The sequence below is a fragment of the Streptomyces sp. DvalAA-43 genome, assembly GCF_900091725.1.
GTDB lineage: Bacteria > Actinomycetota > Actinomycetes > Streptomycetales > Streptomycetaceae > Streptomyces > Streptomyces pulveraceus.
This window is the reverse complement of sequence record NZ_FMBW01000030.1, coordinates 286,544-343,240: the sequence shown is the minus strand read 5'-3', so window position 1 is coordinate 343,240 and position 56,697 is coordinate 286,544. Positions and strand designations below refer to the sequence as shown.

Genomic DNA, 56,697 nt, shown 5'->3' with positions numbered 1-56,697 from the left:
GCCCGCGACCAGAACCTCCGCCCCGGCTCCACGGTGCAGAAACTCGCCACGCTGAAGCCGGTGTTCGGCACCGACCACCCCGACGCGACGATGACCGCGGGCAACTCCACCCCGCTCACCGACGGCGCCGCGACCGTCCTGCTGGCGAGCGAGGAGTGGGCCCGCGCGCACGACCTGGAGCCGCTCGCCTACCTCTCCCTCTACGAGACGGCGGCCGTGGACTACGTGAACGGCGACGACGGGCTCCTGATGGCGCCCGCGTACGCCGTACCGCGCATGCTGGAGCGCGCCGGGCTCACCATCGAGGACTTCGACCTGTTCGAGATCCACGAGGCCTTCGCCTCCCAGGTGCTGGCCACCCTCGCGGCCTGGGAGAAGCAGGGCCTCGCGCCCGTGGACCGGGACAAGCTCAACGTCGCGGGCTCCTCGCTCGCCACCGGCCATCCGTTCGCCGCGACGGGCGCCCGGATCGTCGCCACGCTCGCGAAACTCCTGGCGGAGCGCGACGCGCCGTCCCGGGGGCTGATCTCGATCTGCGCGGCGGGCGGCCAGGGCGTCACGGCCGTCCTCGAACGTCCCTGACTTCCCGGGCGCGTCGGACGTCTCCGACACCCCTGACGACCCGGCCGCCGGACGGAACCGGCGAGATCACCCGACCCCATGTTGAGGAGCCGCACGTGTCCACGCCACCCACCGCCCCCGGTTCCACCACCCCGGCCCCCACCGCCCCCGTCCTCGTCGAGCCGACCAAGGTCAGGGCCGCGGACGGCTCGGTGCGCCAGGTCTCCGTACCGCCCGCCGCGCCGCCCGTCCGCCGGGGCTCGCTCGCCGAGATCCCGTTCGACAACGCCCGCGAGGCGCCCGCCGACGCCGCGTTCAGCCGCAAGCGGCCGGACGGCGGCTGGCAGGACGTGACGGCGGCGGAGTTCGCCGACGAGGTGCTCGCCGTCGCCAAGGGGCTCGTCGCGGAGGGCCTCGGCGCCGGGGACCGGATCGCGATCATGGCCCGGACCACCTACGAGTGGACCCTGCTCGACTTCGCGGCCTGGGCCGCCGGCCTCGTCACCGTACCCATCTACCCGACCTCCTCCGCCTTCCAGACCCGCTGGATACTCCAGGACTCCGGCGCCGTCGCGTGCGCCGTCGAGACCGCGGAGCAGAGCCGGCTGATCAGCCAGGAACGCAAGCAGCTCGGCGACCTCGCCCATCTGTGGCAGTTCGACACGGGCGCGCTCGGGCGGCTGAAGACCCTCGGCCGGGACGTCCCCGACGACACCGTCGCCGCCCGCCGCGCCACACTGGAACCGGAGACCCCCGCCACCCTCATCTACACCTCCGGCACCACCGGCCGCCCCAAGGGCTGTGTCCTCAGCCACGGCAACTTCTTCGCCGAGGTCGACAACGCGATCGAGCTCCTGCACCCGGTCTTCAAGTCGGTCAGCAAGTACCCCGCGTCCACCCTGCTCTTCCTCCCGCTCTCCCATGTCTTCGGGCGGATGGTCGCGATCGGCTGTCTGCGCGCCCGGGTCCGCCTCGGCCACGCCCCGTCGATCCGGACGGATGACCTGCTCGCCGACCTCGCCGGGTTCCGGCCGTCGTTCCTGCTGGCCATCCCGTACGTGCTGGAGAAGGTGTACAACACCGGCCGCGCCACCGCCGAGAAGATGGGCCGCGCCTCGTCGTTCGACCGCGCCGCGCGGATCGCCCAGCGGTACGGGGAGGCCGTGGAGGCCGCCGAGCACGGCACCGGCCCCGGCCCGGGGATGGGCCTGCGGGCGGCCCGTGCCCTGTACGACCCGCTGGTCTACCGCCGCATCCGGGCCGCGCTCGGCGGACACGTCCGGTACGCGATCTGCGGCGGCTCCCCGCTGGGCCACCGGCTCGCGGCGTTCTACGCGGGCGCGGGCATCGAGATCTTCGAGGGATACGGCCTCACCGAGACCACCGCCGCCGCCACCGTCACCCCGCCGCTCAAGCCGCGCCTGGGCACCGTCGGCTGGCCGCTGCCCGGCACCGCCGTACGGATCGCGGACGACGGCGAGGTGCTGCTCGGCGGCAGGCAGGTGTTCCAGGGCTACTGGGACGCCGGACAGGGCCGGGCCGTACCCGCGCAGGAGGGCGGCTGGTTCGCCACCGGAGACCTGGGCGCGCTCGACGCGGACGGCTATCTCACGATCACCGGCCGCAAGAAGGACATCATCATCACCTCCGGCGGCAAGAACGTCACCCCGGCGCCCCTGGAGGACTGGCTGCGCGCCCACCCCCTGGTCGGCCAGTGCATGGTGGTCGGCGACAACCGCCCCTTCGTCACCGCCCTGATCACTCTGGAGCCGGACGGGCTCGCCCACTGGCGGCAGATGAAGAAGAAGCAGCACGTGCCGATCCGGGAACTCGTCGACGACGAGGAGCTGCGCACGGCGCTGCGACGTGCCGTCGACGAGGCCAACCGGCTGGTCTCCCGCGCGGAGTCGATCCGCGAATTCGCCGTGCTGCCGGTGGACTTCACGGAGGAGAGCGGCCGGCTGACGCCCTCGCTGAAGCTGAAGCGGGATGTCATCGCACGGGACTTCGCGGAGGAGATCGAGGCGCTGTACCGGAAGTGAGAGGGGCCGCTCCGCACAAGGCGCGGGGCGCCCAGGTCGGTTCCGGACGCCGGCCGCCGCGGCTGGTGGCCGACGACCTGCCCGGACACGGTGTGCGCGGGCACATGGCCCGCCACACGCTGCCCCTTGCTGTTCCTACGCCTTGCCGTTGTAGTGCGTGATGTCCCAGTGGCTGCCCTCATTCGCGTAGACGTTCCCCGCCGGGGACTTGTACAGGGCAGCCCCGTCACTGCGCTTGCCCGCCTTGGCGAACTTGCGTGTGATGTAGGTGTTGACGCACGAGACCTTGGTGGAGATGTCGGTCTTGTAGCCGTTGCGGTGGCTGTACGTGCCGGAGCTGTGCCCCGCCTCCGTGCCGCCGGTGATGACCACCTTGCAGCCGCTGGCCTTCTTGAACGCGATGACGCCTTCGACGGACGCCTTGTTGATCCGCGTGAACGACGTACACGTGCGCTTGTTCCAGTTGGAGCAGCCGCCGCTGGACGTCCATGTCACCCCTGCCTTCCTGAGTACGGCGGCGGCGTCCTCGTGCTTCGCGTACTTCGCCGGTGCGGCGGCCTGTGCGGTGCCGGTCACCAACAGGGCCGATGCGGCGGCGACGACGAGTGTGCGGGCGGCCAGCAGACCGATGCGGGTCATGAAGTGCTCCTTGTCTTTCGGATTCTCTTTTGCGTGACCGGCAAGGTGCCTGATCACACCGAGGCTTCCGAGCACGGCAATCCTGCCCGGCGAAGGCGTACTTCTCGGGTCACCCATCGAGTGAAAACGCATTCCCGATATGGACGCCGGGCGATCATGAGTGCGGTGCGTAGGCTCCCCGCATGGACGAAAACGCGGACGACGGATCCGGCTGGGCGGCGACCCGGGCGTGGGTCGAGAAGCACCTCGCGCCGGGCGAGCGGATCACGGGCTCGGAGCGGCTGCGCGGTGGCTGGAGCTCGCGGATGCGGCGGCTGGACATCTCCGGTCCGCAGGGCGGGCGTTCGCTCGTGCTGAGGTCCTTCGTCAAGCCCTTCTACGTACGGCATGCGCCGGGGCTGCTCACCCGGGAGGCGGACATCCTGGGGCTGCTGGACGGCACCGGCGTTCCGGCGGCCCGGTGCGTGGCCGTCGACGCCGGGGGTGAACACTGCGACCACCCCTCGCTGTTGATGACGCTGCTGCCCGGCCGGGTGGAGGTCGGTGACGCCGGGGCGCAGGAGCGAATCCGCCTGCTGGCGGAGCAGTTGGCCGACATCCATCGGGTACGGGTGACCGACGCGACCCGGCCGCGCGACTACGAGGCGTGGACCGCGCCGGACCGGGTGCGGGTGCCCGAGGGCACCGGCCGGCCGCTGCTGTGGCGGCGGGCGGTGGACGTGCTCCGTCGCGAACCTCCCGCGTACGCCCCGCGGTTCCTGCACCGCGACTTCCATCCGGGCAATGTGCTCTTCACCGGCGAAGGGGCGGGCCTCCGGATCGGCGGAGTCGTCGACTGGGTCGAGACCTCCTGGGGCCCGGCCGACCTGGACGTCGCCCACTGCTCGACGGCGCTGGCGCTGCTGCACGGCGTCCCGGCCGGGATGGGATTCGCCGGACGGTACGAGGAGGCGGGCGGGCGGTTGGCCACGGGTGCGGACCACCTGTACTGGCGGCTGCTGGACGCGCTCGGCTACGCCCCGGACGCGGAGAAGCTGGCGGTTCCGTGGCGAGAGCTGGGCCGGACCGATCTGACGCCCGGGGTGCTCGCGGAGCGCCTGGAAACCTATGTGGAAAGCCTTCTCGAACAGTTCGACCGGTAGAGCTGCCGTCGACGGCTCCCGGAGCGGCGGGAACGTTACTGCTGAATCCGTCCGGTCGAACACCGGACGGCGCCCCTCGCCGCTGCCGCTCCGGCGGTCCCGTGAAACGTCAACATGGTGCATACACAAGGTATTCGGCGCTTTCCCGAGTTGTTGTTTCGGATGATCCGAAAGGAAACACCCGCCGGATTCTTCGCGCCTCCGGCAGGCCCCCGGCGCACACCCGCAAAGACTCGCACGCAAGGTAAAAAGCGGCGCGCCCCTAGGTAAAGACACGGTCACGTCTGTATAGATGTACGCGTCTTCGCAAGAGGGCAGTTTTACGTCCCGTGCGGCAGGAACGCCGCCGCCTCTTTCGCGGGCGAGTGCTGTGCGTGGTGTTCCCGTATCCGTGCCCTCGGTGGCTCCGGGGCCGGGCACCGACGAGCACGCAGAGCCCGGGACGACATCGCTCGACACCCGTTCACCCGTTCATCCATTGGTCAAGGAGAGACGCTGTGCGCTACGGAACTGCACTGAGAGAAGAAGTCCGATCTCCGGGGACGACCCCGCTCATCGGTATTTACGACATGTACTCGGCCTCCGTCGTGGCCCGCCACTACGACGGATTCTTCGTGTCCGGATTCGGCTTCGCCGCCTCCCACTACGGGCTCCCCGACATCGGCTTCATCGCGTGGCCGGACATGGTGGCCTTCGTGGAGCGGCTGCGGCTGGCCTTCCCCTCCCACCACCTGCTGGTCGACATCGACGACGGCTATGTCGACCCCGAGGTCGCCTGCCACGTGGTGCAGCGGCTGGAGCGGATCGGCGCCTCCGGCATCATCCTGGAGGACCAGAAGCGCCCCCGCAGGTGCGGTCACGCGGACGGCAAGCAGGTGCTGCCGCTGGAGGAGTACCTGGAGAAGCTCAACCTGGTGCTGGAGAGCAGGCGGGACCTGGTGGTCGTCGCCCGCACGGACGCCACGGAGGAGTCCGACATCCTGCGCCGGGCCCAGGCGCTGGCCGAGACGGACGCCGATGTCGTCCTGGTCGACGGGGTGCGCAGCGTCGAGTGGATCAAGCGCATCCGGAGGGTGGTCGGTGACAAGCCGCTGCTCTTCAACCAGATCGCGGGCGGCAAGTCGCCCCGGCTCTCGCTCTCCGAACTGGCCGATCTGGAGTGCCAGGTGGCCATCTACAGCACCCCCTGCCTCTTCGCCGCGCACGCGGCGATCGACAGCGCGCTGACGGATCTCAGGCAGTCCGACGGGCGGCTCCCCGAGTTCGTCCCGGCCGAGGGGATCGGGGTGCAGCGTTCGACGGAGCTGCTGGAGAAGAACATCAGCAGGCATCACCCGGCCCCCGAGCCCGTGGCCGTGACCGTCTGACGCGGACTGCGCGCCGGGAGCGGGGGAGCGCCCGGCCGCATCCGCTCCGCCCGAACGCCGGGGCCCCGTGGCGCACCCCCACGCCCCACGGGGCCCCGGCACCACGTGAACCACAGCGAGAGAAGGACACGGACCCATGGCACGAACCGTCCAGTCCAGGGCACGGGCCGCCCTGGTGATCGCCCTCGGCGCCCTCTGTCAGGGCCAGTTGGCCACCGGCACCGCCTGGGCCGACGCCCCGGACGGTGGCATGGAGACCCACCACGGGCCCTCCCTGATCACCATCGACAACTCCAACGCCGACTCCTGGCTGGAGGTGGACCGCACGCTCAACGTGCTGGGCCCCTTCAGCAAGGGCACGGCGGGCAGCGACCACGACGGCGGCGGCGGCGCGATCGACCAGAACGTCTCGTCCTCCCAGGCCGTGGGCGTCCAGGCGGCCCCCGACGAACAGGCCGACGAGGACGACGAGGACAACCTGCCCCCGGCCCCCGCGCCCCCGGAGTCCGCGGCGACCGGCGGCGACGACCCGGAGGGCGACGCGGATCACGACACGGGTGCCCTGTCGGCCTCCTGATTCCGCGCCAGGGCGAACTCCGCCGTGCCCGGTCTCCATCCGGTGTGGTCTCGGAGCTGAGGTGAACCAGCCCGGGTGCCAGCAGGACACCAGTGACCTTTGAGGGCTCGTAGCGCGGACCGCCTTTACGGGGAACAGCGGACCGCTTTTCCACGAGGAACAATGGACGGCCGGGCTGCTCGTGATGGCGTTCAGGCCGTATGGGGCATCCCGATGACTTCCTGGATCTCCAGGACGGTTCTGGCGAAGACCTCCTGGCCGCCTCCCCAGGGGTCGGTGATGCCCTCGCCGAGGACGGAGACCGGTCGGCCCGGACCGGCCAGTGCTTCGACGGCCAGGGCGGTTTCGCCGTCCACTGCCATCAGGTCGTCAGCCCAGGAGAGAAGGTCCTCGTCCAGGAGCCGGCCCCGGTGCTCGGTGAGGTCGTAGCCGAAGGCGGCGGCGGCCTCCACCGCCAGGGGATGGGCGGGCTTGCCGACATGCCAGTCGCGGGTGCCGGCCGAGCGCACCTCCAGTGTCCCCCCGGATCGCTCGGCGATGACCACGGCCGCGATCGGGGACCGGCAGTGGTTGCCCTTGCAGACCACCAGCACCCGCCGGGGCCTATTCATCGGCGTCCACCCGCTCGATCTCGAACGTGAGGACACCGAGGGCTTCCTTGTGAGGCGGGAAGATCGCCTGAACCGCCCGCAACTGTTCGGCCGCGGTGGCGTTCGGGTTGACTGCCTTCACGTCCTCGGTGCCGAGCATCTCCTTGAACGTCCGGTACCGGCCGACGCGCTTGACTCGGGTCAGGCACTCTTCACCGCGACAGGTGAAGTTGAGCAGGTCTCCGGCCTTGATCCGTTTCATCGAGTCGTAGGCCACCCGGACTTCGACGGTCTTGGAACCATCGGCGATCAGGTCGAAGTACTGCTTGTAGATCTGGATGCTGCGGGGACGGCCATGTGCCTGGGACTGGTTCCTGGCAGGTCGGCGGCTGGTCATCAGAGTTTCCAATGCGGTCGTGGTGTAGGACCGGTAGAAGTGCCTCGGATCGCTGAGCATCAGCTCCCCGACACCGGTGAGCGCTTCCACGTAGTCCGCTTGCGTGCCGGGCCACACCGCCGGATTCAGCAGCCACTCGGCGGTGCTGCCTCCCGACGGGTCTCCGGCGTCGGCAGTCGCGTTCAGGAGACTCTTGGAGAGTTTCCCGCCGTCGCTGCCGAGGATCTGAGGGGTGAAGATCCGAAGCGGCACCGGGGCGGCAGATGGGCCGATGGCCGCGTGTGCGCCGTCCACCAACTGGCAGCCGAACGTCCAGTCGCCGCCCTTCACCATGACGTGCAACGTGCCGTCCGCAGGGCGGCAGGACCGTTCCTTGACGACATTGCGGCACAGAGTCGCCAAATCCAGGTAGCCGCCGCCCAAGGGCGTCACGTCCGTCTCGTACCAGCCGTGCGTGTGGCACCTTGCCTCGAACAGGGCGCCCGAGCCGTCCAGCTCCAGCAGCCGCGTGTGATCGGCGTGCTTCTCCGCCCATCCGCACACCGGGCACGGCAGCCGGATGTGAGCGATTCCCCTGGCCGGGGCCAGCCAGAACCGGATTTCGTCCAAGTGCTCCAGCGTCCGCAGGAACTCAGCCCGGAACTCTGGACCGGCCTGCTGCTCGGTGTAGGTGCCGACCCGGTATTCCACGCCGGTGCGGCGGGTCATTGCCTTCAGGAGTGGGGAGTAGTGCTCGGCGACGAGGGCGCGGATGCCATGGGCGCCGCGTTGGTGGTGGTAGGACAGCTGATACTTTCGGCCGTCCCGGGTGATCGTCTCGGCGGGGGCGTTGTCCAGCGCGACGAAGTCGACGACCGTCTCGATCCCGAACTCGTCCCTGGCCCGCTCGGCAACCAGGAACGACAGGGACTGCACCAAGTGCGTCCCGATATGGGGGCGCCCGTTGAGCTGCGTCCCCACGGTGAAATCGATTCGTTCCGCTCCGGTCTCAAGGAGACGCGGGCGAAGCACGTCCAGAGCATCGTCAACAGCGTTGGCCAGTACGGTGTTGGGTGACCTGAGAAGGTCGACGGCGTTCAATTCGTACCTCCGCTCTGCTCACGAACCGCCGTGAGGACGGCCGGGGCGTGGGATGGACCGTATGAGCATGGGCCGATGGGACTCAACGAAGTTGCTCATAGTTGCTGGGAGTTCGCCCGGAGGAAGACTTCGCGCTGCTGGGCTCTTGACCTCGGGGTGGTCGCAGGGCGAGGGTCGGTGGGCGGCGTTGGCCCGAACATGGGGGAGAGAAATGCGGCAACACGGCTACATTGACGACGATGTGACCGCTACGTTTTTCTGCACGGACCCCGAATCGCAAGGCGGAATCGAGTGCGAGACGTTCTACGAGACCGACCGTGATTCGTGGATCGTGCAGCTCAAGAAGCGTGGGCCGAGGGTTCGGGATCAGCTCGTCGCGCTGGCCGACGACGAGACGTTCGGGGAGATGTCCGGGCGGACCATGGATGTGTTCGTGCGGAAGTACGTCAGGGAGCGCTATGGAATTGATCTCGGCATCACGCCGAATCGAGCTGCTGTTCGGTGACCCTGCCCAAGAAATCCGAAAGCTTGAGCTTCGCGACTTCTATGAGGTAGACCGTTCACTGTTCGAAGCATGGCGTTCGGGCGACCGTGAGACGGTCGAGGAGACAATGTGCGGGCATCGTGAGTTCCTGACGAGGAAGGCCGCTTCCGGATTTCCTTACCGGCGTGTGAGGGTTGTCTCCGAACCGCTCTCGGACTACCAGCGGATGGCGGTCGAGCTGGCTGACCCCGCGGAGAGTCTTCGGTGGCTTCCCCGCCCTCTCGCATCGGTGCTGCCCTTGCCGGGTAACGACTGCCTGATCCGTGATGACCTGGTGGTGTTCAACCTCATCGGGGGAGACAACCAACAGACGGACATTCAGCTCTCGACCGATCCGTACGTGGTCGGATTCTGCAATGAAGCATTCGAGCGGGCATGGTCGCTCGGTGTCCCCAACGGTGAGTACAAGCCCTAGAGACATGTCGGACCAAGAACCCTCCGAGTCCACGAGACACGCTTTCGGCATCCAGCTCAAGGAATTACGCCGGGACAACAACATTTCGGCCGTCGAACTCGCGCGGCGCTGCGGGTGGCACAAGACCAAGGTGTCGAAGATCGAGCACGGGACACAGGTCCCGACCGAGGACGACATCCGAAGGTGGGCAACGGCTTGCGCCGCCGAAGGGAAGATTCCCGAACTTGTCGCGGTGCGTCGCGAGATCGAGTTGATGTGGACCGACTACAAACGGTGGCACCGACCAGGGATGAAACGCCTCCAGTTGCAAGCCATGGACCTGTATGCAAGGACCAGGGTTCTCCGCGTCTACGAGTCGCTGTTCATTCCCGGTTTTCTACAGACGGTCGAGTACACGAAGGCACAGTTCACCATCCATGCCAGGCTTCACGACCTGCCATTGGACGATGTCGAGGAAGCGGCGCGGAACCGCATGGCTCGGAAAAGGTTTCTCGGCACCGGGGCACCGATCTTCTCGTTCCTCCTGGAAGCCTCGGCGCTGACCAACAACACGGGCGGCGCCGAGGTGATGAACGGGCAGCTCGACCACCTCCTGGACGTGTCGCGGCTTCCGTATGTGTCGATCGGGATCATCCCGGACGGCCGGGCGCGTTCGCTCTACCCCGGTGAGGGCTTCTACCTGTTCGATGAGAGCTTGCTCAAGCAGGAGTTCTGGTCAGGGGCGTTCCAGACGTCCAGGCCCGAGAACATTGCGTACTTTGTCCGCGTATTCGCGGCTCTGCGGGACCAGGCCGTATATGGCGCTGCGGCCCGGGGCGAGATCGACGCGGCCCGCAGCCGCCTTCAAGGTGCCTGACGAGCACCGCCTGATCGACGCCGGACTTCGTCGGTGCTGCTGGCCGCCTGCGCCCGAGCATGGCGAGACTCCCTCTCGACAGCCGAGGGGGAGTCCGACCGCACAGGTAGGGCAGCCAGGGGGCGGAAGGCGACAGGCCGGCCGTCTGCCTCGCGGCGGCGTCGGGCCTCCTGCGCGGCGACCGGCGGCGACGACCCGGAGGGCGACGCGGATCACGACACGGGCGCCCTGTCGGCCTCCTGATTCAGAACCGCAGGGCCGCGACCAGCCGACGCGCCGCAGCCTCGTCGATGGAGCCGAGCGCCAGCACCGGTTCCACGTCCGGCCCCGCTTCCGCTTCCTCTACGTGGACATCGAGCACGTCCCCACCGGTGGCGGCGGTGAAGGCGAGCCGCAGTCGCTCGCCGACCCGGTCCGCGTCCAGCGGGGCGGCGGCCAGGGTGTCCGGGCCCGGCGGAGGGGCGCCGAGCAGCCGGGCCAGGAGTTCGGCGGTGGCCGGTGAGGCGCTGCCGAGCGCGATGCGGCCGTCCCGGACCTGGATTCCCGGCAGGTCGAGGCGGTAGGCGTCGACGATGTCGCGTAAGGCGCGCGCGGCCTTGAGCGTGCGTTTCGTGCCCGTCCGGACGAGCCGGGCCAACTGGCTCGCCTCGCCGGGGGACAGCGGTCCCAACTCGACCTGACCGGGCTGTGGTTCGGCGCAGTGCCTCGCGAGTGGGACGCGGATGCCCGCCTCGCGCAGCGCGGAGCCGAGTTCGGCCGCCGCGTGCCGGGAGGACGGCCGGTGATCGAGGGCGTGCGCGGGGGAGTCGTGGTGTCTCATGCGACGCTCCTCCGGCGTGAGCTGCACAGGTCCGCCCAGACGTCCTTGCCGTACGGGGCGGGCTCGGAGCCCCAGCTGGCGGCCAGCCCGCCGATGAGCGCGAGCCCCCGCCCGCTCTCGGCCATCCAGTCCGGGACGCGAGGCGTGGGCGGCGTCGGGCTGGAGTCGCCGACGGTGATGCGTACACCGTCGGTGCGGCGCCGGAGCGTGAGGGTGCAGCGCGGCGAGGGCGTGTGACGGCCGACGTTGGTCAGCAGTTCGTGGGCGCAGAGCGCGGCGGCGTCCGTCAACTCCCGGAAGTCCCACAGGTCCACCAGGCAGGCGACGATGCGGCGCATCTGGGCGAGTGACTGGGGGTGTACGTACAACTCGTGCCGGTAGTGCGGGGGTTCTGTCTCCATCGTGGCGTTCATGGCTCCTCCTGGGTGATGTGAGGGCGTGCCAATCGATCAATGCACAGTGGCGGACCGACTGCTCTCGGTCATGCGGAGGATGGTGCCGCGAGAGTCATCTCTTAGGCAACTATTCCATAAGTGATTCATGCGTACGGGTGCAACTTGCCGGTGGCAGTTGTGCACCGTTGAAGGGCGTGACCATCATGTGGCCATGGCTCAGAGCGACATGCCCACCATGCGTAGCCGCCGACTCGGCGGCGAACTTCGTCGATTTCGTCTGGAAGCCGGTCTCAAGGTGCAGGATGCTTCCGACGCCTTGGAGTGCGGGCAGCCCAAGATCAGTCAGATCGAGAACGGCAAGCGAGGTATCCGCCCGCTGGACCTGACCACTCTGCTCAATCTGTACGGAGTCGAGGACGAGCGGCAGCGGGCGAATCTGAAGCGCCTGGCGAAGGAGATCCACAAGGTCGACTGGTGGAGCGGGCACGGCCCACTCCTTCACGACGAGCTGAAGGACTATCTGACGTTGGAGGCGGACTCGCGGGCGGTCCGTACGTTCGAGCCGATGCTCGTGCCGGGGCTGTTGCAGACCGAGGCGTACATGCGGCACTTGTTCGGGGCTGCATTCCCCGAGGACCAGATCGAGCCGCTGGTCCAGACGCGCATGAAGCGCAAGGAACTCCTCGACAACACTGCGGGGTTCCGGCTTCGCGCAGTGATCGACGCACCGGCTCTCCACCGGATCGGAGGAGGGGGCGACATCGTCCAGGAACAGTTGCAGCAGCTGCTGAGCGCGGGCACCCGATCGAACATCACCATCCAGGTGCTGCCGCTGAATTCCGTACTGCCCATGGAGCAGTACGTGTCGTTCGCCGCTCTCAGCCTGCTGCCGGAACCCCCGGTCGAAGTGGTGTGGTTGGAGCACATCACCGGTGGTACGTTGCTTGAGCAGCGTGCGGATGTCCAGAGGTATGCGAAGGCGTGGGACGAATTGACCGCCGCCGCGCTCTCCCCGACCGCCTCCCGGCGGTACATTCGCGACCTCATCGAGGAAAGCAGACCATGACCGAAGAAATGGATCTCCCGGCTGCCGAACTGGAGGCCGCGCTCTGGCACACGAGCACCTACAGCGGCTCGAACAACAACTGCGTCGAGCACGCTGCTCTGATATCCGGCCGCCAGGCCGTGCGTGACAGCAAGGACCCGGGTCTGGGCGCTCAGGTTTTCGGCCCCGCTTCGTGGCGGGTGTTCGTCGCCGCCGTGTGCGACGGCGTGATCTGAGACGCCGTGCGCCTGGGCGCGATCTGAGACGCTGGGGCACACCGCGTACACGACTTCCCGGACCAGGCTCGATGCCGACCTCCTCCTGTTCCCACCGCTCACGGGACGGGTCCGGGACCGGGGCCTGTGGGCCCGTGTACACGGCCGTTCCGGCCGGCGGGGCGAGCGCCATCCGTTCCGCGTCACGCTGTGTGACCGTACGGCGCGGCCGCGCCGGCATCCAGAGGCGCGTGCCGCGTAAATCCGACATGGTGTAAGTGGGATCTCACTGTGTCCAGGCGGTACAGCCATGAAGCAACCAGAGATCGATTACCGGGCGGTGTTCCAGGCACTCCCGGGGGCGGTGGCCCTCCTCACTCCGCAGTTGTTCTTCGCGGACGTCAACAAGGAGTGGCTGCGCGTGGTCAACCGTAGCCGCGAGCGCGTGATCGGCCACTACATGCCCGACGACTACGCCGACACGCCGAACCATCCCAACGCGGCCGTGGCGCGCAACATCGGGGAGTCCCTGCGCCGGGTCGCGAGGACCGGCAGGGCCGAGACCATGGAGCTGCAGCGGTTCGACCCGACGGGCATCACCGTCCGGCCCCGGACGGTGGAAGCGCGCTTCTGGAGCATCACCAACATTCCTGTTCCCGACGCGGACGGGCGGGTCGCGATGCTGCTGCACCGGGTGGCGGACGTCACCGAACTGATCCAGGCCCGCGCGGTCGCGCTGAGCCTGCAGGAAGCGATGCTGCCCGCGCCGCGTGCGATCGGGCATCACCCGGTGGCCGTGCGTTACCGGCCTGCCGTCCGCGCGCTGGAGGTGGGCGGCGACTGGTACGACCTGGTGGACCTGCCGGGCGACCGCCTCGGGGTCGCCGTGGGCGACGTGGTCGGTCACGGACTGTCCGCGGCCACCGTCATGGGGCAACTGCGCAGCGCGCTCAGCGCCGCCTCGCGCTCCTGCGGCGGCCCCGCCCGCGCCCTGGAGATCCTGGAGCTGTACGCCGACTCCGTCGTAGGGGCCGAGAACACGACGGTGGCCAGCGCGCTCATCGACTGGGAGACCCGCCACATCACCTACAGCAGCGCCGGTCATCCGCCACCGGCTCTGTTGCGGAGTGACGGCACCGTCGAGTTCCTGGACCGGGCCACCGACCCACCGCTCGGCGCCCGCCTCGACCGCGGCCCCTGGGCGCAGGCCACGGTGCCCTTCACCGAGGGCGCGTTCCTCGTGCTGTACACCGATGGCCTGATCGAGCGCCGGAACGAAGACATCGACACCGGCCTTTCCCGGCTGGCCGCCTCCCTGACCCGCCATCGCGGAACCCAGGCCGAGGCCGGAGATCTCGCCGATGCCCTGCTGGCGGATCTGCTGCCGTCGACAGGGCTCGGCGACGACACCGCCCTCGTCATCGTGCCGCTGTAGGCGGCAGCGGTGAGCTCCGGCCGCAGGGTCACAGCGCGACGGCGCGCCTGCGTACCAGGAGGTTCTGCGTGCCCAGGCCGATCGCCAGGTACGCGTACAGCGATGCGGCCCCCAGGGATCCGGTCCCGGGGCCTTTCGTTTGGATCACGCCGGGCCGAACAGCCCACGACGACCGGGCTCGCCACCTCTGAGTGTTGGTTACGTTGTGCTGGGCGTCTCGGATGTGCCGCGTTCCGGACGGAGGCCCTGCGCGACAACCGGGTCACCGTGGTCGCCCGCGATGGCGATCGCCTTCGGCCGCGCTGGACCGGAGAATGCGACGGCGTGAACTTCCGCGACGGGAGCAAGTCTGCGACCCGGATCGCGATCGAGGGCGACTTCCTGTTCCGGGGCTTGGCCGGCTGACCCCTTCCCGGCCGCCCACCCCTTGTCTGATGCAGCGTCAGGTACGACGATGGCCCCGCGCCCCGTCGTATGACGGTGCGTCAGATCTTCTCGGGAGGAGGCCGCACGGTGCCGATATCACCCACCGGGCCGCTGTCGTACGGGATGCAGCTGCCGATCCAGTCGCAGAGCACCATCTACGCCGAGGGGTGGGAGGCGGCGGCCACCGTGGCCGACCTCGCCGCGATCGCCCGCACCGCCGACCGCACCGGCTTCGCCTATCTGGCGAGCTGCGACCACGTCGCGATCCCGCGCAGGCTCGCCGGGGTCATGGGCACCGTCTGGTACGACCCGGTCGCCACCCTCGCCTTTCTCGCCGGGATCACCGAGCGGGTCCTGTTGATGAGCCATGTCGCGGTGGTGGGGCTGCGGCACCCGCTGGCCACCGCCAAGCAGTACGCCACCCTCGACCACCTCAGCGGCGGCCGGCTGATCCTCGGGGTCGGGGCCGGGCACGTGAAGGAGGAGTTCGAGGCGCTCGGGGCGGACTTCGAGGGGCGGGGCCGGGTGCTCGACGAGGCCGTGGACGCGCTGAAGGCGGCGCTCGGCCCGGAGGAGTACCCGGAGTTCGCGGGGGAGCGGTTCTCCTTCGGCGGCCTCGGGCAGCTGCCGCGTCCGGCCCAGGAGCGGGTGCCGGTCTGGGTGGGCGGTTCCTCGCCGGCCGCCGTGCGCCGGGCGGCCGTACGGGGCGACGGCTGGCTGCCGCAGGGCGACCCCCGGGAGAAGCTGCCCGCGCAGATCGCCCGGCTGAGGGAGCTGCGGGAGGCGGCCGGGGTCGAGGCCCCGATCGTCATCGGCGCGATCACCGAGCCGCTGTACGTCGGCGACCCGGACTGGTCCGTGGGGCGGCGCACCCTCGCCGGGAAGCCGGAGGCCCTCGCGGAGTCGCTGCGCGCGTACGCGGCCATGGGCGTCCACCAGATCCAGGTGCGGTTCCGCAGCCGGAGCCGTAGTGAACTGACCGACCAGATGGCGGCGTTCGCCGCCGAGGTCGCCCCCCATCTCGACAGATAGGAGTCAGGCCATGGGCAAGCTGGACGGGCGGACCGTGCTCATCAGCGGTGCGGCGCGCGGGCAGGGCGAGCAGGAGGCGCGGCTCTTCGCCGCGGAGGGCGCGCGGGTGGTGATCGCCGATGTGCTCGACGAGCCGGGCGAGGCGCTGGCCGAGGAGCTGCGGGGCGAGCTGGGGAAGGACGCCGCCCGGTACGTCCACCTGGACGTGAGCCGGGAGGAGGACTGGCAGGCCGCGGTCGCCGCCACGAAGGACGCCTTCGGGAGGATCGACGGGCTGGTCAACAACGCGGGCATCCTCCGGTTCAACGAACTGGTGTCCACACCGCTGGAGGAGTTCCAGCAGGTGGTGCAGGTCAACCAGGTGGGCGCGTTTCTCGGGATCAAGAGCGTCGCGCCCGAGATCGAGGCCGCGGGCGGCGGGACCATCGTCAACACCGCCTCGTACACGGGGCTCACGGGCATGGCGTTCGTGGGCGCGTACGCCGCGACCAAGCACGCGGTGCTGGGGCTGACCCGGGTGGCCGCGATGGAGCTGGCCGCGAAGGGGATACGGGTCAACGCCGTCTGTCCCGGCGCCGTGGACACCGCGATGACCAACCCGGCGGCGCTGGACCCGTCCGCCGACCCGGAGGAGTCCAAGGCGGCGGTGGCCGAGCTGTACCGCAAGCTCGTGCCGCTGGGCCGGATCGGGCGGCCGGAGGAGGTGGCGGCACTGGCCCTCTTCCTGACCTCGGAGGACTCCTCGTACATCACCGGGCAGCCGTTCGTCATCGACGGGGGATGGCTGGCGGGGGTCAGTCTGTTCTGACCCGGCCCACTCCGAGGCGACCTGACGATGTGTCAGGTATTGACGGGTGCGGGTGCCGGTGGAACAGTCGGACGCATCACGATCTGACGGAGTGTCAGAAACGATTGAGGACGGTGAACCCCCTTGGAATTCGGGCTCTTTGTACAGGGGTACGTGCCCGCCGCACGGGCCAAGGTCGACCCCGAGGCAGAGCACAAGGCGCTGATCGAGGAGACCGAGTACGTCATCCAGGCGGACAAGTCCGGCTTCAAGTACGCCTGGGCCTCCGAGCACCACTTCCTGGAGGAGTACTCGCACATCTCGGCCAACGACGTGTACCTGGGCTACCTCGCCCACGCCACCGACCGCATCCACCTCGGGTCGGGCATCTTCAACCCGCTCGCCCCGGTCAACCATCCGGTGAAGGTGGCCGAGAAGGTCGCGATGCTCGACCACCTCTCCGAGGGACGCTTCGAGTTCGGCTCGGGGCGCGGGGCCGGCAGCCACGAGATCCTCGGGTTCATGCCGGGCATCACCGACATGAACCACACCAAGGAACTCTGGGAAGAGACCATCGCCGAGTTCCCCAAGATGTGGCTCCAGGACGAGTACGTCGGCTTCCAGGGCAAGCACTGGTCGCTGCCGCCGCGCAAGATCCTGCCCAAGCCGTACGGGAAGTCGCACCCGGCGATGTGGTACGCCGCCGGGTCGCCGTCCTCGTACGCGATGGCGGGGAAGAAGGGGCTCGGCGTGCTGGGCTTCAGCGTGCAGAAGGTCTCCGACATGGAGTGGGTCGTCGAGTCCTACAAGACGGCCGTCAAGGAGGCGGAGCCCGTGGGGGACTTCGTCAACGACAACGTGATGGTCACCTCCACGGCCATCTGTGCCGAGACGCACGCCAAGGCCGTCGAGATCGCGGTGGGCGGCGGGCTGAACTACCTCCAGTCGCTGCTCTTCCGCTACCACGACACCTTCCCCCGGCCCGACGGTATTCCGGAGTGGCCCGAGCTGCTCCCGGAGTACACCGAGGAGATCATCGAGCTCCTGATCGCCGAGGAGCTGATGATCTGCGGCGATCCGGACGAGGTGCTGCGGCAGTGCAAGCGGTGGGAGCAGGCGGGCGCGGACCAGCTGAGCTTCGGGCTGCCGATCGGGATCAGCCGGGAGGACACGCTGAACTCGATCAAGCTGATCGGTGAGCACGTGATCCCGGAGATCGACACGGATCCGGTCCACCGGACCTCCCGGTTCCGCGACGCGGCGTAAGGGCTCCGGGGGCGCTGCCCCCGGACCCCCGCTCCTCGAACGCCGGAGGGGCTCGACCGGACCAGCGGCGTCTTCCCGGACCGCCGCTCCGTGCGGCCGGGGTGCGTACCGCGGCCGTGCGCACCCCGGCCGCACACCCACGCACCAGAACCACCCGCGCGCCAAGAACCACCTGCACCATCTGCGCGCCAGAACCACCTGCACCATCTGCGCGCCAGAACCACCTGCGCACCCCCAGAACCACCTGCGCACCCACCACAGAAGGGACCCCCGTCATGCTCGACCACCTCATCCGCGGAGCGACCGTCGTGGACGGCACCGGCGGGCCCTCGTACCCCGCCGACATCGGGATCCGTGACGGCCGCATCGCCGTCGTCGCCGAACCGGGCACGCTGACCGAGGAGGCCGTCACCGCCGAGGACGCCACCGGTCTCGTCCTCGCGCCCGGGTTCGTCGACCCGCACACCCACTACGACGCCCAGCTCTTCTGGGACCCGTACGCCACCCCGTCCATGAACCATGGCGTCACCACCGTGGCCGGGGGCAACTGCGGGTTCACCCTCGCCCCGCTCCACCCCGGGCGCCCCGAGGACGCCGACTACACCCGCCGGATGATGTCGCGGGTGGAGGGCATGGCCCTCAAGGCGCTGGAGGAGGGCGTCGACTGGTCCTGGTCCAGCTTCCGCGAGTACCTCGACGCCCTCGAAGGGCGGATCGCCGTCAACGCCGGGTTCATGGTCGGGCACTGCGCGCTGCGCCGGCACGTCATGGGGGCCGACGCGATCGGCGGACAGCCCACCCCCGCACAGCTCGACGCGATGCTCGCGCTGTTCCACGACGCGATGGACGCCGGGGCCTGGGGGCTGTCCACCACCCAGTCCGCCACCCACTCCGACGGCGACGGGCAGCCCGTCGCCTCCCGGCACGCCCTGCCCGAGGAACTCCTCGCCCTCTCCCGGGCCGTCGGCGAACACGAGGGCACCCAGCTCGAAGCGATCGTCGCGGGCTGCCTCGACCAGTTCGCCGACGAGGAGATCGAGCTGCTCGTCGACATGACCGCCACCGCCGGGCGCCCGCTGAACTGGAACGTCCTCACCATCGACGCCGCCGTCCCCGAACGCGTACCGCGTCAGCTCGTGCCCAGCGAACGGGCCCGCCTGGCCGGCGGCCGGATCGTCGCGCTCACCATGCCGATCCTCACCCCGATGAACATGTCGCTCGGCACCTTCTGCGCCCTCAACCTGATACCCGGCTGGGGCGACATCCTCGCCCTGCCCGTCCCCGAGCGCATCGAACGGCTCCGCGACGCCGCCACCCGCGCCGAGATGCTCCGCCGCGCCGACAGCAAGGAGGCCGGAGTCTTCCGCCGCCTCGCCGACTTCGGCCGGTACGTCATCGGCGACACCTACAGCGCGGCCAACGAAGGACTCACCGGCCGCGTCGTACGCGACATCGCCGCCGAACGCGGGCTCGACCCCTTCCACTGCCTCGTCGAGATCTGTGCCGCCGACGGGCTGCGCACCGTGCTGTGGCCGATGCCCACCGACAACGACCCCGCCTCCTGGGCGCTGCGCCGCGAGACCTGGGACCACCCGGACGTCATGCTCGGCGGCTCCGACGCGGGCGCGCACCTGGACCGGATGTGCGGTGCCCCGTACACCACCCGGTTCCTCGGCGACTGTCTGCGCGGGCGCAGGCTCGTCCCGCTGGAACGGGCCGTGAAGATGCTCACCGACGACCCCGCCCGGCTCTTCGGGCTCCGCGACCGGGGCAGGATCGAGGAGGGCTTCCACGCCGACCTCGTCCTCTTCGACCCCGAGCGCATCGACGCCGGGCCCGCCACCCTCGTGCACGATCTGCCCGGTGACAGCCCCCGGCTCGACTCCAAGGCCATCGGCATCGTGTCGGTCCGGGTCAACGGCGTGGAGACGCTGCGCGACGACAAGGTGACCGGCGCGGTCCCCGGTACGGTGCTCCGCTCGGGGCGCGACACCCGGACGGTGAGCACCGTATGAACGGAGACGAGAAGCGGCGCCTGTTCATCGGCGGGCGGTGGACCGAGCCCGACCACGGCCACTACGAGGTGATCGACCCGGCGACCGAGGAGGTCGTCGGCCTCGCCCCCGAGGCGAGCCGCGAGCAGGTGTACGCGGCGGCGGCCGCGGCCCGGGAGGCCTTCGCCACCTGGTCCCGCACCCGCCCCGAGGAGCGGTCCCGGATCCTCGACCGGGCCGCCGGACTGATGCTGCGCGATCTGGACGGCAACGCCGCGCTCGCCCGCGCGGAGAGCGGCGCCACCACCGCGACGGCCCGGGGCATGCAGGTCGCGGTCGGCGCCTCCCGGTTCCGCCGGTACGCCAGGGGAGCCCTGGAACCGGTCGAGGAGGCCGTCGCGCCGCAGATCAACGAGGCCGGGCCGATGGGGCGGGCGGGGGTCTTCGGGGCGATCGCGGTGCGCCAGCCGGTCGGCGTGGTCACCTGCATCACCTCGTACAACAACCCCTGGGCCAACCCGGCCGGCAAGGTGGCCCCCGCGCTGGCCATGGGCAACACGGTCGTCGTGAAGCCCGCGCCGCAGGACCCGCTGTCCGTCTACCGGATGGCCGAGGCGCTCGAAGAGGCGGGCGTCCCGCCGGGCGTCGTCAATGTCGTCACCGGCTCGGGTCCAGGGGCGGGCGAGGCCGCCGTCGACAGCGCGGACGTCGACATGGTCAGCTTCACCGGCTCCACGGCCGTCGGGCAGCGCATCGCCGAGGTGTGCGGGCGGTCCATGAAGCGGCAGCTGATGGAGCTCGGCGGCAAGGGGGCCGCCGTCGTCCTCGACGACGCGGACCTCGATTCGGCGGTCGCGGGGATCGGCACCACGTTCTCCTTCTACAGCGGCCAGATCTGCACGGCCCCGACCCGGGTGCTCGTCCAGCGCGGCGTCCACGACGCGCTGCTCGGGAAGCTCGCCGCGTACGCCGGTCATCTGAAGGTGGGCGACCCGGCGGCCAGGGGCACGGTCGTCGGCCCGGTCATCTCCGCCGCCCACCGCGACCGCGTCGAGTCGTACGTCGAGCTGGGCCGGAAGGAGGGGGCGCGGGTCGTCACCGGCGGCGAACGCCCGGCCGGGCGGGAGCGCGGTTTCTACGTCGCCCCGACCCTGCTCGCCGACTGCACCAACGACATGCGCGTCGTCCGCGAGGAGATCTTCGGCCCGGTCGTGGTGGTCGTCCCCTTCGACGACGAGGAGGAGGGCATCGCGCTGGCCAACGACAGCGACTACGGGCTGATCGACTACGTCTGGTCCTCGGACGTGGCCCGCGCCTTCCGGGTGGCCCGGCGGCTGCGCGCCGGCGGGGTCGGCGTGAACACCATCGGGCGGAACATGGAGGCCCCGTTCGGCGGGTTCAAGAGGAGCGGTGTCGGGCGCGATGTCGGCTCGTACGCCCTGCACGCGTACAGCGAACTCCAGTCGATCGTCTGGCCCGGCTGAACCGGGGAGCGCCCGTGGGTGTCCGCTGAGCGGACACCCACGGGAAATTTTGAACCCCCCTAAAACGGACAGTGCTGCGATTCCCGTACGGTGCCGCGACCGGGTCTCGACCTCGCATCAGAAGGTGGTTTCTCTGAAACGCCTTCAATTAACCAAGGTCTTTCCGTATTGTTGCCTGGAATTCAAGGGTGAGACGGCGGAGTCTCATCCTCCGAATGTGGAAATCGCAGCGTTTATCGTCCTTTTCATGACTCAGCTGGACGTGCGGCCACGGGCCGGAGACACGGCACGGGGCACCGCTCCGGCCGATGGCGGAGTACGCGGCAAGGGCCTCGGCGGGAACTCCGTCGGCCTGATGGGCAGCGCCGTCATCGGCGTCTCCACCGTCGCCCCGGTCTACTGCCTCACCTCCACCCTCGGCTCCACCGCGGGCGAGGTCGGCGTGCAGATGCCCGCCGTCTTCCTGGCCGGTTTCCTGCCGATGCTGCTCGTCGCCTTCGCGTACCGCGAGCTCAACAAGGCGATGCCGGACTGCGGCACCTCCTTCACCTGGACGGTCAAGGCGTTCGGCCCGCGCGTCGGCTGGATGTGCGGCTGGGGCCTGGTGATCGCGACGATCATCGTCCTGTCGAACCTGGCGGGCGTCGCCACCTCGTACTTCTGGCTCCTGGCGGGCGAGATCACCGGCAATGACACGATCGCGGCCCTGGACGACAGCAAGCCCGTCCACATCCTCACCTGCCTGGCCCTGATCGCGGTCGCCACGGCGATCAGCTACCGGGGGATGACGGCCACCAAGGGCATCCAGTACGCGCTGGTGGGCCTCCAGCTCGTCGTGCTCGCGCTGTTCGTGGTGATGGCCGTGCAGAAGGCGCACAGCGGGGAGTTCGCCTCGTCGCTGGACTTCTCCTGGTCCTGGATGAACCCGTTCGCCGTGAAGTCCTTCGCCGCGTTCACCGCCGGTCTGTCGCTGTCGATCTTCATGTTCTGGGGCTGGGACGCCTGTCTGACCGCGAACGAGGAGACCACCGGCAGCGAGAAGACCCCCGGCCGGGCCGCCCTCATCGCGATGGTCGTGCTGGTCGGCTCCTACCTGGCGACCGGGATCGCCGCCCAGATGGCCGTCGGCTCCGGCACCTCCGGCCTGGGCCTCGCCAACCCCGGCACCTCCGACAACGTCTTCGCCGCGCTCGCCGGTCCGGTCATGGGCCCCGGCCTCGGCATCCTGCTCTTCGTCGCCGTGCTCGCCTCGGCCGCCGCGAGCCTCCAGACCACCTTCATCCCGGTGGCCCGCACGGTGCTCGCGATGTCGACGTACGAGGCCCTGCCCGCCTCGTACGCCCGTGTCCACCCCCGCTTCAAGACCCCGGGGAGGGCCACCATCACGGCGGGCGTCGCGACCGGTGTCTTCTACACGGTCATGACCCTGGTCAGCGAGCACGTCCTGGTCGACACGATCTACGCGCTCGGCCTCATGATCTGCTTCTACTACGCGCTGACCGCCTTCGGCTGCGTCTGGTTCTTCCGCGCCGACCTGACCCGCTCCTTCCGCGACCTGCTCTTCAAGGGCCTGTTCCCGGGGGTCGGCGGCATCCTGCTCACGGCGGTCTTCGGCAAGACGCTCTACGACATGTGGAACCCGGCGTACGGCTCCGGCTCGTCGGTCTTCGGTGTCGGCTCGGTGTTCGTCATCGGGGTCGGGCTGCTGTTGCTCGGCGTGGTGCTGATGCTGGTGATGCAGCGCCGCAGCCCGGCGTTCTTCCGCGGCGAGGTGCTGACCAAGGAGACCCCGTCGCTGGTCGTCGAGGACTGAGCGGCTCCGGTGACCGGGTGGGGCCGCTCGCCGCTCGCCGAAAATCCCGCGCGCGAGCACACGGGACCGGTTAGGGTCCCGGGCATGTTCTTCATGTATCAGATCTACGGCTGACACGCGGGCGGGGCACGTACCCCGTCCCGCCGGGTCCGAGTGCGCCCACGATGGTTTCCGCCCGTGGCCGGCGCACCGGACCACTGTGTCCTTTCGCCGTAGACCTGAAGAAAGTGAAGTTCCCATGTCACGTCGCCGTGCCCATATCGCGATGATCGGCATCCCCGCCGTCAGCCACGTCCTGCCGAGCCTGGAGATCATCCGCGAGCTGGTGGCCCGGGGCCACCGGGTGACCTACGCCAACGACCCGGCGGTCGCCGAGCTGATCGAGGCCACCGGAGCGGAGTTCGTCCGCTGCGACTCCGTCCTCCCGGTCGCCGACAACGACTGGCCCGAGGACCCCATCGGCGCGATGGGCGTCTTCCTGGACGACTCGGTCCAGGCCCTCCCGCGGCTGCGCGCCGTCCACGACCCCGATCCCGCGGACCTGTACCTGTACGACATCGGCGCCTTCGCCGCACGAGCCCTCGCCGAGGCACAGAACCGCCCCTTCATGCAGCTGTCCCCGACGTACGTGGCCTGGGAGGGCTACGAGGAGGACGTCGCGGCGCAGGTGTGGGCGCTGCCCGGCGCCGACGCGTACCGGGCGAGGTTCGACCGCTGGCTGGCCGACTGCGGGGCGACGACCACCGCGATGGAGGTCTTCTGCGGCCGGCCCGCCCACACCCTGGCGACGATCCCGAAGGCGATGCAGCCGCACGCCGACCGGGTCGACACCGGCACGGTCACCTTCGTCGGCCCCTGCTTCGGCACGCGGACGCAGGACGGCTGGACGCGTCCGGCCGACGCGGAGAAGGTGCTGCTGGTCTCGATGGGCTCGGCGTTCACGCGACTGCCCGAGTTCTACCGCCGGTGCCTGGCCGCGTTCGGCGACCTGCCGGGCTGGCACGTGGTGCTTCAGATCGGGAAGTACACCGACCCGGCTGAGCTGGGCGCCGTCCCGCCCAACGTCGAGGTGCACTCCTGGGTGCCCCAGCTCGCGATCCTGGAGCAGGCCGACGCCTTCGTCACCCACGCGGGCATGGGCGGCAGCAGCGAGGGGCTGTACACCGGAGTGCCGATGATCGCCGTGCCCCAGGCCGCCGACCAGCCCACCAACGCCGACCGGCTGGTCGAGCTGGGCGTGGCCCGCCGCATCGACACCGAGGAGGCCACCGCCGAGGCCCTGCGGACCGCCCTGCTGGAACTCACCGCCGACCCGGAGGTGGCCCGCCGCTCGGCAGAGCTGCGCGCCGCCGCACGGGCCGAGGGCGGCACCGCACGGGCCGCCGACCTCATCGAGGAGATGCTGGGCTGACCCGCCGTTCCCCGTCCCCCTCGGATGCGGGACCGCCTCAGGCGTGAGCCCTGACGTCGTCCACGATGTGCTGGTCCAGTGCGGCTCGCACCAGGGCCGCCGCGAGCACGGCGATCCCGCGCCCGTCCGTCTGCCCGCCCCGGCCGGCCTCTCGCGCCGGCCGGGGCGGCTCGGCGGACACCGCCAGCTCCGCCAGCTCCGCCGGGGAGGCCGGCAGCCCCAGCCGTTCGGCACCCTGGAGCGCCTTCCCGTCCACGTAGGGTGCCGTCTCCGGCCATACGGCCTGTACCTCGCGCACGAAGATGTCCGCCCCGGCCGGACCGATGCCCGGGGTCCGGCGCAGCCCGGCCCGCAGCGCGTCCGGGTCCCCGCCGGCCTCCGCGCGCAGCCGCCGCAGATCGCCCCCGTACTCGTCGAGCAGGAGCCGCGCCCCCTCGCCGAGCTGGGTGGCGGTCCGTTCGTCGTAGCGCCGGTAGCCGCCCTCGCCCAGCGCGTCCACCCGCTGTTGCCGGCTCGCCGCGGCCATCCGGCGCGGCGAGCGCATGCCGTGGCCGAACAGCGCACGCGCCGCCGACACCGCCACCGAGGCGCGGATGCGGGCGCTCAGCAGGTCGCTGAGGACGAGGAGTTGGTACAGCGGCTGCGGGGTGTTCCGCAGCCGGATCCCGGCCTCGGCCGCGTACGTGGTTCCGTGGCGGGCGAGCAGGACCTCCACGGTGTCGAGGGCCGTCACGGCGACCCGCCGCCCTCCTCGGCCGCGACCTGGGCCAGGGTGCGCCCGGTGCGGGCGGAGCGCGCCAGGTACGGGTCCGGCGCGTCCGGTCCCTCCTGGGTGGCCCGGCCGTCCTTGGCCTTGATCAGCAGCCACACCTCCTCGCCCGGGGCCTCGCCGCCCTTGAAGCGGGTGAGGGCGAACTCGCCGTGCAGCCGGGTCCCGTCGAGCCAGAACGTCGCGTGCCCGTCCGCCAGGGACTGCTCGAACGGCACCGGGGTGCCCCAGCGGTCGTGGCTGAGCGGCCGGTAGGTGCCCTGGTCCCAGACGATCACCGTGCCGCCGCCGTACTCGCCCTTCGCGATGACACCCTCGAAGGTGCGGTACTCCAGCGGGTGGTCCTCGGTCGGGACGGCCAGCCGCCGTTCGCGCGGGTTCTCCGAAGGGCCGCGCGGCACCGCCCACGACTTCAGTACGCCGTCGACCTCCAGCCGGAAGTCGAAGTGCATGCGCCGGGCCTGGTGGATCTGCACGACGAAGCAGGGGGCCGTGCCCGTCCGTGCTCCGGCTCCGTCGCTCCTCCGTGCTCCGGCGCCCGGCCGTTCTCCCTCGCGCGTCCGGTCGCCGTCACGCGTCCGGTCGTCGTGCTCGCCGGTCGTATTCATCCGGACACCTCCTGCGGCAGCCCCGCCCGGTGCTCCTTCCACTGTGACGCGGCCGGTCGCGCGGCGCACCGGGACGGGCTCCGGTGCCGTTCCGGCCGGAGGTATCTCGCCATCAAGTATCTTGACATCGAGACTGTTTTCCGGGCAGTCTTCCCCTTGCTCAAGATCTCTTGACGTCAAGACATGTCTGCGGGCATGTCCGAGGGGGCGCGTGATGCGGCGACGCGAAAAAGGTGGCAGGGCGAGGGCTACGGAGGAACGGCGGGGCCTGCTCGCCCAGTTGCGCAATCCACCCGGCGGCCGCAACGCGCGGATCATGCTGCTCGCCCTGGCCGTGGACCGGACCGGCTCGGGGCTGTGGGCCGCGTCCTCGGTCCTGTACCTCACCTTCGTGACGCAGTTGAGCGCCCAGCAGATCGGCGTCCTGCTGGGCGTGGCCGGGGTCGCGGGCATCGCCGGATCGCCGCTGGCCGGGCGCCTGGCCGGACGGTTCCCGGTGCGCCCGCTGCTGATCGGCTGTCATCTGCTCCGGCTGGTGACCCTCGGCCTGGTCCTGGTCTGCGCGGGCTTCGACGCGCTGCTGCCCGTCGTCGCCGTGACCTACCTGGGGGACAGGGCCGCGAAGACGCTGGAGATGCTCTTCGCCACCCGGACCGCGGGCGAGCGGCGCGCGGCCTACCAGGCGCTGTCGCGCAGCGCGGCCAACGCGGGCTACGGCGTCGGCGCCGGGATCGCGGCCATCGGCCTGGCGGTGGGGACCACCGGCGCCTACCGCGCCCTCATCCTCGGCAACGCCCTGTCGTTCGTCGTCGCCGCGGTGCTGGTGTGGCGCACGACCGAGCCGGCGGAGAGCGTGGTGAAGGCGGCGCGGGCCGGGGGCGCGGCGCCCGGCGGCCCGGTCGCGGACGGGCCTGAGTCCGGTCGCCCGGCCGGTCCGTGGCGGGACCGCGGCTACCTCCGCTTCGTCCTCCTGGACATCCCGATGAACCTCGACGACTCGGTCCTCGCCGTCGGACTGCCGCTCTGGCTGGTCAACCGCACCTCCGCGCCGCACGCCCTCGTCCCGGCCTTCCTCGTCATCAACACCGTGCTGGTCGTGGTGCTCCAGCTGAGCGTGTCGAGGCGGGCCGAGGGGCCGCGCCGGGCCACCCGGGCGGTGCTGCTGTACGGGGTCCTGATGTTCGTCTGCTGCGGCTTCCTGGCCGTGGCCACCCGGGGCGGTACCTGGGCGGCCGGGGCGGTCCTGCTCGCCGCGGCGCTGCTGGTGACGCTGGCGGAGCTGATGCGGTCGGTGAGCTCGTGGGAGCTCGCGGTCCTGCTCGCGCCCCAGGACGCCCGCGCCGCGTATCTGGGCGTGGCCGGGATGTCGCAGTCCATCCAGAAGTCCGCCGGGCCGCCGCTGCTGACCGGCGTGGTGATGGCCGCCGGGCCGGTGGGATGGCTGGCGCTCGGGACGGTGGTCGCGGGCCTGGCGGTCGTGCAGCGGCGGGCCTGCGCGCGCCGGCTCGGCATCGGCCCGTCCCGGACGGAGTCCGCCGAACTCGTGATTGGGTAGACTGACCTACCTAATCAAGGAGGAGGCGGGCGGCATGGGCGACGTAGAGACCGCGAAGACCGAGGGGAACGCGGGGGCCGGGGAGCAGCAGCCGGTGAAGCGGCGGCGGGGAGCGGCGCGCGGACGGATCCTCGACGCCGCCGCGCGCCGCTTCTACGCCGACGGCGTGGCGGCCACGGGCATCGACACGATCACCGCCGAGGCCGGCGTCGCCAAGATGAGCCTCTACAACAACTTCGACTCCAAGGCCGACCTCGTCCGCGCCTACCTGGAGGCCCGGCACGAGGAGTGGATCGGCCTCTACGAACGGCGCCTGGCCGCCGCACAGGGCCCGGCCGACGCCGTGCTGGCCGTCTTCGACGCCTACGCCGACCACGCCGGTCTCGCCTACGAGCACGGCTTCCGGGGCTGCGGACTGCTCAACGCGGCCGCCGAACTGCCCGCCGGGCACGAGGGCCGGACCGTGGTCCGCCACCACAAGGAGCAGGTCGAGGGCCTGCTCGCCGCCCACCTCCAGGAGCTGCTGCCCGGCCAGGAGGAGCGGGCCGCGGCCACGGCGGAGCACCTGGCGTTCCTGCTCGAAGGGGCCATCGTGCGCGCGGGCCTGGAAGGCGACGCCGTACGCATGCGGCGCGCCCGGGACCTGGCGGCGTCCCTGATGGGCGCCCTGTGACCCGGCCCGTCGGCCGCACCGCGGGGCCGGGCCTCGGCGCACTCGCGGTCCTGCTGGCCTCGGTGCTCTGGGGCACCACGGGCACGGCGGCCACCTTCGCGCCCCAGGTGGGCCCGCTGGCGATCGGCGCCGCCGCGATGGGCCTGGGCGGCCTGCTCCAGGCCCTGCTGGCCGGACGCGGCATCGCGCGGGCGCGGGAGCGGCTGCGGGAGCAGTGGCGGATCGTGCTCCTCGGGGGAGCGGGCGTGGCGCTGTATCCGCTCGCGTTCTACACCTCCATGCACCTGGCCGGGGTCGCGGTCGGGACGGTCGTCTCCATCGGCTCGGCCCCGCTGGCGTCGGCCCTGATCGAGCGGCTCGCCGACGGCCGGAGCCTGTCCCGGAGATGGCTGGCGGGGGCCGCGCTGGGGCTGGCCGGCACGGTGCTGCTCTGCGCCGCCGAGGCCGCCCAGGCCGCCGGGGCCGGTACCGGAGCGGGTACGGGCTCCGCCCGGCAGACCGTCGTGGGTGTGGGCCTCGGTCTGGTCGCGGGCCTGACGTACGCCGTGTACGCCTGGGCCGCGCACCGCCTGATCACCCGTGGCGTCACCTCGCGGGCGGCCATGGGCGCGGTGTTCGGCCTCGGTGGCCTGATGCTCGTACCGGTCCTGCTGGCCACCGGGGCGCCGCTGGTCGCCTCCTGGACCAACGCGGGCGTCGGGCTCTACATGGCGCTGGTGCCGATGTTCACCGGGTACGTCCTGTTCGGCTTCGGCCTCTCCCGCATCCCGGTCTCCACCGCGACGACCCTGTCCCTGCTGGAACCCGCCGTGGCGGCGGTCTTCGCGGTCCTGGTCGTGGGCGAACACCTCCCCGCCCTCGGCTGGACCGGCATCGCCCTCGTCGTCGCCTGCCTGGGCGTCCTGACCGCCCCGTCCCGGCCCGCCCGGGTCCGGGCACCCGGGGCGGCGGCCCCGGCACCGCAGCCCCGGACCACCGCGCCCGCCGCCTCCGCCCCTACCCCTCCAGGAACACCGGATTGGTGAGCGCCGCCAGGGCCCCAGGCAGCCCCGGCACCGTCGCCGGATGCCTGACCTCGGCCCGCACGTAGGCCGCGTAGGCCGGAGTCGTACGCCACTCGACCGTCCCGGCGCCCGACTCGGGCAGCCCGGCCGTGAACAGCGTGCCCTGGTCGGTGACGAAGTGCGCGGTGCAGCCGGGTGCCCCGGTCACCTCCAGCCGTACGGTGACCGGGGTGTCGTCCCCGTCCACCCGGAGCCGCTCACCGATCCCGGCGTGCAGTCCGCGCCCGCCGAAGACGCCGAAGGCGAGCGTCACGGCCGACGACTCCGCGATGTACGAGTGCCCGGCCCGGATCCCGGCCACGATCGCCTCGCGCGACAGCTCGTCGGCGAGGACCACGGTCTGCGGCAGCCCCACCACGTCCGGCTCCCGGTGCGCGTCGCTGTTGCCCATCGCCGCGACCCATGGCTTGGACCAACGGACGGCGGCGACCAGGGAGTTGTCCCACTCGGCGAGCGCGATCTCGTCCTCGGGGGAGTACGCCCCGTTCCACACCTCCACCGCGTCCGCCTCGCCGAAGCCGAACTTCCAGTGGCAGCCGATGCAAGTGGCGTGCGGATGGGCGGGCACGACCAGGCCCCCGGCCCGGCGCACGGCCTTCGCGTAGTGGCCGAACCGGTTGTCGCGGGCCCGGTAGCGCCAGTCCACGAACGTGCCCGGGTCGGTGGCCAGTGCGAGCACATGGCCGTTGCGGGTGGTGATCTCCTCGCCGGTGAGGACGAGCAGGTCGTCGCCCCACAGCCCGCCCCACGCCGTGTGTGCCGAGTGCGTGTTGTGTTCGCTGCTGTTGACGAAGTCGAGCCCGGCCGCGCGTGCGGCGGCGGCGATCTGTGCTGGGGTGCGCCCGCCGTCCGAGTGCGTGGAGTGCAGATGGCAGTCGCCCCGGTACCAGGCCCGCCCGCGTCCCTTCGCGCGCTCCGGCGGATACACCGGCTCCGGTGTGGTCCCGGCGGGCCCGGAGCGCAGGGTGATCGTCACCTCGTACGGCAGTCCTCCGGGGGCGACGGTGTAGGGGCCGAGCGCGATGTTCCACGTACCGGCGCGCACCGGCCCCGCGATGTAGCCGGGCGTCGCCGCGTCCGCGCGGATGAAGAAGCTGCCGCGCGCCCCGCCGGACCAGCCCCGGAACCCCTGCCCGCCCAAGGCGGTGCCGCGCTCGTCGAAGATGCCGATGTCGAGGGCGTTGCCCTGCGTCCCGGCCGGGACGGGCGTCTTCTCGTACGTGTACGAGACGGCGATCTCCCGTACCCCGCGCGGCACTTCGACCGGCAGGTACACGTAGTCGGGCGCCCCGGTCGGCAGCGTGCCGCGCACGGTCCTGGTCCGGTCCGGGCCGTCGGTGCCGTCTGTGCCGCCGTTCGGGGGCGCGGCGTCGGCGAAGCTCACAGTGCCCAACGTTAGAGCGGTGGCGGCCGTCCCGACGAGAAGGCCGCGCCTGGCCATCGGGTGGCCGTGAGCGGAATGCGATGCGGACATGCGATGGGCTCCCCGGGTGTCGTGAGTGGCAAGGAACGACGCGCACCCGAAACCCTGGCGGCAGGCGGTGAACTACGGAAGAACGCCGGTGGACCTGACCGGACCGGCCCTCCGACTCCTCGCCCTTCCGCCCTTTCAGCCACCTCCGGTCCCTCCACCCCCTCCGGTCCGGACGCTCGGCTTTCCACACCGCACGGCATACGTTGGGGCCCCAGGGTCTGTCACCGGTTCACGACGGAGGTTTCCCCGTATGCGGATCGCCACAACGATCTTCCTCACCGATGAGACGATCACACCGCTGCGGCTCGCCCGCGAGCTCGAACAGCGCGGCTTCAGCGGGCTCTATCTGCCCGAGCACACCCACATCCCGGCGAGCAGGGACACCCCCTACCCGATGGGCGGCGAACTCCCGCCCGAGTACGGCCGCACCCTCGACCCCTTCGTCGCCCTCGCCCAGGCCGCCGCCGTCACCGAACGCCTCACGCTGGGCACCGGCATCACGCTCGTCGCCCAGCACGACCCGATCGACCTGGCCAAGCAGATCGCCACCCTCGACCACCTCTCCGGCGGCCGGTTCACGCTGGGCGTCGGCTACGGCTGGAACGTCGAGGAGGCCGCCGACCACGGGGTCGACTGGCCCTCCCGCCGCGACCTCGTCCGCGACCGCCTCGCCCTGATGAGCGCCCTGTGGTCGGCCGAACCCACGGCGTACGAGGGCGAGTTCGGCTCGGTCCGGGCCAGCCACGCGCACCCGAAGCCGGTCCAGCGGCCCCGCGGCCCGGTGAACGGCCCGCGCACCCTGATCGGCGGCGCGGCGGGCCCGAAGCTCTTCGCTCACATCGCCGAGTACGCCGACGGCTGGCTCCCCATCGGCGGCCGGGGCCTGACCGAGTCCCTCCCGGAGCTCCGCGGCGCCTGGGAGGCGGCGGGCCGCGACCCGAAGCACCTCCAGATCGTCCCCTACGCGGTCCTCCCCAGCGCCGGCAAGCTGGCGCACTACGCGGAGCTGGGCATCGAGGAGATCGTCCTGCAACTGCCCCCGGCGAGCGAACGGGACGTACTGCGGGCGCTGGACGGGTACGCGGAGTACCTCTGACGGGCGTCTCGGGCGGGCGGCTTCGGCGCTTCCGCCCGCCTTCCGGCCTTTCGTTGCCTTCAGGCACATGCCTGCATGTTCCGGGCCCGGTGGGTGTGGGGGCAGACCGCGTTTGAGGTCGGCGTCTACCTGTTCGTCGGGGTTCAGTTCGGGTGAGTACGACGGAAGGAAGCGCAGTTCGATCGCGTCCTCGTGGTCGGCGAGCCAGGTCCGGACGGTCTTCGAGCGGTGGGCCGAGTGCCGGTCCACGATCAGGTGGACCTTGCGGTCGAAGTGCCCGATGAGCCCAGCCGGGCGGCCGCCCGCACCGCGATCCTCGATTCCATCGAGGGCCGGTGCGGCTCGCACCCACTGCACAGCAGCCTCGGCTACCTCGGCCCCGCCGAGTACGAGACCGCACTCGCAGCCTGACCACCACACCAATGGTGTCCGTCAAAGTGGAACAAGCTCAGTTCGTCCAGGCGAGTTCGCGGGCGCAAGCCGACGACTTCGCCCAGTGCCACTGAACGATCGCCCCGGCGGGCGCGGCCCGTCCGCCGTACCGGATTGGTTGTGAGTGCAACCATTTCGACGTAATCGGTATCTTTCCCAGTTAAGGATCACGCACGGGCGAGTACGGGAGTGGATCGACGATGAACAGGCCGTTGCGGCACATAGCCATATTCTGCGGGCTGCTGGTGATGGCGCTGCTCCTGCGGGCGAACTGGATCCAGTACGTCAAGAGCGAGCCCCTGGCCACGCACGAGAACAACCGCCGGGTGAAGATCGCCCAGTTCGCCACCCCGCGCGGTGACATCATCGTCGGCAGCGAGGCGATCACCGGTTCCAAGGCGGTCGAGGGGACGGACTTCAAGTACAAGCGGACCTTCAAGCAGGGCCCGATGTACGCCCCCGTCACCGGCTACGCCTCCCAGTCGCAGGGCATGTCCCTCCTGGAGAAGACGTACGACAGCATCCTCAGCGGCCAGGACGACCGCTTCGCGTTCCGGCACGCCAAGGACATCATCACCGGCGACCCGCGGCGCGGCGGTGATGTGATCACCACGATCGACCCGAAGGCGCAGAAGGCCGGGTACAAGGGGCTGAGCGACCTCGGCGCGCGGGGTGCGGTCGTCGCGCTGGAGCCGGAGACGGGGAAGGTCCTGGCCCTGGTCTCCACGCCCTCGTACGACCCGTCGGTCTTCGCCGGGAACTCGTTCAAGGAGGGGGACAAGTTCCAGGCGCTCATCAAGGACAAGGGCAAGCCGCTGGCCAACCGCCCGCTCCGGGAGACCTTCCCGCCCGGCTCGACGTTCAAGATCCTCACCGCGGCCGCGGCCCTGGAGAACGGCGTCGTCACCGATGTCGACGCGCGCACCGACGCCGTCTCCCCGTACCCCCTGCCGCTCTCCACGAACAAGATCAGCAGCGAGGCCGGTGACGCGACGTGCAACAAGGCGTCGATGAAGACCGCGATGCAGTACTCCTGCAACAACGTCTTCCTCGACGCCGCGTCCAAGGTCGGTGCCGAGAAGATGCGGGAGACCGCGGAGAAGTTCGGCTTCAACGCCGATGTCTACTCCGACGAGTTCGGCGACATGCTCGCCTCCAAGAGCCTCTACCCGGAGAAGCTGGACAAGCCCGGCACCGCGCTGACGGGCATGGGGCAGGGCAGCCTCACCAGTACGCCGATGCAGATGGCGATGGTGACGGCCGCCCTCGCCAACGACGGCAAGCTGATGCAGCCCTACATCGTCGACGAGCTGCGCGGCCCCGACCTGTCGGTCCTGGAGAAGAACGAGCCGAAGCTCAAGAGCCAGGCCGTGTCCGAGGAGACGGCGAAGAAGGTCCAGGAAATGATGGAGTTCACGGCCAAGGAGGGCAGCGCCCAGCGCGCCCTGATCGACGGCGTCACGGTCGGCGGCAAGACCGGTACGGCGCAGCGCGGCGTCAACGTGAACGACGAGGTGCCGTACGGCTGGTTCGTCTCGTACGGCAAGGCCGGTGGCAAGTCGGTGGCGGTCGCGGTGTTCATCGACCCGACGGCCATGGACATCTCGCGGTCGGACATCTCCGGTGGCCGACTGGGCGCGCCGATCGCGAAGAGCGTGATGAAGGCGGTGCTGGGCAAGTAGCCCGCGACCGGAACCGAAATGCCTCGGGTGGCCCCGGACGCATGTGCGATGATCGCGTGCACTCATCTTTACGAGTCGCGCACATCTCGCTTGTGTCCCGGGCCATCCCGCGTTCGCTCGCCGTTCGTGAAGCTCCCGGCAGAAGCGCACACTTCACCGGTCCGGGGGGAACGGAATGCCCAACTGTCCAAGCAAGGCCGCGAGATCCGCGAGATCCGCGAGATCCGGCAGAGCGGCGGCGTACGCCGCGCTGTTGCTCGCACTGTCTGTTCTGCTCTCGCTGCTGATACCCGCGGGCGCCGCCCAGGCGTACGCCCCCGCAGCGGCGGCGGCCGATGCCACGGCCGACGAGGACTGCGCCACCCTGCCGCTCTCCGGCTTCGGCGAGGCCGCCCCGACGGAGGGCAGGCCGACGGTCCCGGGCTACGGCACGGCCTGCTTCATGATCACGGCCGGGGCCGCCGGGCTGCACAAGGTCGTGCTCGCAGGCGGCGCCAACACGTACGCCGACGTCTTCGACGGCGACACGGAGATCAACTGCTACGACTCCGTGTGGGGCGCCGGCTGGTGTCGGCTGCCCCGCGCGGGCGAATTCACGCTCCGGTTGTCGAACAACGGGTTCGACCCGAGCGAGCCCACCGTCGCCGTCATCCCGCTCGCCACCACCAAGGGCTGCGCGCCGGAGATCAGCACCGCCTGGGACACCGCCCCCGTCGTCGGCTCGGCCGCCGGGCCGACCGCCATCCAGTGCCAGCCGTTCACCGGCAAGCCGGGTGAGCGGATCACCGACACCATCGCGACGACCTCGTACGGCCAGAGCCTGTCGTGGATCACCGACGAGACCGGCGCCCGGATCTGCCCGCACTTCAACGAGGACGACAGCGAGGGCTGCGTACTGCCCGGCGACGGCCCCTACCGGGTCCTCTCGCAGGTCACCTCGGCCGAGCACGGTTTCCCCGCCGAGTACACCCTCACCGTCCGCCGCATCTCGGACCCGGCCGGCTGCACCCATGTCCCCCTGAACGCGTACAACTCCGCACCCACGACCGCGGACCCGGCCAGCGGCTGCAAGACGTTCACCGCCCCGGCCGCCGGACGCTACAACGTGTACTCGGTCAGCGACGGCGCCCGTTCGACGCTCGCCGTGTACGACGGGGACGGCAAGACCGTCTGCACCACCTGGGGCGGCGTCTGCAGCCTTCCCGCCGCCGGTGACTACACCGTCTTCACCGACCACCCCACCCTCATCCTCGACAGCTCCGCCACCACCGGGTGCGAGCCCGTTGAGCTCGGCCTCTACCAGGGCTCGTTCGCCGCTGCCGGTGAGATCGACTGCCTCTCCCTGCCGCTTCCCGCGGACGCCCGCCTGGCCGTGCTGAAGGCCCTCAACGGGCCCGAGCCGCGCCCCGAAGTGACCGTCGTCGACGCCGGCGGCGCCCAGCGGTGCGACTGGTCCGATCTGTCGGCCGGCACGTGTGCACTCACCGGCAAGGCCCCGTTCCGCGCCCTGGTCTCCACCGACGACTCGTCGGAGCCGACCGGTCCGTACGCCCTCGCCCTGCACCGCACCGACGTGGCGAGCGACTGCCCCGCCATTCCGGCGGGGAACTTCACCGCGACGAGTCCGGCGGCCCGGTTCTCCACCGGCGACGGTGTCTTCTCGCACTGCCTGAGCATCCCGGCCGACGGCCACAGTGCACAGGAGAACCTCCAGCTCCAGGCGGCCCCCGGCACCAAGTCCACCGCCGAGTTCACCGTCCTGGACCCCCACGGCAAGCGGGTCTGCTCGATCTACTCGACCCTCTCCAGCTGGACGACCTGCGAGCTTGCTCCCGGTGTCGCCCACACCGTGCTGGTCACCGGCCGTGACACCGCCGCCGACTACACGCTGACCCGCCGCGACGTCACCGCGACCGCCAAGGGCTGCACCGCGAACCCGGCGACGAAGGTCGGCGGCCCGTCCGCCGGCGGCACCATGGGCGCCGCCGGCGAGCTGCGCTGCCGCCAGGTCACCACCGCCGATGCCGAGGACACCCTGCACATCGACGTCCGTGACGAGCTCGGCGCCGCGAACGTGGTGGTGTACGACGCCGACGGCACCGCCCTCTGCAACCGGAACCAGGCGTGCGCCGTCACCGGTTCCACCCACTACCAGGTCCTGGTCACCGTCCCCGCGACGCTGAAGGCCCCCGGCTCGTACCACTTCGACGCCCTGCGCATCGCCGGTGCCGACGGACCGGCCGCCGAGTGCGAGAAGGTCGCCAGCGTCGCCTACGGGTACGGTCCGATCACCGGCACCCTCGACGAGCAGCACACCGCCGTCTGCGCCGCGCTGCCCACGGCGTACCGCGACCGGTTCGACATGGCGATCAGCGACACCACGGGCGCCACCGAGACCGCGGTGCCCGCGCTGTACGACGCGAGCCTCGACAACGGCTGCATGCGCTTCATCCCCACGGGCTACCAGTGCGCCGTGAGCGAGGCCTACTCCACCGAGCCCACCCCGAGCATTCTGGTCCTGTCGCTGCCGGAGAAGGCGTCGAAGACCTCGTACAAGGCCGAGGCGGTCTGCTCGTCCATCATCTGCGGCGCGGAGAAGGTGAGCATCGGAGAGGTCTCCCCGGCCACCGGGGCCGCCGGGAGCAAGGCCACGGTCCAGGTGACCGGTACGGCTCTGCACAAGGACGACAAGGTACGGATCCAGCTCTCCGGCAAGACGATCGAATCGACCACCACCGCGGTATCGGCGGACCGGAAGACCCTGACGGCCGTCCTCGACCTGACCGGGGCCACCGTCGGCACCTGGTCCCTCAGCGTCATCACCCACAACAACTGGGCGTACGGTCGCGGCTCCTTCGAGGTCACAGCGGCGGCCCCGCTCCGCAACAGCGCGCCGCCGACGATCACCGGCACCGCCCGCGTCGGCGACCGCCTCACCGCGTCACCCGGCACCTGGACCCCCGCCCCGACGTCGTACGCCTACCAGTGGAACGCCGACGGCAAGCCGGTGACCGGCGCCACCGCGTCCACGTACACCGTCCCGGCGTCGCTGCTCGGCAAGAAGCTCACGGTCACCGTCACGGCCCGCCGCACCGGTACGGCGGACGTCCCGGCCACCTCGGCGGCGCTCACGGTCGCCAAGGGCGCGGCGCCCAAGGCGACCACCGCCCCGAAGATCACCGGCACCGCGAAAGTGGGCGCCAAGCTGACCGCAGGGGCGGGCAGTTGGACGCCCGCCGCCACTTCCTACGCCTACCAGTGGAAGTCCGACGGCAAGGCGATCAAGGGTGCGACGGCGTCGACGTACACCGTCCCGGCCTCGCTGCTCGGCAAGAAGGTCACCGTCACCGTCACGGCCCGCCGCACCGGTCACGCCGACGGTTCCGCGACCACCGCCTCGGTGAAGATCGCCACCGGCAGCGCACCCAAGGCCACCAAGCAGCCCACGATCTCGGGCACCGCGAAGGTGGGCAAGGTCCTCAAGGCCGCCCACGGCACCTGGACGCCAGCCCCGACCTCGTACGGCTACCAGTGGTACGCGAACGGCAAGGCGATCTCGGGCGCGACCAAGTCCTCGCTGACGCTCAAGTCGGCCCAGAGCGGCAAGAAGATCACCGTGAAGGTGACCGCCCGCCGCACCGGTCACAGCAACGGTTCCTCCACCAGCAAGGCGACGAAGGCGGTCGCCCGCTGACGCGGATGAGGTGAAGGCAGGGGCCGGGCGAGCCGCACCAATCGGTGCGGGGCGCCCGGCCCTCGCGCGTACGGGCACCGGAGTTCGCGGCCGCCGACGAACGTGTAAGAACTGCTGGTGGAAGACGCTGTTGCGGGAGGACGCGGTCATCGTGACCCGCTGCCCGTCCCGGATGCGGAGGCCGCTCGGCCGACAGGATTCTGCGGACTTGTGAACGCCCCGCCTCGATCCCGTGGCGGCGGGCGGCGGGCGGCGGGCGGCTTCGGGAAGGGCGTCGGGTGTTCATTCAGGTGCACCGATTCGTTTTCCGCGGCCAGTTCACCATCCTCGCACCTGGTCAGCCCAGCTCCGCCGCGATCCCGGCCACCCTCAGACCGTCCCAGCTCAGAGCAGTGATCCGTGCTCTCATCACCAGGTCAGCCGGCGCTTTCCGCGCTCCCGCCAGCCTGGTGATCACCCTCTCCTCATCCGGCCCCGAAGCAGTCCGAGCCCGCAGCAACCCCGCCCCCGGCACAACACACCCCGAGTGGCATCCCCAACAAAGAGTTCCTACGCACAACTTGAGGAATTCAGCACCAGTGGCGGCGGGCGCCGCGTCTGCCTCTCAGGCGCGGCGGATCCGCCAGAGCCAGGTGCACGCGGCTGCAATCAGGGCGGTGATCACCAGGTTGGGCAGGAGAGCGGGAGCGTTGTCCTCCTGCAGGACGCCGGAGGAGAGGTTCCAGGTGGCGATGAGGACCGTGGGCAGGACGGCGGTCAGCAGGACGCCGGTGGTCTTCTGGACGGCCCGCCAGTGCACCGAGGTGCACAGCAGGACGGCGCCGACGACGCGGAACAGGAAGCCGAACACAGGCCCCGGCTGGTCGGGGAAGACCATCCCGAAAGGGACGGCGAGGGTGAGCATCAGGAGCGGGACCAGGGGGTGGACCCGGCCGGGCCGGGCGGACGGGGCGTCGTCGCCGTGGCTGCGTGCCGGGACCCAGGCGTTCCCGTGGGCGGACTCGGCCAGTGCCGTCGCCGCGATCGTCCGGGGGTCGCCCAGTTCGGCCAGGACCACGACGACCGCGGTGTCGGGGCGTTCGGCACGGGTGACCTCGATGTGTTCGGCGAGGTCGGCGAGGAGTTCCTGGCGGCGCTCCGCGGGCAGTGCGGATGCCTCGCGTTCCACGGCGCGGAGGTAGTCCTGGACAAGGTCGGAGGTCTTCATGCGGGGTCTCCAGGGGAGGGGCGGGGGACGTTCAAGAAAGCGTCGACGGCGTCGCGGAAGCCGGGCCACAGGAGAGTGAACTCCTCAAGCGCGGCCCGGCCACCGTCGGTGAGCGCGTAGTAGCGGCGCGGCGGCCCGACGGCGGACTCCTGCCAGGTGGTGGTGACCAGGTCGTCGCGGCGGAGCCGGGAGAGCAGCGGATAGACGGTGCCCTGGCTGGTGGCCAGGGCACCGGAGTCCTCCAGGGCGGCCAGGAGTTCCACGCCGTAGCGAGGGCGGTCCCGCATCAGAGCGAGGACGCAGTACTCCAGGACGCCCTTGCGCAGCTGGGCGGTAGCCCGAGCCTGCTTAGATGAATAACCTGGTTCCATGCGATGCAAGATACCTGGCGAGGCAGGCAGCAGGGAAGGGGGGACCTTGCCCCGGACGCGAGCTCGCTCTCTGTCGACCAAGATCTTCCGGGCTTGCCGATGGCCTTGAGGGGCTCGGGGCGCTCGACGGCTCTGCTGATGCCGTAGCGGGGTGCCCGGTGTCTGTTCCCGCGTCGGCGTCGACGAGCTCGGGCCGGTGCTCCCGCGTGCTTTCCCCCGCGCCGGGCCGGTCGCCGGACGGACACCGCATCACAACGGACACCGCATCACAGCAGAACCCGACTACAGCCGCGGCCCGGAGAAGACCGTTCGGCCCGCACCCGCTGACATCCGGTCCTGACGTCCGACCCCGGACCGGAACCGCTCAGCTCCCGGGAGACAGCAGCACCGGCAGCTTGCGCATGTCGTCGAAGACGACGGTGTCCGGGCCCTCCAGCCAGTTCGCCGGGGTCAGTCCGCCCGCGTAGCCGAACGCCCGCATCCCGGCCGAACGGGCCGCCTGTACGCCGTACTTGCTGTCCTCGACGACCACGCAGGCGGCGGGCTCGACGCCCATGCGCCGGGCCGCGTGGAGGAAGAGATCGGGGGCGGGCTTCCCGTGGGCGACCTCCGAGGCGCTGAAGATGCGGCCCGCGAAGTGGGAGTGGAGCCCGGTGTGGCCGAGGGTGTGGCGCATCTTCTCGTGACTGCCGCTGGAGGCCACGCAGGTGGGGAGCGTGAGGGCGGCCAGGGCCTCCTGAATGCCGTCCACCGCGACGAGTTCGGTCTCGACCGCGTCGCGGTGGAGGGCCTCGAAGCGCTGTTGCCAGGCGGCGGACCGGCCGGGCAACTGGGCGTCGATCAGTTCGCCGATGGACTTGTTCGACCGCCCCACGAACTTCTCGACGATCTCCTCCGCCGTCAGCGCCCACCCCAGCTCGGCACCCACCTGGACCTGGATCCGGACGGCGATGCGTTCGCTGTCGACGAGTACGCCGTCGCAGTCGAATATGACGAGTTCAGGAGCGGTGGTGATCACCCGGCCAGGATAAGGAACGGGCGTGGGAGCCGTCGTCGGCCGCGCAGTCGTGGCAGTTGCCCGCGAACGGGGAGCGGAAGGCGCGGTTGCAGCTGTCGCAGTTCTGGAGCCCGACTGCGGGCATGGCAAGGGTCGGTGGGGGCGGGAGGAGTTTGGTGAGCCGGTGCCCGACGAATTTCGCGGGGTACTTGACCGGCTGGGGAAGGTCGTCGGTGAGGGCCTTCCGGAGTGCGGCGGGCGTGCTTCCCCGCTCGAACCACGTGGCGACGGCGGGCGCGAGGCGGGCGACGTCGTCCTCGCTGAGGACGAGCTGAGCCGCGTGGCGTGGGAGCTCGGTGAGCAGCGCGGTGGCGGCGCGGAGGAGCTGGGGGAGAGCCTTGCGCGGCTGGGGGAGGGGTGAGGACGGTGCCCTGGGGGCGGTGGGTGCCGGTGTTGCCGGTACGGGGGCCGGTGCGGGGGCCGGGGGCGGCGGAGTGGCGACCACGGGTACGGGTGCGGGGGCAGGGCGGCGTGGCTTGGGCGCCGGGGCCGGGTGTCGTTGTGCGGCGCCGCTCGGCTGGTTGTAGGAGCACGTACGCGTGACGACACGGCCGTTGGGCAGCCGCTCGCGGGTACGGCTCAGATAGCCGTGGGCCTCCAGTTCGCGTAACGCGGCGGCAATGCGGGCCTCACTCTCGGGGAAGCGCTCGGCGAGCTTCTTGACGCCGATGCGGGCCCCGGCGGGAAGCGACTGGATGTACGTCGAGAGCCCGATCGCGAGCAGGGACAGCTCGCGGTGCTGGGCGAGGTGGTTGCCGATGATCGTGAACTGGCTGGTCTGGCGGGTGTTGACGTGGTGGACGCCGGAATCCGGCGTGCCGCCCCCGCGAACGGAGGGCGCGGAGCGTGCGCGCACGCTAACCTGCTGTGTATCCATCGGGAAGTTCGAGTCTTCCTAGGTGGTCAGGCCCTCGTTCGGGATCATCACTCCCGGCCGGGGGCCGACATGCGTTTGGGGCTGTGTTGGCGTGAGCATATGCCCGCAAGCTGCCCAGAAATCCAGCGAAGTTGGCCGAAGTCACCCGTGCGAGTGACAGGGGCCCGCAGGTCACAGAGACGGGTCGGGTTGGGTTTTTAGCACGTCCTCAAGATGAAGACTTAAAAGCTTTTACGTCGCTGCCCACCGCGTCCCGGTCAGCCGCGTCGCGGTCCACCGGGTCGCGGCTGTCACGACCCGGCGGACGCCCGCCACGGCAGGGCGCTCAGCCCTGCTGCGCGTACGAAACGAACGCCGCCCAGGCGCCGGGGGCGACGTCGAGTCGGGGCCCCTGGACGTTCTTGGAGTCGCGGATGTGGACGGCAGCGGCGCAACTTGCGACCTCGATGCAGTTGCCGCCTTCGCCGCTGCTGTGGTTGGACTTGCGCCAGTTGTAGGCGACCTCGACGCAGGTTCCGCCTTCGTCACCGCTGTAACTGCTCTTGAACCAGCGCAGTTGCTCGCTGTTCATAGCTCTCCCAGCATCTTCTTGATGAGCATCAGGGACTCCCTCGGGGTGAGAGCCTGCGCCCGCACGATCCCATAGCGCTCGCTGAACAGACGGACCTCATCTGGGTCGGTGATGAGGCGGGCATGCCCCTGAATCTCCGTGTACACAGCCTCGCCACGGCCCCTGGGTGCGAGCAAGGTGAACGGGCCGTCCATGGAGGGATGTTCGTCGCCGCCTCCACCCGCGAAGCCACGGAACCAGCCCGGGTGCCGCGTCCGAACCCGCGACACAGCTACATGCGCGACGACCCGGAGTTCATCCGCTGGCAGGACGGGTACCGGTACGACCCGGCCGACCGATCGTCGTGGTGGCGCTCGTGGCTGGACGTGGTCGTCGAGACGACCGGCCGGGGTGTCGTCATGCGTCGCCTGCGCGTTGCGTCCGAGCCGCTGAGCGACTACGTGCGGTACGAGTACGACGGCACCTTCACCAACGTCGCAGCGGGAGAGGACGTGCGGTGGCCGTGTCGTGGCCGACCGGGCAACAGCCGTGGGAGGTCGGCGAGGACCTCACGCTGGGTGTCGTCAAGCGGTCCGAGGTGCTTCTGGCGTGACGGAGCGGCTGGAGGAACGGTGGCTGTGGACGGTGCTGTCAGCGGGATGCTGCTTGCCTCGCCGGGCCCGCGCACGTCCCGGTCGGCCGGTCCGCCGAAAGGATGAGGCGGCCGTCGCCTCCCGCGCGGGAACCAGCCATCGGGTGGATGCCCCGTCCACGGTCCGTGGCCGAGGGTGGGGCCATGGACGACGAAACACTGTTGGCTCTCTCGGCCACCGGCTCCGGCACTGCCGGGCGCCCGCGCCGCCGGCGCTGCCGCCTTGTGCCCATGAGCGCGGGTGCGCTGGGAACCGCTCTCCTCACGGTCGTGACGGGGACGTTCCCCGCACAACCGGCGCACGCCGCGCCTCCCGGACCGGTGATCCGGGCGGATACGAACCGGGATGGCCTGATCACCCAGGACGACCAGGCCGGCAAGGACACCTGGACCCGCCGCCGCGGTGCGCTCATGCTGCCCAACGTGGACGACGACCAGCGGCGTTGCCCCACCGCGGGCCCCGGAGGCGCGCGGTTGCCCGACAAGAGCCTGGCGGACTGCAACGATGCCACGGACGCCGTGGTCAACGGCCCTGCCGACCTCGCGGACCTCGCGCCGGTGCACATCACCGCCGTCCCGCACGTCAGGGCCGGCACCACCGCCACCGTCGCTGCCGACCCGGCCTCCCGCAAGCATGTCCGGATCTTCGCCGAGCGCCGTGGCCGCATGGTTCCGCTGAGGCCCGACGACCGGCTGACCACCGACGAACTGCGTCACGGCATCAGGCTGGGCGTGGAGGCCAAGGATTTCGTGCGCGACCCCCAGAAGTGGGCGGGCTTCACCGACATCGTTCTCAAGGTGGAACTCGGTGGCACCATGACCGAGGACCGGGTACGACTACGGGTCGCGCCGCTCGTGTTCCAGCACGACCTGATGCCGGTACAGCACATGATGACGGCCGATCACAGCACCTCGCCGGTCGAGGTGGAGCGCGGCAAGCACTACGATCCCGCCGTGCAGCCACGGCCTGTGCGACCGGGGGAAGCCGCGTTCCGCCGCGATCTGCGACGCGGCCTCGACCGGGCCGGGCTGCCCGCCCCGCTGTACAACTACCCCACCGGCGGCGATGTCTGGATGCAGGACCTGTTCAAGGCCGCCTACGCGTCCATCCCCGCGCCGGGCGGCCGGGAACACCGCGTCACCGTCATCATGCGGTCCGCGGACGTGATGCCCGGCACGGCCACACCCTCTTTCCCGCTCAGGGACGCCTCGCGGAGCGTGTTCCCGCTGCTCCGCGGTCCCGGCACGGGTGTGATTCAGCAGTACGATCCCCAGCGCGTCGGCAGCGACGACAGCCTGTACTACGGTTCGTTCAGCTCCACCGGGAACTTCGGCACCGTCCCGCCGTACACCTGGCGAGGCCACCGCTACCCGGTGGGCCGGGTCATCTACGGTGGTACGGGAGGCAAGGAGTCCCCGGACGCCTCCTTCACCCGGATGCTCGCCGCGCAGGGCTACCAGCGGCCGATATCGGTGGACACCAGCTGGCTGGGGGTCGGTCACATCGACGAGTTCCTGTCCTTCGTCCCGGCCAGGAACGACCGGGGCTGGGTGGCCGTTGTCGCCGACCCCGACTTGGGCCGGAAACTGCTGGAGGATCTCGTGGAGCGCGGTCGGGGCGGGGAGTCGCTGGTCCGCGGAATCGCTCCGGAGGACACCGAGGATCCCCGTCTCACGGTCGCCGACGCGTTGCGCAAGCCCTCACTGACCCAGGGCACGGAGATCGCCCGAAAGGGCATCGACTCCGCTCTGCGTACCCTCCGCGAGCAAGTGGGGCTGACGGAACGCCATATCGTCCGTGTTCCCGCTCTCTTCGACCGGCTCGACGTGCCCGCCGGGTATCCGCGCCGGGACGTGGTTGCCAACTACCTGCCCGGCGCGTCCAACGGCGTGAGCACCGGCACCGGGGTCTACCTGGCGCCACGACAGCACGCCCCGGAAAGGGACGGCCGGGACGTCTTCGAGCGGGCGGCCGAGAAGGCCCTGAGCGGCACGGGCACCCGGATCGTCTGGGTGGAGGACTGGGCCTACTCGCACCACCTCGGCACCGTCGGCGGGGAAGTGCACTGCGCGACCAACGCTCTGCGAAGCCTGTCCGGGACTCGGCCGTGGTGGACCGAGCGGGACTGATCCCGGTCCCGGGGCGCCATCCGCGCCAACCACCGTGTCTCATAAGGTCGATGCTCATGAGCGATCGACACCTGCCCGTCCTGCGTGTCCTCGGCGGGCTTCTGTTCCTGGGCCTGTCCACCGCCGCGTGGGCGACCGCGTCCACGGCGGGTGTCGCGATCGTCGCCGTGGGTCTGGTGACGGCCGGTACGGCAGTGGCGACGGCGGCCCGCCTGCCGCTGCCTCCCGCAGCCCGCCGGCCGTGGCTTGCCGCCGCTGCCTCCTTGGTGGTGACGGCCTGCTTCCAGGGGCCGGTTGTCAACGCCACGGGCTGGTGGTGGGCTGTGGAGACGTGCGCGCTGCTCGCTCTTCTGGTGCCGACGGTGCGCCGGATGAACGGGCGGGCCGGGGCGATCGCATGCACCATGGTGCTCGGCGCGGCGGTCGCGGTGCTGCCGCTGCGGATCGGCCCGCATCTGACGCCGCCTGCGGCAGCGGCGGAGATCGGCGTGCTGTGCCTGTTCTGGTCCCTGCTGGCGGCGGGCGCCGCGGCGCTGGGCGGGTATGTGCGCGGCCAGGACTCCAGGAGGCGCCGGGCGCTCGCGGACCAGCGTCGTGAGCAGCTTCTCGAAGTGGCCCGCGACCTGCACGACTTCGCTTCGCACGATGTCATGGGGGTGGTGGTCCTTGTCCAAGCCGCTCGGCTCCTGGCACGCGAGGACCCCGGGCGGGCCGTGGAATTGCTGCCGCGGATGGAGGAGGCGGGCATGCAGGCGCTGGCCGTGATGGACCGCACGGTCCGGACGCTCAACGCACAGGAGGACCGGGACCGTGAAGGGGATGCTGCCGGTTCGGGCGACGCCGCCGAGCCGTCCGGACGGCCGCCCCGCGCGCAGCGCGCCGCGCCCACCCGCGACCGTCAGCGCGACCTCGGCGAGCTGCCCGCCCTGGCAGACCGGTTCACCCGCACCGGCACCGTTCCGGCCCTGCTCGATGTGCCCGCCGGTGTACTGGAAGGGTTACCCGTGCAGGTCAGCGCGACCGGATACCGCATCGTGATGGAATCCCTCACCAACGTGCGCCGCCACGCTCCCGCTGCCGTCACCGTCCGCATCGCCACCCGGCGGGTTCCGTACGGCGGCGGTACGGCCCTTCATCTCACTGTCACCGATGCCGCCGAGGCCGGGGTCCGGGCCGCCGAGCGGACCTCTCCGCTCCCGGAGCGCTCGCGGGGCGGTCTCGGACTGGCGGGCCTCACCGACCGCGCCGAGGCTCTCGGAGGCACGCTGACCGCGGGGCCGCACGGGACCGCGGGCTGGCAGGTCGCGGCCACGCTCCCGCTGCCCGACAGCGCGGCACCGACCAGCGGCCGCCACGAACGTACGGCCGCCGCTCGGCACACAGCACCCGAGGGGACCGTCGTATGAGTGGCAACGGCACCATCCGGATTCTGCTGGCGGACGATCAGGAGACCATCCGCGCCGGTTTCCGCCTCGTCCTGGACGCCCAACCCGACATGACCGTGATCGGCGAGGCGGCAGACGGTGTCACCGCGCTGGGCGCCGCCCTGAGGCTCCGCCCCGACGTGCTCCTCGCGGACATCCGGATGCCGGGTCTCGACGGCCTGGAACTGACTCGGCGGCTCGCCGGACCCGGCGCGGACCCGCCGCTACGGGTCGTCGTGGTCACCACCTTCGACCTCGACGCGTACGTACACACCGCGCTGCGCGCCGGAGCTTCGGGTTTCCTGCTGAAACGCTCCGGACCGACGCTGCTGGTGGAAGCGGTACGTGCGGCGATGTCCGGCGACGCCCTCATCAGCCCGCAGATCACCGCGCGCATGCTGCACCGGCTCGTCCCACCGGTGCTCGGGGAGGGGAAGCCGTCCCCCGAGCCGCTGACGCCACGCGAGGAGGAGGTCGCGGCGCTGGTGGCCGGAGGGCTGTCCAACACCGACATCGGCGAGGAGCTCTTCATCTCGCTCGCCACCGTCAAGTCCCATCTGGCCAGTCTCCAGCGCAAGTTGAACGTACGTAACCGGGTCGGCATCGCCGCCTGGGCCTGGGAGTCCGGTCTGGCACCCACCGATCAGGCCCGCTAGGTTCTGTCGTCAAATGTCAGGCCGACATCAGGAGCGATGCGAGAGCGACTGCTGCTTGGCAGACTCGGCGGGCTTGTCGTAGCGGTGGCGATGCCGCGCCATTGCTTCAAGCGGTCGAAGCAGCGTTCGACGACGGCTCCTACACGCTGTGGCTCCGGGACACCGACGTCACGTCATGGGCGACCGCCGATTTCGTACCCGGCGCTCGCGCTCTGCCCGGTCCCGCCCGAGGAATCGAAGCCCCCGGGCCAGATGCCCTGGTCCGGGGCGCGGGCCCCGCTCGTATGCTCGGGTTCATGACCGATCCTCAGCGCGGACGTCCGACGACCAATTCCATGCGGCGTGCCCTCAAGCGGGCCCGTGACGGTGTCGCTCTCGATGTGGCCGAGGCGGCCGTCCTGCTCCAGGCGCGGGGGGAGGATCTGACCGGCCTCGCCGCTTCGGCCGCCCGGGTGCGGGACGCGGGGCTCGACGCCGCGGGCAGGCCGGGGGTCATCACGTACTCCCGGAAGGTCTTCATCCCGCTGACCCGGCTCTGCCGCGACAAGTGCCACTACTGCACCTTCGTGACCGTGCCCGGCAAGCTGCGGCGCGAGGGGCACGGGATGTTCCTCTCGCCCGACGAGGTGCTGGACATCGCCCGCAAGGGTGCGGCCATGGGCTGCAAGGAAGCGCTGTTCACGCTCGGGGACCGGCCCGAGGACCGGTGGCCCGAGGCGCGGGAGTGGCTGGAGGCCGAGGGGTACGACGACACCCTCGCGTACGTACGCGCCATGGCGATCCGGGTCCTTGAGGAGACCGGGCTGCTGCCCCACCTCAACCCGGGCGTCATGACCTGGACCGACCTCCAGCGGCTCAAGCCCGTCGCCCCGTCCATGGGGATGATGCTGGAGACGACCGCCACCCGCCTGTGGTCCGAGCCCGGCGGCCCGCACCACGGCTCCCCGGACAAGGAGCCGGCCGTACGGCTGCGGGTGCTGGAGGACGCGGGGCGGTCCAACGTCCCGTTCACCACCGGCATCCTGATCGGCATCGGCGAGTCGTACGAGGAGCGCGCCGACTCCCTCTTCGAGCTGCGCAGGACCGCCCGCGCCTACCACGGCATCCAGGAAGTCATCGTCCAGAACTTCCGCGCCAAGCCGGACACCGCGATGCGCGCCATGCCGGACGCGGAGCTGGAGGAGCTGGCCGCCGCCATCGCCGTGGCCCGGCACATCCTCGGCCCGTCCGCCCGCATCCAGGCGCCGCCGAACCTGGTCGACGCGGAGTACGCGATGATCATCGGCGCCGGGATCGACGACTGGGGCGGGATCTCGCCGCTCACCCCGGACCATGTGAACCCCGAGCGCCCCTGGCCGCACATCGACGAGCTCGCGGCCAGGACCGCCGAGAGCGGCTTCGCGCTGCGGGAACGGCTCACCATCTACCCGGAGTTCATCCGGCGCGGCGAGCCCTGGCTCGACCCCCGCCTCCTGCCGCACGTCCGCGCCCTCGCCGACCCGGAGACGGGGCTCGCCCGCGAGGACGCCGCCCCCGTCGGGCTGCCCTGGCAGGAGCCCGACCAGGAGTTCGGCGCCAGCGGCCGCACCGACCTGCACCGCACCATCGACACCGAGGGCCGCACCGGTGACCGCCGCGAGGACTTCGACGAGGTGTACGGGGACTGGGAGGCGCTGCGCGAGGCCGCCGCGCCCGGCATGGTGCCGTCCCGGATCGACGGCGATGTGCGCGAGGCGCTGAGCCAGGCCGCCGACGACCCGACGAAGCTCACCGACGAGCAGGCGCTCGCCCTGCTCCACGCGGACGGCCCGGCGCTCGACGAGCTGTGCCGGATCGCGGACACCCTGCGCCGCGACGTGGTCGGTGACGACGTCACGTACATCGTCACCAGGAACATCAACTTCACCAACGTCTGCTACACCGGCTGCCGGTTCTGCGCCTTCGCCCAGCGGCGCACCGACGCCGACGCCTACACCCTCTCCCTGGACCAGGTCGCCGACCGGGCCGCGCAGGCGTGGGACGTCGGCGCCGTCGAGGTCTGCATGCAGGGCGGCATCCACCCGGACCTGCCCGGCACCGCGTACTTCGACATCGCGAAGGCGGTGCGCGAGCGCGTCCCCGGCATGCATGTGCACGCCTTCTCCCCGATGGAGGTCGTCAACGGCGCCACCCGCACCGGCCTGTCCATCCGCGACTGGCTGATCGCCGCCAAGGAGGCCGGGCTCGGCTCGATCCCCGGCACGGCGGCCGAGATCCTGGACGACGAGGTGCGCTGGGTCCTCACCAAGGGCAAGCTGCCCACCGCGACCTGGCTGGAGGTCATCAGGACCGCCCACGAGGTGGGCCTGCGCTCGTCCTCCACGATGATGTACGGGCATGTCGACCAGCCCCGCCACTGGCTGGGCCATCTGCGGACTCTGGCCCGGCTCCAGCAGGAGACCGGCGGCTTCACGGAGTTCGTGACGCTGCCGTTCATCCACACCAACGCGCCGGTCTACCTCGCGGGCATCGCCCGCCCCGGCCCGACCGACCGCGACAACCGGGCCGTCACCGCCATGGCCCGGCTGCTGCTGCACCCGCACATCACCAACATCCAGACCAGCTGGGTCAAGCTCGGCACCGAGGGCGCGGCCGAGATGCTCCGCTCGGGCGCCAACGACCTGGGCGGCACCCTGATGGAGGAGACCATCTCCCGGATGGCCGGGTCGAGTTACGGCTCGTACCGCTCCATCCAGGACCTGATCGCCATCGCGGAGCTCGCCGGGCGCCCGGCGAAGCCGCGAACGACGCTGTACGGGGAGGTCCCGGCGGAACGGGTGGCGGCGGCCGAGGCGTCCGACGGTCACCTTCCGGAGCTGCTTCCGGTGCTGCCAGACTGAGCCGTATGGCACCCGCCCGACCGCAACGCCGCTCGATGCAGCAGATCATCGAGGACCGCAGACGCGCCTCGTTCATCGGCCGGACAGCCGAACTCGACGTCTTCCGGGGGAACTTCGACCTTCCCCCGGAAGACGTGCGCCACCGCTTCGTCTTTCACGTCCGGGGCAACGCGGGCGTCGGGAAGACCTCCCTCGTACGGGAGATGGCGCGCGTGGCGCAGGAGTGCGGGGCCGTCACCGTCCACGCGGACGAGTCCGCCGACTCCGTACCCGCGCTGCTGGCCGCGCTCTCCGAGCAGTTCGGCCGGCAGGGCCATCCGTTCAAGGCGCTGGACCGGCTGCTGGCCACCTACCGGCAACGGCTCCAGGAGGCGCTGACCACCGGTTCGCAGGACCCCTCGGCGGGATCGCTCGCGCTCGCCCATGCCGGGCTGATCGGGGCCGGCATGATCCCGCTCCTCGGCGCGTTCGCCGGGGCCGTCGACCCGGCGCTGGTGGCCCGGGGCGCGGACGGGGTGCGGAGCGCGCTCGGCACGCGGTTCGGACGCGGCGGCGACTCCGGGGCCTCGGCGGATCCGGTGCGGGCCCTCACCGGAGCCTTCCTGGACGATCTGGCCCGGGTCGGCGAGGAGGCGCCCTGGATCGCGGTCTTCCTCGACACCTACGAGCGGACCGCCCCCTACCTCGACGGCTGGCTGCACGAACTGATCACCCGCACCCACCGGGCCGCCCTGCCGGACAACGTGGTCTTCACCCTCGCCGGACAACGCCGCCTGGACCCCGCGCACTGGGACGGGGCCGAGAACTTCGTCACCGATCTGCCGCTCCGGCCGTTCACCGACACGGAGGCGCGCGGGCTGCTCGCCGCCAAGGGCATCACCGACGAACCGGTCGTCGCCGAGGTGCTGAGGCTGTCCGGACGGCTGCCCGTGCTCGTCTCCACCCTCGCCGGGTCCCGGCCCACCGCCCCGGACGAGGTGGACGACCCCAGCGCCACCGCCGTCGAACGCTTCCTGAAATGGGAACGAGACCCGGCCCTGCGCACGGCCGCGCTCGCCTGCGCCCTGCCCCGGCGACTGGACGAGGACATCACGGGGGCGGCGCTGGGTACCGGGGCGGCACTCGGGGCCACGGCCGACGCACCCGGTACCGGGGCGGCGCTCGGTCCCACGGCCGACGCACCCGATGTGTACGCCTGGCTGTGCTCCCTGCCCTTCGTGACCGCGAGCCCCGGCCGCGCCCGCTACCACGAGGTCGTGCGCGCGCCGATGCTGCGCCTGCGCCGGGCCGGGGCGCCGCGGGCCTGGCGGGACGGCCATGCCCGGCTCGCCGCGTTGTTCGCCGCGCGGCGGACGGCGGAGGAGGACGGACACGGCGACGCGGCGGGGCGCCCGTGGAGCCGGCTCGCCTGGCGCACCGAACGGGGCGAGGAGCTCTACCACCTGCTGTGCTCCGCGCCCCGTACCGCGCTGCCCGGCGCCCTGCGCGACGGCGTCGACGCCTGCTGGGCGGACACACCGGCCGCCCGCCGCTGGGCGCGGGCCCTCACGGAGGCGGGCGAGGACGGCGGGGACGAGCACCTGTGGTCGTGGGCGGCCGAATGCCTGGCAGCGCTGGCCGAGGAACAGTACGGCGCGGTACGGGTGCTGGGGCTGCTGCTGGCCCGCCCCGAGCTGGACGACAACGGCAGGGCGGCGGCGTACAACGCGCGCGGCTGGCAGCACTTCAGCCTCGGCCGGTACCAGGACGCGCTCGACGACCACGCGCGGGCGGTCGACGCGGACCCGCAGGATTCGGGGGGCCACCACGGGGCGGCGATCACCCGGCGGGCGCTCGGGGAGTTCGACGCGGCCCTGCGCCACATCGACCGCTGCGCCGAACTGGCGCCGGAGGCCGCCTGGGTGGCCCATGAGCGCGGTGAGACCTACCGGCGCATGGGCCGGTACGAGGAGGCGCTCGCGGAGCTGGACCGCGCACATGCCCTGGCCCCGAAGGAGCCTCTCACCCTGGGCAGCCGGGGCCAGGTCAAAGTCGCCCTCGGCCGCGCCGCCGACGCCCTGGAGGACCTGGACCGGGCCGTCGTCCTGTGGCCGGACTACACCTGGGCGCTGACCCGCCGGGCACACGTCCGGCGCTTCCTGGGCGACGGCGCGGGGGCCCTGGCCGATCTGGACCGGGCCGAGCGGCTGAGCCCCGGCACGGCCGGGATCATGGGCGAGCGGGGCGATGTGTACCGCTTCGGCGGACGCTATGAGGCGGCGGTCGCGGAGTACGGCCGGGCGCTCGCCGCGGACCCGGCGTACGCCTGGGCCCTGGGCAGCCGCGCGCTGGCGTACGAGGCGCTGGGCCGCACCTCCGACGCGCTGGCCGACCTGGACCGGGCGCTGGAGATCGACCCGGCGTACGCCTGGGCGCGGGCACAGCGGGACCGGCTGGGCGGGCCGGGAGCCGCGGGCGGGGCCTGAGCGCCGGCGCGGCGAGGGCCCGCGGTGACCCGGCCCCCGCGGGCGGGGCCTGAACCCCGCCCGCCAGGGCTGTTCGGCTACTTCCGCCAGAACAGGTGGTGCGTCACCCCGCTCGCGCTGGGCACGACGTCCAGGTGGTACCGGTCGAGCAGCTCGTCGGGCGACTTCCAGAGCCGCGATCCCGATCCCAGCTCCACCGGCGAGACCGCCACGTGCAGGGTGTCGACGAGGTCGGCGTCGAGGAACTCCCGGATGGTGGTGGCCCCGCCGCCGAGCCGGACGTCCTTGCCCTGGGCCGCTTCCCGGGCCCGTTCGAGGACCGCGGCGGGCTCGTCGTCCACGAAGTGGAACGTGGTGTCGGAGAGGGTGAACGAGGGGCGCGTGTGGTGGGTCATCACGAACACCGGTGTGCGGAACGGCGGTTCGTCGCCCCACCAGCCGCGCCAGTCGAGGTCCTCCCAGGGCCCGCGCTGGGGGCCGAACTTGCCGCGCCCCATGATCTCGGCGCCGATGTTGCGGGCGTAGTCCCGCGTCAGGTAGTCGTCCAGGCCACGGCTGCCGCCGGGATCGGTGCGCATCGGCCAGCTCGCGGTGGCCCCGGCCCAGGAGAACAGCGCCCCGGGATCGGCGTCACCGAACGGGCGCTCCAGGCACTGGTTCTCACCGGCGCCGAAGCCGTCGCTCGACACATTGAAGTTCTGGACCCTGAGCAGCTGAGTCACGTGTTTTCTCCTGTGCTTGTCGGTAATGGTGAGACTCCCAGGGCCGGGCAGAATCATCGCGATAACCCGCCAGTATTTTTCTGCGGGCCAACTGCGCACATACCCACGCGTACCCGATTCCGGGGCCTCTACCGACGGTTCCTGTTCGATTACAGTGCTGCGCAGTCGCAGGCGGGCCGGACCACGGGCCGACGGGGGAGGGCACGGTGAGCACAGGGACCACGGCTGTGTGGGGCCGGGCCGAGCAGCAGGACTTCCGCAGCCGGGTGCGCGGCGCGCTGCTGGGCGGGGCCATCGGGGACGCGCTCGGGGCGGGGGTCGACGGGCTCACGCTCGAAGAGATCCGGGCGGCCCAGGGTGACGACGGCGTCACCGACCTCGTACCCGCGCACGGCGGGCGCGGCAACGTCACCGCCGTCACCCAGCTCACCCTGTTCACCGTCGACGGGCTGATCCGCGCCCAGGTCCGCCGTGACACCGGGGCCTGGCACCCGCCCACCGACGTGCACCGGGCCCATCTGCGGTGGGCGGCCACCCAGCACGACTGGGGGCCCGACGAACGCCGCGAGGACAACGGCTGGCTCGCCCAGGAGGAGTGGCTGTACGCCCGCCGGAGCCCCACCCGGGAGTGCCTCACCGGGCTCGGCGACACCGTCATGGGCACCCTCGACAAGCCCAAGAACCCCGAGGCGCGGGACTCGGCGGCCCTCACCCGGTCCGTGCCGTTCGGGCTGCTCGTCGGCTGGGAGCCCCAGCTCGTCCTCCAGCTCGCCGTCGAGTGCGCCGCCCAGACCCACGGCCACCCCACCGCGCTGCTCTCGGCGGGCGCCCTCGCCGTGATGGTGCACGGCCTGGCCCGGGGCGAGACCCTGGACGGCTCCGTCCAGCACGCGCTGGGGCTGCTCGCCGAGCGCCCGGGACACGAACCGGTCACCGAGGCGCTGAAGCAGGCCCTCGGCACCGTGCGCCAGGGCATCCCGGGACCCGCCCTGATCGAGTCGCTGGGGGCCACGGACGCCGCGGAGGAGGTCCTCGCCGTCGCCCTGTACTGCGCGCTGGTCGGCGAGGACATCCGGCACGGGCTGCGGCTGGCCGTCAACCACGGCGGGCCCTCCGCCGCCACCGGGGCCCTGTGCGGGGCGCTGCTCGGCGCGCTGCACGGCGAGACCGCGCTGCCGCCCGCGTGGCTCACCGAACTGGAGGGCAGGGCAACGCTGTTGGAGCTCGCGGACGACTTCGCGATGGAGATGACGCAGGGTCCGGCCCTGCACAGCCCCTCGGCCGCCGCACCGGGCTGGCTGGCCCGCTACCCGCGCGCCTGAGACGCCCGCCGCAGGACGGGGCGGGGGCGGGGCGCGGCTGCCTGCCGTACGCGCCGACCCCGCTCCCGTACCGCGGGGCGTCAGTCTTTCAGCCCCTCGGTGACGGCCGCGTCCCCGGAGCCGGACTGCGTGGGCACACCCGCGCCGGCCGCCGCGCCGGCACCGTAACCGCCACCGTCTCCGTCCGAGTTGATCCGCTCGATGATCGCGTCGCGCTCCGGGGTGTCCTCGGGCTTGACGAAGCCGATCACGATGTAGAGGACGAGCGAGATCGCCAGCGGCAGGGCCACCTGGTACTGGAGGGCGACATCCGTCTTCACCGAGCCGTCGAGGTCGTAGTTGGTGAAGTAGAACGCCAGCAGTCCCGCCGCCCAGCTGACGAGCGCCGCCGTCGGACCCGACCTGCGGAACCCGCGCAGCAGCCCGAGCATGAACGGAATGGCGATCGGGCCCATCAGACCGGCGACCCACTTGATGACGACGGAGATGATGTCCTTGAACGTCGGTGAGTTGATCTGGGTGGCGAGCGCCATCGACAGCGCGAGGAAGCCGAGCGTGGACAGCCGCGCCGCCAGCAGCCCGGCCCGGCTGCCCCACTGGCGCGCCGACCTGGAGAGGACCGGGGCGATGTCCCGGGTGAAGACCGCCGCGATGGCGTTGGCGTCCGAGGAGCACATGGCCATCGTGTGCGAGAAGAAACCGACCACGACCAGTCCCAACAGGCCGTGTGGCAGCAGCTGTTCGGTCATCAGGGCGTAGCTGTCCGAGGCGTCCGGCTTCTGCGCGTGGACCAGCAGCGGGGCGCACCACATCGGGAAGAACAGGACCGTGGGCCAGACCAGCCAGAGCGCGGCGGAGAGCCTGGCCGAACGCTTCGCGGCGGCGGCGGACTCCGTGGCCATGTAGCGCTGGGCCTGGTTCCACATGCCGCCGTTGTACTCGAAGGTCTTGATGAAGAGATAGGCCAGCAGGAAGGTCACGGTGTACGGACCGGCCGTGGGGTCCGTATGGCCCTCGGGCAGCTTGTCCCAGACCGTCCACAGGGTGCTGAAGCCGTCGAGCTTGCCCATGGCGGTGACGAGCATCGCGACACCGGCGAAGAGCTGGATGACGAACTGGCCCAGTTCGGTGAGCGCGTCCGCCCACAGCCCGCCGACCGTGCAGTAGACGGCGGTGATGCAGCCGGTGATGAAGATGCCCTGGGTGATCGAGATGCCGGTGAACACGGACAGCAGGGTGGCGATGGCCGCCCACTTGGCGCCGACGTCCACGATCTTCAGCAGCAGCCCGGACCAGGCGAGCGCCTGCTGGGTCGGGATGTTGTAGCGGTTCTTCAGGTATTCGAGCGGCGAGGCGACACGCAGCCGCGAGCGCAGGCGGTTGAGCCGGGGAGCGAAGAGCTGGGCGCCGATGCCGATACCGATGGCGATCGGCAGCGACCAGGTGACGAAGGACGTGACGCCGTACTGGTACGCGATGCCCGCGTAACCGGTGAACATCACCGCGCTGTAGCCGGACATGTGGTGCGAGATGCCGGAGAGCCACCACGGCATCCGGCCGCCCGCCGTGAAGAAGTCGCTGACGTTGTCCACGCGCTTGTGGGACCAGATCCCGATCGCGATCATCACGCCGAAGTAGCCGATGAGCACGACCCAGTCGAGACTGTTCATGTGCCCCCTCCAGGGGTCCGCCTTGTGAACGGGGTGCGCGCTTCGTCAGTACGGCCGTTCAGCGGGCCCCCGTGCGGGAGCGGGGACATCGGGGATTGAACCGCCTGCCCGGTGTCGAGGTCAAGGTTTAGATGGTCAGGGATGTGAACGCAGGTCAGTAAGCCGAACGATTTTGCCTGCTCTTGACTTACGCGGCCGTTGTCGCCGACGTGACGGCGGACACACCATGGGCGGGCACTTCGTCAGGCCGTACGGGGATCGCGAGAACCCCGAGGAAGTCCGAAGAACCACGAAGAACCACGAAGAACTCCGAAGTACGCCGCAGAGCACAGAAAACCGCACGGGATGCGGGTCCCGTGCGGCGGAGAGGGGGCTCTATCGCAGGTGGCGGGCTCTGTCGCGGCCGCGGGTGGCGGGCGCGAACGCAGCCGCAAGGGGCGGGCTTCGACGCAGCCGCACGTGGCCGCCCGGCCCTATCGCATCAGCTCGCCCGCGTTGACCAGGAGCGACTGCCCGGTGATCGCCCGCGCCCGGTCCGAGGCCATGAATACGGCGGCCTCGGCCACATCGCCGTCGGTGGCCGGCTCGGGCAGCGCCATGCGTTCGGTGAGCCTGCCCAGCACCTCCGCCTCGGGCACCCCCTCGCTGTCCGCCGTGAACCGTACGAACGCCTGCACCGGCGGCCCCCACATCCAGCCCGGCAGCACCGTGTTGACCCTGATCCGGTGCGGGCCGAGCTCCTGCGCCAGGGAGTACATGGCCGAGGTGAGCGCCCCCTTCGAGGCCGCGTACGCCGCCTGCCGGACCTGGGTCGGCGCGGCCACCGCGGACTGCGTACCGATGATCACCACCGAGCCGCCCCGCTCCTTGAGGCCGGGCAGGCAGGCGCGGGTCATCCGCAGCGTGCCGAGCAGATTGACGTCGATCACCGACTGCCAGGTGGCGAAGTCGGCGTCCTCGATCCCGCCGAAGTAGCTGTCCCAGGCGGCGACATGGACCACCGCGTCGATCCGGCCGAACCGCTCCACGGCCAGCGCGGCGAGCGCCGCGCACTGCGCCTCGTCGGTGATGTCGGTGGCCAGCCGGGCCGTGTGCCGGCCGTCCGGATCGATCTCCGCGGCCGACTTGGCGAGATTCGCGGCGGTGCGCGCCCCGAGCACCGCGTTCCCGCCGTCCCGCACGACCGCCGCCGCGACCCGGTGGCCGAGACCGGGGCCCACCCCGGACACGATGACGGTCTTCCCCGCGAGCAACATCGGTGGCCTCCCGGCTCTGGCAGTTCTTCTGACGGGGCGTCAGAGTAGGACGCCGCTGCGGAGTACGGAAGGGGAACGG

48 protein-coding genes and 2 pseudogenes (1 of these 50 running past the window's edge) are annotated in these 56,697 nt (G+C 71.1%); 32 read left to right on the top strand and 18 right to left on the bottom strand.

Features of this window, described 5'->3' with window-relative positions:
* Both GA0115234_RS07555 and GA0115234_RS07550 read left to right on the top strand, forming a co-directional pair.
* On the top strand, positions 1 to 582 hold the 3' portion of the coding sequence (locus GA0115234_RS07555; protein ID WP_176729097.1) for an acetyl-CoA C-acetyltransferase. Its footprint begins 687 nt before the window's first position; the window shows 582 of its 1,269 coding nt (coding positions 688-1,269); its start codon lies off the left edge, out of view; its stop codon occupies positions 580 to 582.
* Positions 583 to 677: 95 nt separating this feature from the next.
* The gene (locus GA0115234_RS07550; RefSeq protein ID WP_093540062.1) at positions 678 to 2,603 is read left to right on the top strand and encodes an AMP-dependent synthetase/ligase; all 1,926 of its coding nucleotides are present in this window, start codon (positions 678 to 680) and stop codon (positions 2,601 to 2,603) included.
* Between the two features lie 135 nt (positions 2,604 to 2,738).
* Here GA0115234_RS07550 and GA0115234_RS07545 read toward each other — a convergent pair whose 3' ends face one another.
* A complete protein-coding gene (locus GA0115234_RS07545; protein ID WP_093540061.1) occupies positions 2,739 to 3,242 on the bottom strand; it encodes a hypothetical protein in 504 nt (167 codons plus the stop codon).
* A gap of 182 nt (positions 3,243 to 3,424) precedes the next feature.
* On the opposite strand from GA0115234_RS07545, the gene GA0115234_RS07540 reads away from it, so the two are divergent.
* The 3 genes from GA0115234_RS07540 (at position 3,425) to GA0115234_RS07530 (ending at position 6,328) form a co-directional block, all read left to right on the top strand.
* Entirely contained in the window at positions 3,425 to 4,384 is a 960-nt protein-coding gene (locus GA0115234_RS07540; protein WP_093540060.1) for a phosphotransferase family protein, read from the top strand.
* Between the two features lie 497 nt (positions 4,385 to 4,881).
* The gene (locus GA0115234_RS07535; RefSeq protein ID WP_093540059.1) at positions 4,882 to 5,751 is read left to right on the top strand and encodes an isocitrate lyase/PEP mutase family protein; all 870 of its coding nucleotides are present in this window, start codon (positions 4,882 to 4,884) and stop codon (positions 5,749 to 5,751) included.
* Between the two features lie 136 nt (positions 5,752 to 5,887).
* On the top strand, positions 5,888 to 6,328 hold the full coding sequence (locus GA0115234_RS07530) for a hypothetical protein (RefSeq protein WP_237541123.1): 441 nt from the start codon (positions 5,888 to 5,890) through the stop codon (positions 6,326 to 6,328).
* 191 nt (positions 6,329 to 6,519) lie between these two features.
* Here GA0115234_RS07530 and GA0115234_RS07520 read toward each other — a convergent pair whose 3' ends face one another.
* Positions 6,520 to 6,939: an arsenate-mycothiol transferase ArsC gene (locus GA0115234_RS07520; protein WP_093540058.1), complete on the bottom strand. Its 420-nt coding sequence runs from the start codon at positions 6,937 to 6,939 to the stop codon at positions 6,520 to 6,522.
* On the bottom strand, positions 6,932 to 8,395 hold the full coding sequence (locus GA0115234_RS42770; protein WP_218107175.1) for an ASCH domain-containing protein: 1,464 nt from the start codon (positions 8,393 to 8,395) through the stop codon (positions 6,932 to 6,934). Before GA0115234_RS42770 ends, GA0115234_RS07520 begins: the two co-directional genes overlap by 8 nt.
* A gap of 67 nt (positions 8,396 to 8,462) precedes the next feature.
* Here GA0115234_RS42770 and GA0115234_RS07510 point away from each other — a divergent pair, with 67 nt between their 5' ends.
* The 3 genes from GA0115234_RS07510 to GA0115234_RS07500 are packed head-to-tail and all read left to right on the top strand — an operon-like array spanning position 8,463 to position 10,210.
* Positions 8,463 to 8,900, top strand: coding sequence for a hypothetical protein (locus tag GA0115234_RS07510; protein ID WP_141718407.1), 438 nt, complete (start codon positions 8,463 to 8,465; stop codon positions 8,898 to 8,900).
* Positions 8,854 to 9,354: a DUF6879 family protein gene (locus GA0115234_RS07505; protein ID WP_093540056.1), complete on the top strand. Its 501-nt coding sequence runs from the start codon at positions 8,854 to 8,856 to the stop codon at positions 9,352 to 9,354. The genes GA0115234_RS07510 and GA0115234_RS07505 overlap by 47 nt, the downstream gene beginning before the upstream one ends.
* Positions 9,355 to 9,358: 4 nt before the next feature.
* Positions 9,359 to 10,210 carry a helix-turn-helix domain-containing protein gene (locus GA0115234_RS07500; protein ID WP_161275580.1) on the top strand — a complete coding sequence of 284 codons (852 nt, stop codon included), beginning with the start codon at positions 9,359 to 9,361 and terminating at the stop codon, positions 10,208 to 10,210.
* A gap of 244 nt (positions 10,211 to 10,454) precedes the next feature.
* Here GA0115234_RS07500 and GA0115234_RS07495 read toward each other — a convergent pair whose 3' ends face one another.
* Positions 10,455 to 11,030, bottom strand: coding sequence for a hypothetical protein (locus tag GA0115234_RS07495; protein WP_093540054.1), 576 nt, complete (start codon positions 11,028 to 11,030; stop codon positions 10,455 to 10,457).
* Complete coding sequence (locus GA0115234_RS07490; protein WP_093540053.1) at positions 11,027 to 11,443, bottom strand: ATP-binding protein; 417 nt, start codon at positions 11,441 to 11,443, stop codon at positions 11,027 to 11,029. The genes GA0115234_RS07495 and GA0115234_RS07490 overlap by 4 nt, the downstream gene beginning before the upstream one ends.
* 193 nt (positions 11,444 to 11,636) lie before the next feature.
* Here GA0115234_RS07490 and GA0115234_RS07485 point away from each other — a divergent pair, with 193 nt between their 5' ends.
* The 10 genes from GA0115234_RS07485 to GA0115234_RS07435 all read left to right on the top strand — a co-directional run bounded on the left by GA0115234_RS07485 (position 11,637) and on the right by GA0115234_RS07435 (position 24,333).
* Positions 11,637 to 12,491, top strand: a complete 855-nt coding sequence (locus GA0115234_RS07485) for a helix-turn-helix domain-containing protein (RefSeq protein ID WP_093540162.1) — start codon at positions 11,637 to 11,639, stop codon at positions 12,489 to 12,491.
* Positions 12,488 to 12,706: a DUF397 domain-containing protein gene (locus tag GA0115234_RS07480; RefSeq protein ID WP_093540052.1), complete on the top strand. Its 219-nt coding sequence runs from the start codon at positions 12,488 to 12,490 to the stop codon at positions 12,704 to 12,706. The genes GA0115234_RS07485 and GA0115234_RS07480 overlap by 4 nt, the downstream gene beginning before the upstream one ends.
* Positions 12,707 to 12,995: 289 nt before the next feature.
* Positions 12,996 to 14,120: a PP2C family protein-serine/threonine phosphatase gene (locus tag GA0115234_RS07475; RefSeq protein ID WP_093540051.1), complete on the top strand. Its 1,125-nt coding sequence runs from the start codon at positions 12,996 to 12,998 to the stop codon at positions 14,118 to 14,120.
* Positions 14,121 to 14,633: 513 nt separating this feature from the next.
* Positions 14,634 to 15,578, top strand: coding sequence for an LLM class F420-dependent oxidoreductase (locus GA0115234_RS07465; RefSeq protein WP_093540161.1), 945 nt, complete (start codon positions 14,634 to 14,636; stop codon positions 15,576 to 15,578).
* Positions 15,579 to 15,588: 10 nt separating this feature from the next.
* The gene (locus GA0115234_RS07460) at positions 15,589 to 16,386 is read left to right on the top strand and encodes an SDR family NAD(P)-dependent oxidoreductase (protein WP_093540050.1); all 798 of its coding nucleotides are present in this window, start codon (positions 15,589 to 15,591) and stop codon (positions 16,384 to 16,386) included.
* A 123-nt stretch (positions 16,387 to 16,509) separates the two neighbouring features.
* Positions 16,510 to 17,631, top strand: coding sequence for an LLM class flavin-dependent oxidoreductase (locus GA0115234_RS07455; RefSeq protein ID WP_093540049.1), 1,122 nt, complete (start codon positions 16,510 to 16,512; stop codon positions 17,629 to 17,631).
* A gap of 275 nt (positions 17,632 to 17,906) precedes the next feature.
* On the top strand, positions 17,907 to 19,646 hold the full coding sequence (locus tag GA0115234_RS07450; protein ID WP_093540048.1) for an N-acyl-D-amino-acid deacylase family protein: 1,740 nt from the start codon (positions 17,907 to 17,909) through the stop codon (positions 19,644 to 19,646).
* On the top strand, positions 19,643 to 21,109 hold the full coding sequence (locus GA0115234_RS07445) for an aldehyde dehydrogenase family protein (RefSeq protein WP_093540047.1): 1,467 nt from the start codon (positions 19,643 to 19,645) through the stop codon (positions 21,107 to 21,109). The genes GA0115234_RS07450 and GA0115234_RS07445 overlap by 4 nt, the downstream gene beginning before the upstream one ends.
* A 247-nt stretch (positions 21,110 to 21,356) precedes the next feature.
* Positions 21,357 to 22,922 carry an APC family permease gene (locus GA0115234_RS07440; RefSeq protein ID WP_093540046.1) on the top strand — a complete coding sequence of 522 codons (1,566 nt, stop codon included), beginning with the start codon at positions 21,357 to 21,359 and terminating at the stop codon, positions 22,920 to 22,922.
* A gap of 238 nt (positions 22,923 to 23,160) precedes the next feature.
* Complete coding sequence (locus GA0115234_RS07435; RefSeq protein WP_093540045.1) at positions 23,161 to 24,333, top strand: macrolide family glycosyltransferase; 1,173 nt, start codon at positions 23,161 to 23,163, stop codon at positions 24,331 to 24,333.
* Between the two features lie 37 nt (positions 24,334 to 24,370).
* On the opposite strand, the gene GA0115234_RS07430 is transcribed toward GA0115234_RS07435, so the two are convergent.
* Positions 24,371 to 25,066, bottom strand: a complete 696-nt coding sequence (locus GA0115234_RS07430) for an endonuclease (RefSeq protein WP_093540044.1) — start codon at positions 25,064 to 25,066, stop codon at positions 24,371 to 24,373.
* Positions 25,063 to 25,710, bottom strand: coding sequence for a DNA polymerase ligase N-terminal domain-containing protein (locus tag GA0115234_RS07425; protein WP_093540043.1), 648 nt, complete (start codon positions 25,708 to 25,710; stop codon positions 25,063 to 25,065). The genes GA0115234_RS07430 and GA0115234_RS07425 overlap by 4 nt, the downstream gene beginning before the upstream one ends.
* A 280-nt stretch (positions 25,711 to 25,990) precedes the next feature.
* On the opposite strand from GA0115234_RS07425, the gene GA0115234_RS07420 reads away from it, so the two are divergent.
* The 3 genes from GA0115234_RS07420 to GA0115234_RS07410 are packed head-to-tail and all read left to right on the top strand — an operon-like array spanning position 25,991 to position 28,963.
* Complete coding sequence (locus tag GA0115234_RS07420; RefSeq protein ID WP_237541122.1) at positions 25,991 to 27,265, top strand: MFS transporter; 1,275 nt, start codon at positions 25,991 to 25,993, stop codon at positions 27,263 to 27,265.
* Between the two features lie 34 nt (positions 27,266 to 27,299).
* A complete protein-coding gene (locus tag GA0115234_RS07415) occupies positions 27,300 to 27,938 on the top strand; it encodes a TetR/AcrR family transcriptional regulator (protein WP_093540042.1) in 639 nt (212 codons plus the stop codon).
* Positions 27,935 to 28,963, top strand: a complete 1,029-nt coding sequence (locus GA0115234_RS07410; RefSeq protein ID WP_093540041.1) for a DMT family transporter — start codon at positions 27,935 to 27,937, stop codon at positions 28,961 to 28,963. The genes GA0115234_RS07415 and GA0115234_RS07410 overlap by 4 nt, the downstream gene beginning before the upstream one ends.
* Here the strand turns inward: GA0115234_RS07410 and GA0115234_RS07405 are convergent.
* A complete protein-coding gene (locus GA0115234_RS07405) occupies positions 28,935 to 30,443 on the bottom strand; it encodes a CehA/McbA family metallohydrolase (protein ID WP_343335936.1) in 1,509 nt (502 codons plus the stop codon). The two genes, GA0115234_RS07410 and GA0115234_RS07405, sit on opposite strands and share 29 nt — an antisense overlap.
* 283 nt (positions 30,444 to 30,726) lie before the next feature.
* Between GA0115234_RS07405 and GA0115234_RS07400 the strand changes: the two genes are divergently transcribed.
* Positions 30,727 to 31,572 carry an LLM class F420-dependent oxidoreductase gene (locus tag GA0115234_RS07400; RefSeq protein ID WP_093540039.1) on the top strand — a complete coding sequence of 282 codons (846 nt, stop codon included), beginning with the start codon at positions 30,727 to 30,729 and terminating at the stop codon, positions 31,570 to 31,572.
* 168 nt (positions 31,573 to 31,740) lie between these two features.
* Here the strand turns inward: GA0115234_RS07400 and GA0115234_RS43275 are convergent.
* A pseudogene (locus tag GA0115234_RS43275) lies at positions 31,741 to 31,821 on the bottom strand (hypothetical protein); the annotation flags it as partial.
* On the opposite strand from GA0115234_RS43275, the gene GA0115234_RS42240 reads away from it, so the two are divergent.
* The 3 genes from GA0115234_RS42240 (at position 31,810) to GA0115234_RS07385 (ending at position 37,380) form a co-directional block, all read left to right on the top strand.
* A complete protein-coding gene (locus tag GA0115234_RS42240; RefSeq protein WP_176729084.1) occupies positions 31,810 to 31,983 on the top strand; it encodes a hypothetical protein in 174 nt (57 codons plus the stop codon). The pseudogene GA0115234_RS43275 and the gene GA0115234_RS42240 sit on opposite strands and share 12 nt — an antisense overlap.
* A gap of 221 nt (positions 31,984 to 32,204) precedes the next feature.
* Positions 32,205 to 33,686, top strand: a complete 1,482-nt coding sequence (locus GA0115234_RS07390) for a peptidoglycan D,D-transpeptidase FtsI family protein (protein ID WP_093540038.1) — start codon at positions 32,205 to 32,207, stop codon at positions 33,684 to 33,686.
* Positions 33,687 to 33,861: 175 nt separating this feature from the next.
* Positions 33,862 to 37,380: a hypothetical protein gene (locus tag GA0115234_RS07385; protein ID WP_093540037.1), complete on the top strand. Its 3,519-nt coding sequence runs from the start codon at positions 33,862 to 33,864 to the stop codon at positions 37,378 to 37,380.
* 604 nt (positions 37,381 to 37,984) lie between these two features.
* On the opposite strand, the gene GA0115234_RS07380 is transcribed toward GA0115234_RS07385, so the two are convergent.
* The 6 genes from GA0115234_RS07380 to GA0115234_RS07340 form a co-directional block, all read right to left on the bottom strand.
* Positions 37,985 to 38,587, bottom strand: coding sequence for an HAAS signaling domain-containing protein (locus tag GA0115234_RS07380; RefSeq protein ID WP_093540036.1), 603 nt, complete (start codon positions 38,585 to 38,587; stop codon positions 37,985 to 37,987).
* The gene (locus GA0115234_RS07375; protein ID WP_093540035.1) at positions 38,584 to 38,958 is read right to left on the bottom strand and encodes a PadR family transcriptional regulator; all 375 of its coding nucleotides are present in this window, start codon (positions 38,956 to 38,958) and stop codon (positions 38,584 to 38,586) included. Before GA0115234_RS07375 ends, GA0115234_RS07380 begins: the two co-directional genes overlap by 4 nt.
* Before the next feature lie 364 nt (positions 38,959 to 39,322).
* Positions 39,323 to 39,973 (bottom strand): HAD family hydrolase, encoded by a 651-nt coding sequence (locus tag GA0115234_RS07365; RefSeq protein ID WP_093540159.1) that lies wholly within the window; start codon positions 39,971 to 39,973, stop codon positions 39,323 to 39,325.
* Positions 39,957 to 40,871: a helix-turn-helix domain-containing protein gene (locus GA0115234_RS42235; protein WP_161275579.1), complete on the bottom strand. Its 915-nt coding sequence runs from the start codon at positions 40,869 to 40,871 to the stop codon at positions 39,957 to 39,959. The genes GA0115234_RS07365 and GA0115234_RS42235 overlap by 17 nt, the downstream gene beginning before the upstream one ends.
* 346 nt (positions 40,872 to 41,217) lie before the next feature.
* A complete protein-coding gene (locus tag GA0115234_RS07345; protein ID WP_093540030.1) occupies positions 41,218 to 41,463 on the bottom strand; it encodes a DUF397 domain-containing protein in 246 nt (81 codons plus the stop codon).
* The gene (locus tag GA0115234_RS07340) at positions 41,460 to 41,732 is read right to left on the bottom strand and encodes a Scr1 family TA system antitoxin-like transcriptional regulator (protein WP_370803984.1); all 273 of its coding nucleotides are present in this window, start codon (positions 41,730 to 41,732) and stop codon (positions 41,460 to 41,462) included. Before GA0115234_RS07340 ends, GA0115234_RS07345 begins: the two co-directional genes overlap by 4 nt.
* Here GA0115234_RS07340 and GA0115234_RS43270 point away from each other — a divergent pair.
* The 6 genes and pseudogenes from GA0115234_RS43270 to GA0115234_RS07310 all read left to right on the top strand — a co-directional run.
* Positions 41,664 to 41,912 (top strand): annotated as a pseudogene (locus tag GA0115234_RS43270) (DUF6879 family protein); the annotation flags it as partial. The gene GA0115234_RS07340 and the pseudogene GA0115234_RS43270 sit on opposite strands and share 69 nt — an antisense overlap.
* 326 nt (positions 41,913 to 42,238) lie before the next feature.
* The gene (locus tag GA0115234_RS07330) at positions 42,239 to 44,224 is read left to right on the top strand and encodes a protein-arginine deiminase family protein (RefSeq protein ID WP_161275578.1); all 1,986 of its coding nucleotides are present in this window, start codon (positions 42,239 to 42,241) and stop codon (positions 44,222 to 44,224) included.
* Between the two features lie 56 nt (positions 44,225 to 44,280).
* Positions 44,281 to 45,630, top strand: a complete 1,350-nt coding sequence (locus GA0115234_RS07325; RefSeq protein WP_161275577.1) for a sensor histidine kinase — start codon at positions 44,281 to 44,283, stop codon at positions 45,628 to 45,630.
* Entirely contained in the window at positions 45,627 to 46,304 is a 678-nt protein-coding gene (locus tag GA0115234_RS07320) for a response regulator (protein ID WP_093540027.1), read from the top strand. Before GA0115234_RS07325 ends, GA0115234_RS07320 begins: the two co-directional genes overlap by 4 nt.
* Positions 46,305 to 46,600: 296 nt before the next feature.
* Positions 46,601 to 49,183 carry a bifunctional FO biosynthesis protein CofGH gene (locus GA0115234_RS07315; RefSeq protein WP_176729094.1) on the top strand — a complete coding sequence of 861 codons (2,583 nt, stop codon included), beginning with the start codon at positions 46,601 to 46,603 and terminating at the stop codon, positions 49,181 to 49,183.
* Positions 49,184 to 49,188: 5 nt separating this feature from the next.
* A complete protein-coding gene (locus tag GA0115234_RS07310; protein ID WP_093540025.1) occupies positions 49,189 to 51,648 on the top strand; it encodes a tetratricopeptide repeat protein in 2,460 nt (819 codons plus the stop codon).
* Positions 51,649 to 51,725: 77 nt separating this feature from the next.
* Here GA0115234_RS07310 and GA0115234_RS07305 read toward each other — a convergent pair whose 3' ends face one another.
* Positions 51,726 to 52,370, bottom strand: coding sequence for a dihydrofolate reductase family protein (locus tag GA0115234_RS07305; RefSeq protein WP_093540024.1), 645 nt, complete (start codon positions 52,368 to 52,370; stop codon positions 51,726 to 51,728).
* 206 nt (positions 52,371 to 52,576) lie between these two features.
* On the opposite strand from GA0115234_RS07305, the gene GA0115234_RS07300 reads away from it, so the two are divergent.
* Positions 52,577 to 53,692: an ADP-ribosylglycohydrolase family protein gene (locus GA0115234_RS07300; RefSeq protein ID WP_093540023.1), complete on the top strand. Its 1,116-nt coding sequence runs from the start codon at positions 52,577 to 52,579 to the stop codon at positions 53,690 to 53,692.
* Positions 53,693 to 53,772: 80 nt separating this feature from the next.
* On the opposite strand, the gene GA0115234_RS07295 is transcribed toward GA0115234_RS07300, so the two are convergent.
* On the bottom strand, positions 53,773 to 55,362 hold the full coding sequence (locus GA0115234_RS07295) for a sodium:solute symporter family protein (RefSeq protein WP_093540022.1): 1,590 nt from the start codon (positions 55,360 to 55,362) through the stop codon (positions 53,773 to 53,775).
* 473 nt (positions 55,363 to 55,835) lie between these two features.
* Entirely contained in the window at positions 55,836 to 56,618 is a 783-nt protein-coding gene (locus GA0115234_RS07290; protein ID WP_093540021.1) for an SDR family oxidoreductase, read from the bottom strand.
* Between the last annotated feature and the right edge of the window lie 79 nt (positions 56,619 to 56,697).

What these genes read in the sequence shown, in the direction of transcription:
- GA0115234_RS07400 (WP_093540039.1), top strand. Translation starts at nt 30,727, where the DNA reads ATGCGGATCGCCACAACGATCTTCCTCACCGATGAGACGATCACACCG.
- GA0115234_RS07325 (WP_161275577.1), top strand. Translation starts at nt 44,281, where the DNA reads ATGAGCGATCGACACCTGCCCGTCCTGCGTGTCCTCGGCGGGCTTCTG.
- GA0115234_RS07505 (WP_093540056.1), top strand. Translation starts at nt 8,854, where the DNA reads ATGGAATTGATCTCGGCATCACGCCGAATCGAGCTGCTGTTCGGTGAC.
- GA0115234_RS07490 (WP_093540053.1), bottom strand. Translation starts at nt 11,443, where the DNA reads ATGAACGCCACGATGGAGACAGAACCCCCGCACTACCGGCACGAGTTG.
- GA0115234_RS07440 (WP_093540046.1), top strand. Translation starts at nt 21,357, where the DNA reads ATGACTCAGCTGGACGTGCGGCCACGGGCCGGAGACACGGCACGGGGC.
- GA0115234_RS07545 (WP_093540061.1), bottom strand. Translation starts at nt 3,242, where the DNA reads ATGACCCGCATCGGTCTGCTGGCCGCCCGCACACTCGTCGTCGCCGCC.
- GA0115234_RS07500 (WP_161275580.1), top strand. Translation starts at nt 9,359, where the DNA reads ATGTCGGACCAAGAACCCTCCGAGTCCACGAGACACGCTTTCGGCATC.
- GA0115234_RS07475 (WP_093540051.1), top strand. Translation starts at nt 12,996, where the DNA reads ATGAAGCAACCAGAGATCGATTACCGGGCGGTGTTCCAGGCACTCCCG.
- GA0115234_RS07320 (WP_093540027.1), top strand. Translation starts at nt 45,627, where the DNA reads ATGAGTGGCAACGGCACCATCCGGATTCTGCTGGCGGACGATCAGGAG.
- GA0115234_RS07540 (WP_093540060.1), top strand. Translation starts at nt 3,425, where the DNA reads ATGGACGAAAACGCGGACGACGGATCCGGCTGGGCGGCGACCCGGGCG.
- GA0115234_RS07290 (WP_093540021.1), bottom strand. Translation starts at nt 56,618, where the DNA reads ATGTTGCTCGCGGGGAAGACCGTCATCGTGTCCGGGGTGGGCCCCGGT.
- GA0115234_RS07385 (WP_093540037.1), top strand. Translation starts at nt 33,862, where the DNA reads ATGCCCAACTGTCCAAGCAAGGCCGCGAGATCCGCGAGATCCGCGAGA.
- GA0115234_RS07510 (WP_141718407.1), top strand. Translation starts at nt 8,463, where the DNA reads ATGGGCCGATGGGACTCAACGAAGTTGCTCATAGTTGCTGGGAGTTCG.
- GA0115234_RS07460 (WP_093540050.1), top strand. Translation starts at nt 15,589, where the DNA reads ATGGGCAAGCTGGACGGGCGGACCGTGCTCATCAGCGGTGCGGCGCGC.
- GA0115234_RS07520 (WP_093540058.1), bottom strand. Translation starts at nt 6,939, where the DNA reads ATGAATAGGCCCCGGCGGGTGCTGGTGGTCTGCAAGGGCAACCACTGC.
- GA0115234_RS07310 (WP_093540025.1), top strand. Translation starts at nt 49,189, where the DNA reads ATGGCACCCGCCCGACCGCAACGCCGCTCGATGCAGCAGATCATCGAG.
- GA0115234_RS07450 (WP_093540048.1), top strand. Translation starts at nt 17,907, where the DNA reads ATGCTCGACCACCTCATCCGCGGAGCGACCGTCGTGGACGGCACCGGC.
- GA0115234_RS07435 (WP_093540045.1), top strand. Translation starts at nt 23,161, where the DNA reads ATGTCACGTCGCCGTGCCCATATCGCGATGATCGGCATCCCCGCCGTC.
- GA0115234_RS07295 (WP_093540022.1), bottom strand. Translation starts at nt 55,362, where the DNA reads ATGAACAGTCTCGACTGGGTCGTGCTCATCGGCTACTTCGGCGTGATG.
- GA0115234_RS07445 (WP_093540047.1), top strand. Translation starts at nt 19,643, where the DNA reads ATGAACGGAGACGAGAAGCGGCGCCTGTTCATCGGCGGGCGGTGGACC.
- GA0115234_RS07315 (WP_176729094.1), top strand. Translation starts at nt 46,601, where the DNA reads ATGACCGATCCTCAGCGCGGACGTCCGACGACCAATTCCATGCGGCGT.
- GA0115234_RS07330 (WP_161275578.1), top strand. Translation starts at nt 42,239, where the DNA reads ATGGACGACGAAACACTGTTGGCTCTCTCGGCCACCGGCTCCGGCACT.
- GA0115234_RS07405 (WP_343335936.1), bottom strand. Translation starts at nt 30,443, where the DNA reads ATGGCCAGGCGCGGCCTTCTCGTCGGGACGGCCGCCACCGCTCTAACG.
- GA0115234_RS07415 (WP_093540042.1), top strand. Translation starts at nt 27,300, where the DNA reads ATGGGCGACGTAGAGACCGCGAAGACCGAGGGGAACGCGGGGGCCGGG.
- GA0115234_RS07425 (WP_093540043.1), bottom strand. Translation starts at nt 25,710, where the DNA reads ATGAATACGACCGGCGAGCACGACGACCGGACGCGTGACGGCGACCGG.
- GA0115234_RS07380 (WP_093540036.1), bottom strand. Translation starts at nt 38,587, where the DNA reads ATGAAGACCTCCGACCTTGTCCAGGACTACCTCCGCGCCGTGGAACGC.
- GA0115234_RS07375 (WP_093540035.1), bottom strand. Translation starts at nt 38,958, where the DNA reads ATGGAACCAGGTTATTCATCTAAGCAGGCTCGGGCTACCGCCCAGCTG.
- GA0115234_RS07390 (WP_093540038.1), top strand. Translation starts at nt 32,205, where the DNA reads ATGAACAGGCCGTTGCGGCACATAGCCATATTCTGCGGGCTGCTGGTG.
- GA0115234_RS07480 (WP_093540052.1), top strand. Translation starts at nt 12,488, where the DNA reads ATGACCGAAGAAATGGATCTCCCGGCTGCCGAACTGGAGGCCGCGCTC.
- GA0115234_RS07530 (WP_237541123.1), top strand. Translation starts at nt 5,888, where the DNA reads ATGGCACGAACCGTCCAGTCCAGGGCACGGGCCGCCCTGGTGATCGCC.
- GA0115234_RS07345 (WP_093540030.1), bottom strand. Translation starts at nt 41,463, where the DNA reads ATGAACAGCGAGCAACTGCGCTGGTTCAAGAGCAGTTACAGCGGTGAC.
- GA0115234_RS07485 (WP_093540162.1), top strand. Translation starts at nt 11,637, where the DNA reads ATGGCTCAGAGCGACATGCCCACCATGCGTAGCCGCCGACTCGGCGGC.
- GA0115234_RS07495 (WP_093540054.1), bottom strand. Translation starts at nt 11,030, where the DNA reads ATGAGACACCACGACTCCCCCGCGCACGCCCTCGATCACCGGCCGTCC.